Genomic DNA, 55,529 nt, shown 5'->3' with positions numbered 1-55,529 from the left:
CCGCGACGATCGTGAGGACGGTGCGCCCGCGGATCCGCCTGCGCGGCCTGCCAGGTGGCTTCGGGCCGGCGGCGGACGGCTCGGCGTCACGCCGCAGCGGCCTGACCGGGCTGCTGCCCGAGCGCTGCTTGCCGTACACCCGCGAGCTCGCCTTCGGCCTGTCGTCGGCGATCGGGTTGAGCCGGGTCGCCTCGTCGGCCGGCGAACCTCCGGCAACCGGGCGCGCGCCGCCCCCCGGCGGGAACCGGTGCGCCGGGGCCCCCGCGGAGCGCGGCCCGTCGTCGTTCCTGCGAGGCAGCGGTCGGCCGTCGCCTGGCGAGCGCATGGCCCGCGTCCGGTCGTCCTCAGACACTTGGTTTCTACTTCCCTTCGCTTGACATAGACGCTACGTCCAACCCCCTATCAGTGCAGACTCCTCTCCAAGGTTTTCCCACGGAAAAGTACTCAGAACGCGCCGTACGTCACTTCTGGAAACAGAGAAGGCGGCTGCTTCGTTAGGTTTGTGGACGACCTCTATCGAAGGGATGATCGTGTCCGCTCCGGACCCATGGAGTAGTCGCCCGTGCACGAGCACGGGTTCCCCTGAGAGCTCGCTGCGGTGAGCGCCTATTTGGGGCTACTGGCCCTCTTCCTCCTCACCGCCGCGACGGGCTACTTCGTCGCCCAGGAATTCGCCTTCGTCGCCGCCGACCGGGGGGTCCTGCGCGAGCAGGCCGCAGCCGGCGACGCGGCCGCCGAGAAGGCCCTGCGGGTGACCTCTCGTCTCTCGTTCATGCTGTCGGGCGCCCAGCTCGGCATCACGGTCACCGCGCTGCTGGTCGGCTTTCTGGCCGAGCCCGCCATCGCCGTGATCGTGCACCCCTGGCTCGTGGGAGCCGGCCTGTCGGACGCCATGATCGCCGGGCTTTCCGTGGCCATCGGCGTGTTCGTGGCCACCATCGTGCAGATGGTACTCGGCGAGCTGGCGCCCAAGAACCTCGGCATCGCCAGGCCCGAGCCCGTCGCCAAGTTCCTGGCCGGCTCCACGCTGGCCTACCTGGCCGTGGTGGGCCCGGTGATCCGCCTGTTCGACTCGGCGGCCACCGGCCTGCTCAGGAAGCTCGGGATCGAGCCCGTCGAGGAGGTGGAGCACGGCGCCACCCCCGAGGAGCTCTCCCGGATCATCGACGAGTCGACCCGGGCGGGTGAGCTGCCCCCGCGCCTGTCGGAGCTGCTGGAGCGGGCTCTGGAGTTCGGCGACCACACGGCTGAGGAGATCATGGTGCCGCGGCCCCGCGTGGTCGTGCTCCGGGACTCGCAGCCGATCTCCGCGTTCATCGAGGCCATGCGCGAGTGCGGCCACTCCCGTTACCCGGTGCTCGGCGCCGAGGGTGACGTGGTGGGGGTGACCGGCGTGCGCGAGCTGCTCGCCTCCGGCCTGGACGAGGGCCGGGTCGGCGACATCACCCGTCCCCCGCTGCTGGTGCCCGACTCGCTGCCACTGCCGGTCGTGCTCGACAGGATGCGCGTGGCCAAGGATGACATCGCCTGCGTCATCGACGAGTACGGCGGCCTCGCCGGCGTGATCACCGTCGAGGACCTGGCCGAGGAGCTGGTCGGCGAGCTCGTGGACGAGAACGACCCGGACCCGGTCGGCGCCGTGGAGCAGCCGGGCGGCATCTGGGAGGTGCCCGGCCGGCTCCGGCTGGACGAGGTCGAGCGCGCCACCGGCGTATCACTGCCCGAGAGCGACGACTACGACACGCTCGGCGGGCTGATCCTGGCCAAGCTGGGCCGGATGCCGGAGCCGGGTGACACGGTGACGGTCGAGACCATCCCCGAGACCGACCCGTTCGCCGAGGACGACGAGCAGCACCTGGCGGAGCTGACCGTGATGTCGCTCAACCGCCGCGTGCCCGAATGGGTGCGGCTGGCGCCGGCCCAGCATGCGGAGGCCGCCCGATGACGATGATCCTGCTCGGCCTCGCACTGCTGGCCTTGAACGCGCTGTTCGTGGCCGCCGAGTTCGCCTTCGTCTCCTCCCGGCGCCACCGCCTTGAGGAGATGGCGGGCGGCGGCAACCGTCTCGTCAGGATCGCCGCCAGGTCCGCCGTGGGCGGCAGCCGCCAGCTCTCGCTGATGCTCGCGGGGGCCCAGCTCGGCATCACGCTCTGCACGCTCGGTCTCGGGCAGGTCACCGAGCCCGCGATCGAGCACTACCTGGAGCCGGTCTTCGCCGCCATCGGGGTGTCGGAGTCGCTGCGGCTGCCGATCTCGCTGACGATCGCGCTGGCGCTGGTGACGTTCCTGCACATGGTCATCGGCGAGATGGCCCCCAAGTCGTGGGCGCTGACCAATCCCGAGCGGGCGGCACTGGTGCTGACGCTGCCCTTCCGCGGCTTCACCTGGTTGATGCGGCCGCTGCTGTCGTCGCTCAACGGGCTGTCCAACCTGCTGCTGAGCCTGTTCGGCGTGCAGTCGCGCGACGAGCTGGCCACCACCAGGACGCCGCGCCAGCTCGCGATGCTGGTGGGCGAGTCCGGCCGGATGGGGCTGCTCGACCGCGAGGAGCACGACCTGCTGACCAGGGCGCTGCGGTTCGAGGCCGAGGGCATCGAGCGGCTGATGGTCCCGATCAGCCGGGTCGTGACCGTGCCCCCGGCCGCCAGCGCAGCGGAGATCCGGGACCAGGCCGCGAGCAGCGGGCATCTCAGGCTGCTCGTGAGCGCCGCGGGCGAGGTGGAGGGGTTCCTGCACGCCCGTGACGCCCTGCTGGAGCCCGGACGCACCGCCGGCGAGCTGGCCCGGCCGGTGCCGCGGCTGGCCTGCGTCACCCAGGTGCCCGAGGCCGTGGCGGCGCTGCAGGAGGCCCGCTCGCACCTGGCGCTGGTCACCGGGGCGGGCGGCGCGGTCATCGGCATGGTGAGCCTGACGGATCTGCTCGGCCAGTTGCTCGACACTCGCGCGCTGGTCGCCTGATCCACGTTCGCTGTGGGCTAAAACACACGTCCGGCCGGAAAGTGACTCGAAAGGGAGTTGCAACCGGCCGGGCGTACATTTCGCGCCTGGCGGCAAGCCGCTGGAAGAGGTTCGTACAAAAGAACAAGCCCCGGCTCTTGCGAACCGAGGCTGTCTTTCGTCAGTGTAGGTCTGCCGAATTCATCGGTAGATCCGAGGTGGGCGAGGAGGGATTTGAACCCTCACGTCCTTTCGGACACACGGACCTGAACCGTGCGCGTCTGCCGTTCCGCCACCCGCCCTTGTGGGTGCTGAGAAACAGTAGCACGTAACAGCCACTGGTACTGAACCCGGATACGATCGCATAAGACACGGGAGCGGAGGAGCTGGGCGCGAGGGCCGACGAGCGCCAGGACCGCCGCGACGTGGGGACGAGCGGAGACCGGGCGCCACAAGCGTCTGGGGGCCGCGATCATATGCACGGAGGAAGGGAGGTACCCGGTGGGAGTCCTTCAGCGCTTCGAGCGACGGCTCGAAGGCTTGGTTGAGGGGGCCTTTGCGCGGGCGTTCAAATCTGACCTTCAGCCGGTCGAGGTCGCCAGCGCGGTGCAGCGGGAGATGGACGAGCGGGCGGCGATCGTCGCCCAAGGTCGCACTCTCGTGCCCAACGACTTCGTGGTCGAGCTGTCCACGACCGACAGCGAGCGACTTGAGGTCTACGCCGACAGCATCAGCCACGAGCTGGCCAACCTCGCCAGGGAGTACGCCAAAGAGCAGGGCTACTCCTTCGTGGGACCGGTCCGGGTCCGTTTCGAGACCGCCGCCGATCTGGCGGTGGGATTGTTCCGCATCAGGTCAGGCGTCATCCGCGGCGCGACGGTCGAGCAGGACGAGATTCGCCAGCCGGCGAGCGACCTGCCCCCGTCACGGCCGCACGCGTTCGGCGGGCGGCCCAGGCTGCTCGTCTCCACTCAGGACGACCCGCAGGGCGACCGCTCCTACGAGCTCACCACTCCGGTGAGCTTGCTAGGACGCGGCACCGACTGCGATCTTCGTCTCGTCGATCCCGGCGTGTCGCGTCACCACGCGGAGCTGCGCGTCGAGGGTCAACAGGTCGTTCTCGTCGATCTCGGATCGACGAACGGCACCTTCGTCAATGGCCAGCCGGTACGCAGAATCGAGCTCCAGAACGGCACGCGAGTGACCCTGGGACGCACGACTCTGGTGTTCCGGCGCGATTAGGGGTAGACAGACGGTCCATGTCCGAGCTCACGCTGCTGCTGATCCGGCTCGCCTTCCTGGCGGTGCTGTGGTTTTTCGTCATTGCCGCAGTCGGCGTGATCCGGACTGACTTGTTCGGGTCACGTACGGCTCCCGCCGGTCCACGCAAGGCGGTCAAACCTGCCAAGGCGGTGGCAAAGCCCAAAAGCAAGAAGGGCGAGCCACGCCAGCTCGTTGTGACAGGTGGCCCCCTGCAAGGCACCACCATTAACCTCACGGAGACGCCCATCACCATTGGCCGGGCGAACGACGCCACGCTGGTAGTCAGCGACGACTACGCATCCAGCCGGCATGCCCGGCTCTTCCCTCAGGACGGTCAGTGGATCGTGGAAGATCTCGGTTCTACCAACGGCACATATCTCGACCGCTCGAAAGTCACCCGTCCGACCCCGGTGCCGCTCGGTGTTCCGATCCGTGTCGGCAAGACAGTCATTGAATTGCGCAAATGACCATCGCACTCCGCTACGCCGCCCGCTCGGACGTCGGCCTCCTCCGCGAAGGAAACGAGGACTCGGCGTACGCTAGCGGCCGCCTGCTCGCCGTCGCGGACGGTATGGGCGGGCACGCTCACGGCGAGGTGGCGAGTTCCGTCGCCATCGCCGCAATGGCCTCTCTCGAAGAGGCCCAGCAGGGGGGTGACCTGCTCAACGCCATCGAGGCAGCCGTACGCGACGCCAATCGCAAGCTGCACGAGATGGTGGGACGGGATCCCAGCCTCAAGGGCATGGGCACCACACTCACCGCAATGCTCTGGCACGGCACCCAGGTCGCGCTGGTGCACGTCGGCGACTCGCGCGCCTACCTGCTCCGGCGTGGGGAGCTCTATCAGATCACCCACGACCACACGCTGGTGCAGCAGCTCGTCGACGACGGTCGCATCACCCCCGAAGAGGCCGCGACGCATCCGCAGCGCTCCATCCTGCTGCGGGCGCTCGACGGCAGCGGCGAGGTCGATCCCGATCTCACGCTGCGCGAGGCCCAGGTCGGCGACCGCTACCTGCTCTGTTCGGACGGCCTGTCCGGAGTGGTGAGCGCGGAGACGATGCACGCCACCCTCACCAACATCGACGACCCCGAAGAGGTCGTCCGCCAGCTCATCGACCTGGCGAACCGCGGTGGCGGGCCGGACAACATCACCTGCGTGCTCGCCGACGTGCTGGAGATCACAGACGGGCAGCAGGTGCCCGTCGAGGCGGCCGTCGTCGGTGCGGCGGGCATGAACCGCCTGGCGTCGCCGGACCCTCACGACACCTCTCCTGGGCGCGCCTCGGCGACCGCTCCCCAGCCGGTGATCAGCGATGACGACTTCGACGAGCCGGGCGCCAGGGCGTCCCGGCGGCCGGCCAAGCGTCGCCGCGTATGGCCGGTCCTGGCCGCCGTGCTGTCCGTGGCCGTCATCGCCGCGGGCGTCGGCGGCTACTTCGGCTGGAAGTGGACCCAGGACCAGTTCTTCGTCGGCGCGTGGGCCGACGAGGTCGTCGTGTTCCAGGGCATCCAGCAGGAAGTGGGGCCGATCCAGTTCTTCTCGGTCGCGCAGCGCACCGGCAAGTCCCTGTCCAAGCTCTCGCCCCCCGACCAGGCCTTGATCAAGGACGGTATCGAGGTCACCGACGTCGCCGAAGGCATCACGAGGATCAACGGCTTGAATTTCCTGACGGAGCAGAAGGCCTCACCGGCCGCCACCCGGTCACCATCCGCGGCCCCGACGAAAACGAAACCCCAGTAAATGAGCGAAGTGGCCGCAGCCCCCGTGCCCATGCCCGCCAAGCGGCGCGTGGCTCAGCTCGGCATGCTCGCGTTCGCGGTCGTGATCGTCATGGGCGCGTACGCCAACGTGGGGCTGGCGATGAAGGGGACGATCCCCTCGGGCATGCTGACCTACGGCCTGAGCCTGGGCGGCCTGATGCTGGCCGCCTACCTGGTTCTCGCCAAATTCGCGCCGTGGGCCGATCCGCTGATCCTGCCGCTGGTGACGCTCGTCAACGGGCTCGGCCTGGTGATGATCTTCAGGCTCTCGGAGTCCGACTCGACCCTGCCCTCCGCCAAGCTCGCCTCACCCAGTTCCCAGCTGCTGTGGACGTTCATCGGCATCGTGCTGTTCAGCCTCACCCTGATCTTCCTGCGTGATCATCGCGCGCTGCAGCGGCTGACCTACACCGCCGGCGCGGTGGGCCTGTTCCTGCTGGTCTCGCCGTTGATCCCGTTCCTCGGCCAGGAGATCAACGGCGCCCGGATCTGGATCGGCATTCCCGGTCTCGGCCAGTTGCAGCCCGCCGAGTTCGCCAAGCTCGCGCTGGTCATCTTCTTCGCCGGCTACCTGGTGGCCAAGCGGGACGTGCTCGCCCTGGCCGGGCGCCGGCTGCTGTTCATCGACCTGCCACGCGCCCGCGACCTCGGCCCGGTGCTCATCACCTGGGGAGTCAGCCTGGGCGTCCTGGTCATGCAGAAGGACCTGGGCTCCTCGCTGCTGCTGTTCGGCACGTTCGTGGCCATGCTCTACATCGCCACCCAGCGCAGCTCCTGGGTCATCATCGGCATCCTGCTCTTCGCCGGCGGCGCCATCCTGGCCGGCACCGTGTTCGACCACGTCCAGCAGCGCTTCGAGGTCTTCCTCAACCCGGGCGATCCCGTGCTGTTCAAGCAGGTCGGCGGCAGCGAGCAGCTCATGCAGGGCCTGTTCGCCATGGGCTCCGGCGGCATCCTCGGCACCGGGCTCGGCCAGGGGCACCCCGAGATCATCCCGCTGGCCTTCTCCGACTTCATCTTCGCCGCCACGGGCGAGGAGCTGGGCCTGACCGGGCTGATGGCGCTGCTGATGCTCTACGCGCTGCTCGTCGAGCGCGGTCTGCGCACCTCGATCGCGGCTCGCGACCCGTTCTCCAAGCTGCTGGCCGGCGGCCTGTCGTTCCTTCTGGCCTGGCAGGTGTTCATCATCGTCGGCGGCGTGACGAACCTCATCCCCCTGACCGGCCTGGTCACCCCGTTCATGTCCCAGGGCGGCTCGGCACTGCTGTCTAACTGGATCCTTATCGCGCTCCTGGTACGCATGTCTGATGCGGCGCGGCGGCCCCCGCCCCAGGCGATCCAGAACGAAGGAATGACGCAGGTGTTCCAGCGATGAACGGCACTATCAAGCGCGCGGCCGTGGCCTGCCTGGCCATGTTCGCGCTACTGATGATCAACGTCAACGTCCTGCAGGCGGTCCGCGCCGACGGCCTGCGCGAGGACGCGCGCAACACCCGCAACTACTACGAGCGCTACGCGGTGCAGCGCGGCCGCATCACGGCGGGCGGCAAGGTCATCGTGGCCCAGTCGAAGGAGGCCGAGGGCGACTTCAAGTTCCTCAGGCAGTATCCCGAGGGCAGGCTGTACGCGCACATCACCGGCTTCTTCTCGCCCGAGAGCGAGTCCGCCATCGAGCGGTCACAGAACTCCCTGCTCGACGGTTCGAGTGCCGACCTGCTGCTGCAGCGCGGCATCGACCTGTTCACCGGCGAGCCGACCAGGGGCGCCAACGTCGACCTGACGATCAACCCGAAGGCGCAGAAGGCGGCGTACGACGCGCTGCGGCAGAGCGGCAAGCGCGGCGCCGTGGTGGCGCTCAACCCCAAGACCGGCGGCATCCTGGCGATGGTCTCGCTGCCCACCTATGACCCGGCCGAGCTGTCGGGCACGGACAAGGGCAAGGTGTTCGGCCGCTATGACGAGCTGGCCAAGGACAAGACCCAGCCGCTGCTCAACCGCAACCTCGAGCGCACCTACCCGCCGGGGTCGACCTTCAAGGTGGTGACCGCCGCCGCCTACCTGGAGGACGACTCCAGCCGCGGCCCCGACACCACCGTCGACGCCCCGCAGGTGCTGGATCTGCCCAACACCACCGCGGACCTGCCCAACTACGGCGGCGCGGCCTGCGGGTCCGGCCAGGTGACGCTCCGCTTCGCGCTGGAGAGGTCCTGCAACACGCCGTTCGGCAAGATCGGCATCGACCTGGGCTACGAGGCGATGCGCGAGCAACTGGAGAAGTTCGGCGCGGGCCAGCCGCTGGCCGTCCCGATGTCGGTGGCCAAGAGCGACTTCGGGCCGAAGGAGGACGCGGCGGCGGTCGCCCAGGCCTCCATCGGCCAGCGCAGCAACCAGATGACGCCGCTCCAGATGGCCATGATCGCGGCCGGCATCGCCAACAAGGGCACGGTGATGAAGCCGTACCTGGTGAACAAGATCACCGACTCGAAGGGTGACACCCTCGACGAGGCCGAGCCCGAGGAGTTCATCGAGGCGGTCAGCGCCGACACCGCCGGCAAGCTGAGCGACATGATGGTGAGCGTCGTGGCCAACGGCACCGCCAACCGGGCACAGATTTCAGGCGTCCAAGTCGCGGGAAAGACCGGCACGGCCGAGACGGCGGAGGGCCAGCAGCCCCACGCCTGGTTCATCTCGTTCGCTCCGGCCGAGGACCCGCAGATCGCGATGGCGGTGATGGTCGAGTCCGGCGCCGTCCGCGGCGGCGGCGAGGGGACGGGCGGCGGTACGGCGGCCCCGATCGCAAAGGCTGTGATGGAGGCGGTGCTGGACCGGTGATGGACGGTAACGTGCTGGACCATGCGGCTCGGTAACCGCTACCTACTGCTCTCCCGCATCGCCACAGGTGGCATGGGGGAGGTCTGGCGTGCCCGCGACGAGCTGCTCGGCCGCGAGGTGGCGGTCAAGGTGCTGCGCAGCCACATCTACGCCGACCATGCCTTCCGCGAGCGCTTCCGCAACGAGGCGCGGATCACCGCGGGCCTCGCCGACCCGGGCATCGCCCAGATCTTCGACTACGGCGAGCACAGCGACCTGGCCTATCTGGTGATGGAGCTGGTGCACGGCGAGCCGCTGTCGGCCATCCTGACACGTAACGGCCCCCTCGGCCCCGAGGTGGCGCTGGACGTGCTGCACCAGACGGCCAAGGCGCTGCACGTCGCCCACTCCTCGGGGATCATCCATCGCGACATCAAGCCGGGCAACCTGCTCGTGACGCCCGAGGGCGCCATCAAGGTGACCGACTTCGGCATCGCCCGCGCCATGGAGGCCGCGCCCGTCACGCAGACCGGCACGGTGCTCGGCACCGCCCAGTACGTCAGCCCCGAGCAGGCTCAGGGTCTTCCGCTGACTCCGGCGACCGACCTCTACTCTCTGGGCGTCGTGGCCTACGAGTGCCTGGCGGGGCGCACCCCCTTCCACGCCGACAGCGCCGTGGCGATCGCCCTGCGCCACCTGAACGAGGAGCCGCCGCCGCTCGGCGTCGACGTGCCCGCCGCGGTGCGCCAGCTGGTCATGGCCCTGCTGGCCAAGGATCCCGCGCAGCGGCCCGGCTCGGCGCTGGAGCTGGCCGACCGCGCGTACGTGCTGCGCGAGTCGCTGAGCGGAGTCGCGGGGGCGGGCGCCGAGCTGAGCATGCTGACCGACCCGTCGGGCTTCTCGGTGCGGCCGCCGCACCAGGAGGACGAGCAGACCACCGACAGCCTCGGCGACCCGCCGCCGGCCACCGAGCTGCAGCGCTCTCAGCGAGGGCCCGTGCCCGCGCCGCGGCGCCGCCGGACCGGCCGCACGGTGGCGCTGGTCGCCACGGCGGGATGCGCGGCGGCGGTCGGGCTCAGCGCTCTGGCGTTCACCTACACGCAGGAGCCGGCGCCCGCGCCCATCGGCACCGCGGAGCCCGCCTCGCCGACCGGCGAGGTCTCCCCCAAGCAGCGGCCGTCACGGACCAAGACCCAGACCCGTCGCCCTCCGGTTGTTACGGTGAAGTCGACGAGGCCGGTACCCTCACGGTCGGCTACGGTTACCAAGTCGGCAATTCCGACGAGGCGGCCGACGCCGAAACCGACCCCGACCGCCACCCGTACCCCGACCCCCACACCGACCCCAACGCCCACTACGACGCCGACAGCGACATCTTCGGCCTCGCCGGACCCGGGTGAGACAAACCCGTAGAAGGAGAAGACGTGATGCGCCAACGGGTCGATGATGGACACCGGCGGCCGCCCCCCGAGCAGGCCGGCCACAAGATGAACGGTAAGGGACAGTGCAGGAAATGACTCAGCCTCGGCTACTCGGAGGTCGCTACGAGCTCGACGGTGTCGTCGGGCGTGGCGGCATGGCCGAGGTGTATCGCGCCAGAGACATCCGGCTGGACCGAATAGTCGCGATCAAGACGCTCCGGTCGGATCTGGCTCGCGATCACACCTTCCAGGCCCGATTCCGCCGGGAGGCGCAGTCGGCGGCGTCGCTGAACCATCCGGCGGTCGTCGCCGTCTACGACACCGGCGAGGATGTCACCGACGGCACTCCGGTGCCCTACATCGTCATGGAGTACGTCGACGGCCGGACGCTGCGCGATCTGCTGCGCGCGGACCGGCGGCTGCTGCCGGAGCGCGCGGTCGAGCTGGTCGACGGCATCCTGCGAGCGCTCGACTACAGCCACCGCGGCGGCATCGTGCACCGCGACATCAAGCCCGCGAACGTGATGATCACCACCGCCGGCGAGATCAAGGTGATGGACTTCGGCATCGCCCGGGCGATGGCGGACTCGGCCGCGACCATGACGCAGACCGCGCAGGTTATAGGGACCGCCCAATACCTGTCCCCCGAGCAGGCTCGGGGCGAGCGGGTCGACGCGCGCAGCGACATCTACTCCACCGGGTGCGTGCTCTACGAGCTGCTCACCGGCCAGCCGCCGTTCACCGGCGACTCCCCCGTCGCGATCGCCTACCAGCATGTGCGCGAGGACCCGATCCCGCCGTCGCAGATCGACCCGGAGATCCCCGCGTGGGCCGACGCGATCGTGCTGAAGGCCATGGCCAAGGACCCCGCACACCGCTATCAGAGCGCCACCGAGATGCGGGCCGACATCCAGCGGGCCATGACCGGCATGCCGGTCGACGCGCAGACGATGCAGATGACCGGCAACTACGGCCAGGGCACCCGGATGATGACGGCGACGCAGTCCGCCGCGGGCCCGGCGACCCACCGCTCCGGCGCGATCCCGGCCTACGAGTACGGTGACGGCGAGGGCGGCGGCGGCCGTGGCGGGCGACGCCGGGCCAGCGGCGGCGGCAACACGGCGCTCAAGACCGCCGCCTGGATCATCATCCCGCTGCTGATCATCGGTGCGTTCATCACCGTGGGCTACGTGGTCTTCAGCTCCAACAGCAATCCCACCGAGACCGCGGTCAAGATCCCCGACCTGGCGACGCAGCAGCTCGACTACGCCCAGACCGAGCTGCAGAGCCTCGGGCTCAAGGCCGAGGTGATCCAGGAGTTCAGCGAGAACGACAAGGGCACGGTCATCAAGACCGATCCGGCTTCGGGCGTCGAGGTGGACAAGGGCTCCACCGTCAAGGTGTACGTCTCCAAGGGCCAGGAGAAGGTCAAGGTGCCGGACGGCCTGATCGGCCTCACGACCGACGAGGCCAACCAGCTCCTCGCGGACCAGGGCCTGAAGGGCTCGGTCAAGACCAAGGCCTCCAGCAGGGCGCAGGGCAAGGTCTTCCAGACCGACCCGAAGGCCGGTGAGGACATCGAGAAGGGCGGCACCGTCACCCTCTGGGTGCCCAAGCAGCTGGCCGAGGTCCCCAGCGTGCTCAACCTGACCGAGGCGGACGCCAAGCGGGTGCTCGAAGAGGCCGGCTTCAAGGTCAAGGTCGTGCCGCAGCCCAACGACCAGCCCCAGGGCACGGTCGTCCAGCAGAACCCCGGCGAGGGCGCCAAGCTCGCGCCGCGGATGACCGTCACCATCGTGGTCTCCGAGGGGCCCGCGACTCCGACGGAGCAGCCCACGGACGACTTCCCGACCGACGACCAGCCGACGGACACTCCCACGGACGACTTCCCGCCCGAGGAGGATCCGCCCGGCGACGACCCGTTCGACGGTGGTCTCAACGGCTGACGCGTAAAGGGCCGCCATCCCCGCTTGGGGGTGGCGGCCTTCGCGTGTGCTGCCTCGCCGGGAGACCAAACGCGCCCCCGCCGCTCGGGGGCAACGGCGGGGACGCTCGTCTGTGTGTCGTTTCGCGGCGATTGTTCGTTACACGACTTCGTCCAACCAGTTCGCCAGGAGCCGGTGGCCGTGCTCCGACAGGACGGACTCGGGGTGAAACTGGATGCCTTCGATGGGCGCGGTGCGGTGGCGCAGCCCCATGATGACGCCGTCGCCGGTGCGCGCGGTCACGTCCAGCACGTCGGGCACGGTTTCCGGGCGTACGGCCAGCGAGTGGTAGCGGGTCATCAGAATCGGCGAGGGGAGCGTCGCGAACACACCCTTGCCCTCGTGGCTGATGGCGCTGGTCCTGCCGTGCACGAGCTCGGGGGCGCGGGCCACCGTGGCGCCGAAGGCGCAGGCGATGGCCTGATGGCCGAGGCAGACGCCGAGCAGGGGCCGGCCCCGTCGGAGCGCGTGATGGACCAGGGGGATGCTAACGCCAGCAGCCTCGGGCGTGCCGGGGCCGGGGCTGATGAGCACGCCGTCGAAGCCGTCGGCGTCGTCCACGCGGACGTCGTCGCGCGGGCGCACGTCGCACGTGGCGCCCAGCTCCCGGAGATACTGGACGATGGTGTGGACGAAACTGTCGTGGTTGTCCACCACCAGCACACGACTCATCTGCGTACGGTCACCTCGTCGAGCGTCACGAGCGGCTCCAGTAGCGGGAACAGGACATACCACAGTACGGCCACCACGCCGGCGGCCAGCACCCCGGCCCACAGCAGCTTGGTCCCCGTGTCCCCAGGCAGCTTGCGCCACAGCCAGGCGTACATGTCACTCCTTCCTGAGCTCGGTCCGCTTCAGGACGCCGTACACGATGAGGCGCTGAGCGGCCGAGTATTCGGGGTGGCAGGTGGACAGCGTGATGTAGGGGCGGATGGGCCGGATGTCGGGCTTGCCGGGGACCGGTGCGACCACGTCGATCTCGTCCGGCTCCACGATGTCCTGGGAGGTCACGCGGTAGGTGTAGCGGGCCTCGCGGGCCTCGACGACGATCTCGTCGTCGCGCTCCAGCTCGTCCAGGCGGTTGAACGGCGCCGCGTACGTGGTCCGGTGGCCCGAGACCACGAAGTTCCCGACTTCGCCGGGCATGGCGCTGCCCGGGTAGTGCCCTGGCCCTCTCTTGAGGTGCGCGGCCTCAACGCCCTCCACCACGGCGTACTCGTAACCGCGGCCCAGCCTCGGGATGCGCAGCATGGCCACCGCTCCGCCCAGCTCGATCCGCTCGACCCGCCCGGCGTTCGCGGCGGCCCGCCGCTCCGCCAGCTCGCGCTGGAGCAGCAACTGCTGGCCGGCGGTATAGGCGCCGGTGCCCCAGAGCAGATAGGCGCAGAACAGCATCAGGACCAGCCCCGCGGTGACGGTCGTCTCCCCCACGGTCCGCAGCATGACCCGCACCCGCCCAGCGTATGCGTGTGCGATCGTGATGCCCGGGATCGCCATGGTGCGCGCGTGGCGACTATCCTGGGCCACGCTACGACTACCCTTAACGAAGAGCCTGTGGACGATCCGGAAGCCCAGGCCCTCAGCAGGAGTTACCCAGTGCCCAAGTCCAAGGCCCGCAAGAAGGCGGTTTACACCCCGCCGCAGAAGTCCCAGCAGGTAAAGGTCAGCCCTCGCTGGCTCGCGCCGACGATGGTCGCGTCATGGCTCATCGGCATCCTGTGGATCGCCACCTACTACGTGGCGCCCCGCGCACCCTTCATCGGCGATCTGCAGAACTGGAATCTGCTGATCGGGTTTGTTTTCATCATCTTCGGTGTGGTGCTTTCCACCCGCTGGCGTTAGTTCTTTCCACAGTCTTTTCCACACCTGGGGAAGTCAGCCCGCGGCACTGAGGATCGTGGACACTCTGATCAGCACGAGTGCCACGAACACGGCCACCGTCCCCGCGATCGCCAGCACCTGCCACAGGGTCCGGTTGTTCTTGGGGGCGTAGGCCAGCGCGCCCGCGAGCGCGGCCCCGGTGATCAGGCCGCCCACGTGGCCGGTCCAGCTGATGCTGGGCACCAGGAATGTGATGACCAGGTTGATCGCGATGAGCGCGGCGATGCCGCGCACGTCCATGTTCAGCTTGCGGCTGACGACGAACATCGCGCCGAACAGCCCGAAGATGGCTCCGGACGCGCCCACGGTAGCCGTGTTGAGCGCGTCCACCCAGAACACGAGCACCGACCCGCCCAGCGCGCTGACCAGATAGACGGCCAGGAATCGGACATGCCCGAAGGCCCGCTCCAGGTAGGGGCCGATGACGAAGAGCGCCCAGCCGTTGAACAGGATGTGGAAGACTCCGCCGTGCACGAACGCTGAGGAGATCAGCCGGTAGTACTCGCCCAGGACGGCGACCCCGGCCGGCCACATCGCGAACAGTCGCGAGACGTCCAGCCCCGGGAGCTGCTGGGCGGCGAAGACCAGCACGTTGACGGCCAGCACGGCCCAGGTCACGTACGGAACGGCCACCGCGGCGCCGCCGAAGGTGGACCGGGCCTGCCGCAGCCCCTTGTTGCCCTCGGCCACGCACTCGGGACACTGGAACCCCACGGCGGCATCGCGCATGCAGTCGGGGCAGATCGGCCGGTCACATCGCTGGCAGCGAACCCAGGTCTCCCGATCAGGGTGCCGATAGCACGTCGGCGCCGCCTGCTCGGGCTGGTCGGGCTGCGAGGGCGGGATAGGCGGCTGGCTGGTCATGACCGCAGCCTAAGGCCTGCCGGACCGTGCCGCGTGTGGGCGGCGATCTGTCTGCTGGGACGCGATCCGCGCCGGCGGCATCCGACCGTCCTGCCCACGTGGCAGCCGCCGGTTCGCCGCTGCTGTCCGTGCCGGACTTTCCGGCCGCGGTCGGCGGATGCTCCTCTTTTACGGCCCAGCCAGGCCGGACCACCCGCCGACCGTGCCGGGGGCCTCCGGGGGGACGCCCTATGACCCGCACGTGGGCACGGCGGCCGCATCGGCCGCGGATGCCCACGGGGCTTCCCTTCTACCGGAGGCCGCCCTGTCCGGTCGTGTCAGGCCTCGACGCGCTCGATGGTGACCGACTCGAGGACGATGTCCTCCGCCGGGCGGTTGTTCCGGCCGGTGCGGGTCTTGGAGATCGCGTCGACCACGTCCTGGCCCTCGAGCACCTCGCCGAAGATGGTGTGCTTGCCGTTGAGGTGGGGCGTGGGCACGGAGGTGATGAAGAACTGCGAGCCGTTGGTGCCCTTGCCGTACTGGATCCCGGCGTTGGCCATGGCCAGCAGGTAGGGCCGGTCGAAGTAGAGGTCCGGGTAGATCTCGTCGTCGAACTCGTAGCCGGGGCCGCCGATGCCCTGCCCCAGCGGGTCGCCGCCCTGGATCATGAAGTCGGGGATCACCCGGTGGAAGATCGTGCCGTCGTAGTAGCGGCCCGTGCTCTTCTCGCCGGTGCCCGGGTGGGTCCACTCGCGGCCGCCCTCGGCGAGCTCGACGAAGTTTCGCACCGTCTTGGGAGCCTTGTTCGGGAAGAGCTCGACTTTGATATTGCCGCGATTGGTCTGCAGATTTGCGATCAGCTTCTCAGCCACGAGACAGCTGCCTTCCTCTATGCACACGGTTGGTTTGTGGTGTTTTGATGACCATGGTCGTTAGGCCTCTGCAGCCATCCTCCCACGGCTCGTCATGATTGAGCCGCCTTGTACCGGGAAGGTCAGGCGCGGGGCCCCAACGACAGGGGAGGTAGTCGTGTCCCTCACACTGAGAAGACGCCGCGTGGTCATAGAGGTACCCACCACGTGGACGGGCCGTATGAAGGCCCAGGCCGTACGAACCGGCAACCGCATGGCACCGATCGCGGACCAGGCCAAGACGGCTGCGAACCGGCGTGTCGAAGACGCCCGCTACTGGGCAGCACCAAGGCTAGAGAACGCCGCCCATCGGGTCGAGGACCAACTCGCCCCGGCGGTCAGCTCGATGCTGACCACCGCGGCGGACAGGGTCAATCCAGCCCGGACACAGTCCCGGCGCTGGCCGATGTTCGTCCTGATGACCGGTCTTGCTGTGGGTGCGGTGGGCTACATGTTCTACCGCCGCAATGCCCAGCAGTGGACCGAGCACATGAAGGACTCCGCTTCCGACGCCTCGCGTTGGGTCGGCGAGAAGTCCGAAAAGGCAGTGAACACGGCGGACCATGCCGGCACGCAGGTGTCCGACAAGGCGGATGAGGCTTCTAGAAAGATGTCATGATCCGCAGCAGGAACGCGCCCCCGGTGATCCGGGGGCGCGTTCTTGCGCGCGGGGGCCCTGGCACGGTAGGACCTGCGCCGGGTCGGCGATCGAGTGTGATTTGTCACTCCATACGACTTATAAGGTCGAAAACATGCTGTACGGCAGAGCCGCGGAGACTGCCGCGATCGACGACCTGATCCGTGCGGCGACGGCTGGTGAGGGGCGCGCGCTGATGTTGCGCGGCGAGGCGGGCGTCGGCAAGTCGGCCCTGCTCGACCTGGCGGCCTCGCGCGCCCACGATGCCGCCCCGGTGCCCGTGCTGCGGGCTCAGGGAGTCGAGGGCGAGGCCGATCTGGCGTTCGCGGCGCTGCACCAGTTCCTCCAGCCGGTGACCGGGCTGCTCGACGCGCTGCCGGGGCCGCAGCGGGCCGCCGTGGCCGGAGCGCTCGGCCTGGCCGCGCCCAGCGGCGACCGGTTCCTGGTGTCGGCCGGGGTGCTGTCGCTGCTGACCGAGGCGGCGGCCGAGGGCGGGCTGCTCTGTCTCCTGGACGACTTCCAGTGGTTCGATCGGGCGTCGGCCGACGCCCTGCTGTTCGCCGCCAGGAGGCTGCGGACGGAGAAGATCGCGATGCTGCTCGCCGTGCGGGGCGACGGTCACCATCCAGGGGTGCCGGAACTGCGGGTCGGAGGGCTGGACGCCGAGAGCGCCGGGAGCCTGCTGGATTCCAAGGCCAGGATGGCGCCGGGGGTGCGGGCCCGGCTGGTGTCCGCTACCGGCGGCAATCCGCTGGTCCTCGGCCACGCCGTGGCGCTGCTGACGCCCGATCAGCTGTCCGGCCGGGCTCCGCTGCCCGAACCGCTGCCCGGGGGCGACCAGCTCTTCGGAGAAGAGGTGGCACGGCTGTCCCCGGACGCCCGGCTGGTGCTGCTGGTCGCGGCGCTGGAGGCCGAGCTGCCCCTCGTCCTCCATGCCGCTACGCGCCTGACCGAGAGCACGGGGTCCAGGGTGCAGGCCGGGCTGGACGAGGCGGAGAAGGCGGGGCTGGTGATGGTCGCCGGGACGGCGATCAGGTTCCGGCACCCGCTTGTCAGATCGGCTATCCACGCCTCGGCGAGCTCCGTGGAGCTGCGGCGGGCACACGCCGCGCTGGCCGGGCCGGGCGAGCCGTCGGGGTCGATGGACGGCGACAGGCGGGCCTGGCATCTGGCCGCGGCGACCGTGGGCCGGGATGAGGGGGTGGCCGAGGCGCTGGCCGCCGCCGCGGAGCGGGCGCGGGCCAGGGGTGGCTACGGCGACGCGGCCACCGCCCTGGCGCGGGCGGCCGAGCTGACGCCGGAGTCGCTCACCCGTGCCCGCCGGTTGAAGGACGCGGCCACGGTCGCATGGCTGGGCGGCCGCCCCGGCCAGGCGCAGAGCTATCTGGCCGAGGCCCGTGAACTCGCCGAGGCACACGAGCCGGGCGGTGCGGTGCACGAGGTGCTCGGGCAGATCTCCCAGTTGCGGGGGCGGTTCGAGCTCAACTCCGGGGACGCCGCGGAGGCCGTACGGATTCTGACGGCCGGGCAGGCGGCGGTGGAGCGGCACGCCCGCGGGCCCGGTGCGGCGGCGCTGAGCCTCGACATGCTCGCCGACGCCTCCGAGGCCGCGAGCTACGTGGGGGACGTGGCCGCCCTGGTGGAGATCGGGCGGCGGGCCAGGGCGTTCCCGCCGGGGTTCCTGCGGGACGTGGTGGCCGGGATCGGCGCGATGCTGGACGACGGCAGCGGTGGTGAGCTGCTGCGCGGGGCGCTGGAGCGGACCGGAGAGCTGGGCACGGCGGCGGAGTTCCTGTGGGCCTGCGCGGCGGCGAGCTATCTGGGCGCGGTCGACGTCGCCGCCGAGCTGGTAGGGCAGGCCGGGCAGGTGGCCAGGGTGTCGGGGATGGTCGGGCAGCTGCCCGTGGTGCTGGAGTTCGTCTCGACGGCCGAACGGCTCAAGGGCAGGCTCGCCGAGAGCGCGGCCGTCGCCGAGGAGGGGCTGGCGCTGGCCCGGGAGGCGGGTTACCGCAACTCCGAGGCCGCTCACCTGGCCAACCTCGCGGTGGTGGCCGCGTTGCGGGGCGAGGAGGACGCCTGCCAGGAGCACGCGCGGCAGGCGCTGGCCATCGCGGTGCCGCACCGGGTCGGGTTGCGGGCGGGGACGGCCTCGTACGCCCTGGCCATGCTCGATCTGGGGCTGGGGAGGTTCGAGGCGGCGCACGCGCGGTTCGCCTCCCTGGTCGCCGGCGGGCCGGGGGTCGGGCATCCGACCGTGACGCTGCGGTCCACGCCCGATCGGGTGGAGGCCGCCGTGGGGGCCGGCGAGGCCGAAGCCGCACGGAAGGCGCTGGAAGGACTGCGGGCGGCCGGAGGCACGACCGCCGAGGCGCGGGCGCTGCTCCTGCGCTGCGAGGGCCTGCTCGACGGCGACACCGGGGCCTTCGAGGAGGCGCTGCGACTGCACGGGGAGCCGTTGGAGAGAGCCCGGACCGCGTTGCTCTATGGGGAGCGGCTGCGCCGCACGCATCGACCGGGGCAGGCACGCGGACACCTGCGGGCGGCGCTGGAGACGTTCCGGAGGCTGGGTGCGGGGCCGTGGGAGCGGCGCGCGCACGGCGAGCTGCGGGCGGCGGGCGAGACGGCCGAGAGGCCGGCGAACGACGCGGCGGCCCTGCTGACCCCGCAGGAGCTGCGCATCGCGCGGCTGGTGGCGGAGGGCGTGTCGAGCAAGGAGGTGGCGGCCCGGCTCTTCCTCAGCCCGCGCACGGTCGAGTATCACCTGTACAAGGTCTATCCGAAGCTCGGCATCACGACACGTACTGAACTCGCCCGCCTTCTGTAGAGGCCCAGTAGTCCTACGGAAGGCATCGGCGCGGTGGAGCGGCAAGCTGCAGTCATGCAAACGAACCTGATCAACATTGACGGCGTCGAGCTCTGGACCGAGGAGTTCGGCCACCCCTCCCACCCGCCGGTGCTCCTGGTGATGGGCTCGATGTCGCAGGGCATCCTGTGGCCGGACGAGTTCGTCGGGCAGCTGGTCGCCGGCGGACGCCGCGTCATCCGCTACGACCACCGCGACACCGGCAAGTCCGGCACCATCGACTTCGACGCCGATCCCTACACCTGGCACGACATCAAGGACGACGTGCTGCGGGTGATGGACGCCTACGGCCTGGAGAGCGTGCACCTGGTCGGGCACTCGGCGGGCGGGCTGATCAGCCAGCTGATCGCCGTCGAGCGCCCGGAGCGGGTGCGGACGCTGACCGTGATCGGCTCCTCGCCGCTGGGCGGGCACGAGGGTGAGGTGATCATGCGCTCGCTCATGGGCCAACCGCAGCCGGAGGGCAGCCTGCCGCCGCCCCTGCCGGAGTTCGTGGCGTACTTCACGAACGCGATCACCAGTCCGCCGCCCGCCGGCCGCTGCGAGCAGATCGACGAGTTGATCGCCCAGGCGCGGGTGCTGAACGGCACCGCGCTGCCGTTCGACGAGGACGCCGAGCGGCAGCTGGCCGAACGGGTTTACGAACGGGCCCGGGACCTGTCGGCGCTGGTGAACCACCGCCGGGCCGCCGCCGCCGACCCCGGCTTCGAGCCGGAGGGTGTCCTGCACCAGGTGAAGGCGCCGACGCTGGTCGTCGAGGGCACGCACGAGCCGGCCAAGCCGGGCCACAGCGCGATCATCGCCGAGCGTATCCCCGGCGCGGAGCTGCTGATGATCCAGGACATGGGGCACATGATCGCGCCCCAGGTGTGCGAGCCGCTGGCCGCGGCCGTCCTCGCGCACACGGAGATCTAACCGATGATCGCCGACAACCCGGCGAGCGCGTCCACGACCTGGCGGGCGTCAGGCGTGCTCGCCGGGTCGAGCAACCACTGGATCATCAGGCCGTCGGAGATCGCGATCAGCACGGAGACCAGCACCTCGGGCGCGACCGGCAGCTCGGTGCCCAGCTCGGCGCTCGCCCGGCGGAGCATGTCGACGCCCGCCTCCCTGCTCTTGGCGTAGGAGGCGGCCAGCCGCTCGCGCAGGACGCTCTCGCGCAGCGCCGCCGGATAGCCCTCCACGCAGATGACGAGCTGGGGGCGCATCTCCTCGAACACGTCCACCATGGCGCTCAGGGCCCGCTCCAGCAGCTGTCTCGGGCTGTCCAGGCCGGTGTCGAACACGGCCTGCTCGACCCGCTTGGTCCAGGCCTCGAAGCAGCCCGCGATGGCCTCGTTGAGCAGGGCGTCCTTGCCTCCGAAGTGATAGCCGATGGAGGCCAGGTTGGTCCCCGACGCGGCGACCAGGTCGCGGGCCGTGGTGCGGGCGTACCCCTTTTCCTGCAGGCAGCTCACGGCTCCGGCGAGGAGCCTCTCGCGGTATCCGCCGGCCTCTTTTCGTGACACGCGGTCCATGCTACAGATATATACGAACGTATATGACGTACGTATGTATTTGGAGGTGTGTGATGGTCCCTCCCGGACCCCGGATTCCCTCGCTCGCGCAGACGGCGTGGTTCATGAGAGATCCCATGAGCGCGCTGGAGACCTGGCACCGCAGGTACGGCCCGATCTTCACGGTGCGCTTCTTCGGCTTCCCGCCGGAGGTGTACGTCGCGACCGCCGAGCTGGCCGAGCAGGTGTTCCGGACCGACGCGGGCGGCGGGCGGGCCGGCGCGGCCCGGCGTGACTTCCTCGAACCGCTGGTGGGCAGGCACTCGGTGCTGACGCTGGACGGCGACGACTGGGCGGGGCATCGCAAGACGCTGACGCCGCCGCTGCGGGCCAGGCAGGTCGCGGGCTACCACGATGAGATCGCGGCCATCGCCGCCGAGAAGATCGCCGGCTGGCCGCTGGGCGAGCCGTTCACGCTGCGCGACCGCATGCAGGAGATCACGCTGGAGATCATCCTGCGGCTGGTCTTCGGCATCAGGGACGCCGCGCGCCTCGACCGGCTGCGCGCGCTGCTGCCGGAGCTGATCGAGGCCGGCGGGTCGATGACCGTGGCGATGCTGCCGGCCCGGCTGCGCGAGCCCGCGGGGCGGGTGCCGTTCCTGCCGTACGCGCGCTTCCTGCGGCTGCGCGCCACCGTCGACGCGATCCTGTACGACGAGATCGCCCGCCGCCGCCGCGAGCCGGAGGGCACGGACGTGCTGAGCAGGCTGCTGGAGGCCGGGCTCGGCGACGAGGAGGCGCGTGACGAGCTGATCACCCTGCTGATCGCCGGGCACGAGACCACGGCGACCGGCCTGGCCTGGGCCTTCGAGCGGCTCCTGCGCCTGCCTCACATGCTGCGCCGGCTGCCGGACGACGAGGTCTACCTCGACGCGGTGATCAAGGAGGTCCTGCGCGTCCGGCCCGTCGTCTACGAGGCGCCCCGGCTGATCGACGCGCCGCTGCGGCTCGGCGGCTACGAGATCCCCGCCGGATGGTACGCGGGACCGTTCATCCCGCTCGTGCACCACGACGCGGCAGCCTTCCCGTCACCGGAGGAGTTCCGTCCGGAACGCTTCCTCGACGGGCAACAGAGCAGGGCCTGGATGCCGTTCGGCGGCGGCCGGCGCTTCTGCGTCGGCGCCCAGCTGGCCCTGCTGGAGATGCGGGTCATCATCCGGGAGGTGCTGCACCGCCTGGAGCTCGTGGCGCCGGATCCGGTGCCAGAGGCCAGGCGGCTCGCGAACGTCACCCTCGCTCCCGCACGACTCACGCGCGTTATTGCGCGCGCTCACTCTCCTGCTCGGACGCCGTAGCCGGGCGCATGTCGTCCCGATCGTCATCGGCGCCCAGCTCCTTGCGGAGCCGGTCGTAGTCGATGTTGTGGTTGGTGTACTTCAGCTGGCGAGCGACCTTCGTCTGCTTCGCCTTGGCTCTTCCTCGGCCCATGGCTACTCCCTAGTCCCCGCTGTCATGCTATCTAACAACGTTACGACTTGAAGAATTATGCAACTGCGCTGGATTAGTCTGGCACTATGCACGTGGAGGTCAACCAGGCCAAGGCCGACTTCTTCCGAACTCTCGGCCACCCCGCTCGCATCCGAGTGTTGGAGCTACTCCAGGAAGGGCCACTGCCCGTAAGGGATCTCCTGGCCCAGATCGACATCGAGGCTTCGAGCCTCTCCCAGCAGCTCGCGGTCCTGCGCAGAGCAGGCATCGTGACCGCCATCCGCGAAGGCAGCACCGTCGTCTACACGCTGGCCACACCCGAGCTCGCCGACCTGCTGGGCACCGCCCGCCGCATTCTGACCGACATGCTCGCCGATCAGGGCCAGTTGCTGGCCGAGCTCCGGGCGGAGGTCACCTAGCCCGCGCAAAAGGGCCAGAGTCCCGATCCGTTAGGCTCTGGCCCATGGTCTCCGAGCTCTTCGATCCCAAGGCGTGGCAGGCGGTCGACGGTTTCGACTTCGCCGACATCACCTACCACCGGGCGGTCGACCAGGGCACGGTGCGGATCGCCTTCAACCGCCCGGAGGTGCGCAACGCCTTCCGGCCGCAGACCGTCGACGAGCTCTATCGCGCCCTCGACCACGCCCGGCAGACCACGGACGTCGGCTGCGTCCTGCTCACCGGCAACGGCCCCTCGCCCAAGGACGGCGGCTGGGCGTTCTGCTCCGGCGGCGACCAGCGCATCAGGGGCAAGGACGGCTATCAGTACGCCGACGGCTCGCCCTCGACCGGCCGGCTGCACATCCTCGAGGTGCAGCGGCTGATCAGGTTCATGCCCAAGATCGTCATCTGCGTGGTACCCGGCTGGGCCGCGGGCGGCGGGCACAGCCTGCACGTGGTGGCGGACCTCACACTCGCCAGCGCCCAGCACGCGCGCTTCAAGCAGACCGACGCCGACGTGGCCAGCTTCGACGGCGGCTTCGGCTCCGCATACCTCGCCCGCCAGGTCGGGCAGAAGTTCGCGCGCGAGATCTTCTTCCTCGGCGACACCTACACCGCGGCCGACGCGCACCGGATGGGCATGGTCAACGCGGTCGTCGCGCACGAGGGGCTGGAGTCGACGGCCCTGGAGTGGGCCCGCAAGATCAACGGCAAGTCGCCGACGGCCCAGCGGATGCTCAAGTTCGCCTTCAACATGATCGACGACGGGCTGGTCGGGCAGCAGGTGTTCGCGGGCGAGGCGACCCGGCTGGCCTACATGACGGACGAGGCCGCTGAGGGCCGCGACTCTTTCCTGGAGAAGCGCGCTCCCGACTGGTCGCCGTTCCCCTGGCACTTCTAGCCCGAGGCAGACTGGGGCGATGAAGATCGTGGTGCCGCCGGCGCTGGCCGAGAACCATGTGAAGCAGGAAGGCGAGGCGGGGCGCGCGTGGTCCGCCGGCCTGCCCGCGCTCGGCGAGCGTTACCTGAAGGAGTGGGGGCTGCGGCTCGACGGCGAGCCCAGGCACGGGGTGGTCTCCCTCGTGCTGCCCGTCGTCCGCGAGGACGGCACCAGGGCCGCGCTCAAGCTGCAGCCCGTCACCGACGAGAACGCCACCGAGGCCCCCGGGCTGCGCACGTGGGCGGGGGACGCCTCGGTGCTGCTGCTCGAATCCGACCCCGAGACGGGCACCATGCTGCTCGAACGGCTCGAAGCCGACAGGTCGCTGTCCGGCGTGCCGGACGACATGGAGGCGCTCGGCATCCTCACCGAGCTGCTGGCCCGCCTGGTGTCCTACCCGGCCCCCGAGGGGATGCGCCGGTTGGGCGACATCGCCCAGGCCATGCTCGACGACGTGGACACCGCGGTCGCCGCACTGCCCCGGGAACGGGACCGCCATTGGATGCGGCGGTGCGCGGCGGCCGTGGCGGAGCTCGTCTCCGAGCCCGGCGACCGGCTGCTGCACTGGGACCTGCACTACGACAACGTGCTGGCCGCCGAGCGGGAGCCGTGGCTGAGCATCGACCCCAAGCCGCTGGCCGGCGACCCGGGGTTCGATCTGTTGCCGGCCCTGGACAACCGGTGGGACGTCGTGGTGGCGTCCGGCGACGTGACGCGGACGGTGCTGCGCCGCTTCGACCTCATGGTGGACCGCCTCGATCTCGATCCGCGGCGAGCGGCCGGATGGACCCTCGGCAGGGTGCTGCAGAACTCCTTGTGGGACGTCGAGGACGGCCAGCACGAGCTCAACGAGATCCAGCTGGCGATCGCGGAGGCGGTCGACCACCGCCGGTAGGACTCCGGATCAGTCCGACAGGCCACGCAGGAAGCTACGGGCGAGTCCGGCGACCTGGGCGCCGCGGGTCTCAAGGACGAAGTGGCCCGCGTCCAGGAGATGGATGTGCGCCTCCGGCACGTCCTTGGCGAAGGCGAGTGCGCCTTCGGGGGCGAAGATCTCGTCGTTGCGGCCCCAAACGGCCAGGACCGGCGGCCGGTGCCGGCGGAGGTACTCCTGCCACTGCGGGTAGCGGGCCACGTTGGTGCCGTAGTCGGCGAAGATCGCGAGCTGGATCTCCTGGTTGCCCGGCCGGTCGAGCAGCGCCTGGTCGAACAGCTCCTTGTCGGGGTTGACCAGGGAGGGGTCGCTGACCCCGTGCGTGTACTGCCAGTGCGTCGCCTGCCTGGTGTAGTTCTCGCGCAGCGGGGCGAGGTTCTGCTCCGAGGGGTCGGCCCAGACCGCCTTGAGTCCGTCCCAGAACGGCGTCAGGCCCTCTTCGTAGGCGTTGCCGTTCTGCGTGATGATGCCGGTGATCCGCTCGGGGTGGCGCACCGCGAGCCGGAAGCCGACGGGCGCCCCGTAGTCGTGCACGTAGACGGCGTACCGGCGCACCCCGATCGAGTCGAGCAACCGCTCCACCACGTCGGCGAGGTGGTCGAAGGTGTAGTCGAACTCGGCGACGGCCGGGGCCGAGCTGTGCCCGAAGCCCGGGTAGTCCGGCGCGATGAGGTGGAACTCGTCGTCGAGCTCGGCGATCAGCTCCTGGTAGGCGATGGACGAGGTCGGGAAGCCGTGCAGCAGGACCAGCGTGGGCGCTGACGGGTCACCTGCCTCGCGGTAGAAGACGTCGAGCCCGTCGATGCTGGCGGTGCGGTAGCGGATGGTCACAGCAGCCCCTTAACCGGTCAAATCCGTTTTGATGGTTAAGTGATAACATGAGGAGCGATAACCGGTCAAATCGCATTTGGGGGTTAAGGGTGAGAGTCCGGCCTCTCCGAGGCGAGCCCTTGGGGCTGGATCTGGTCGACACGGTGTGGACGGAGCACGGCGAGCCGGTCGACCAGTTCGAGGATCTCGACGGGGTGCGCGCCTGGCTGGCCGATCACGACCTGCCCGGCGCGGAGGAGCCAGAGCGGGCGCGCGACCGGCTGGTGACGGCCCGCGACGCCATGCGCGCCGTCCTCGCCGGGCAGGGAGGCGACCGGCTCAACGCGGTGCTCGACCACGGCAGCCGCAGGCCCCGCCTGCGCGGCGCGGAGCCGTACGAGGTGGTGGTCGTGGACGAGGCGGCCTGGCACGGCGCGTGGGTGGCGGCGGCCGACCTCGTGCGACTGCTGGCCGAGCGGCCCGAGCGGGTGCGCGCATGCGCCGGCCCGCAGTGCGTGCTGTGGTTCCTCGACGTGAGCAGGAACGGCAGCCGCCGCTGGTGCTCGATGGAGGGATGCGGCAACCGGGCGAAGGTGGGCCGGTTCAACCAGCGTCAGCGGACCGGCCCGTAACCCCTCAGCCGGGCAGGATGACGATCTTTCCCCTGCCGTGGCCGGTCTCGATCTCCCGGTGCGCGTCCGCGGCCCGCTCCAGCTCGTACGTCCTGCGTACCGGGAATTTCAGCTCCCCGGCGGCGTACAGGGCGGCGTAGCGGCCGAGGCGCTCGGCGGTGCGGACCCCCTGGGTGGTCCTGATGCCGAGCCCGGCGGCCTTGCCGTGCTCGACCAGCGTGAGGACGCGGTCGCGGTCCTTGACCAGCTCCAGGGAGACCTCCAGCGCGTGACCGCCGGCGCCGTCGAGCGCGGCGTCCACCGGCGCGATGGCGCGCACCCGGTCCGCGAGACCCTCGCCGTAGGTGACGGGGATCGCGCCGAGGTCGCGCAGATAGTCGTGGTTCTCCTCGCGGGCCGTGCCGATCACGGTGGCTCCGCGCATCCTGGCGATCTGCACGGCCGCGGTGCCGACGGCGCCCGCGGCGGCGTGCACGAGCAGCGTGTCGCCCGGCCCCACGGCCAGCCCGTCGATCGCGATCTCGGCCGTCTGCACCCCGGCGGTCAGCCCGCCCGCCACCTCCCACGGCACCGCGGCCGGCTTGGCCGTCACGTCGCCGGCGCCCACCACCACGTACTCGGCATAGCTGTTGAGCAGCGAGAAGCCGAGCACCTCGGCGCCCAGGGCCACGCCGGTCACGTCCTCGCCCACCTGATCCACCACGCCCGCGAACTCGTTGCCGGGGATGCGCGGCAGGTCGCCGGTCACGCCTGGCGGGGTCCATCCCGCGCGGACTGCGGTGTCGAAGGGCTGCACGCCCGCCGCCCTCACCTTCACCCGCACCTGGCCCGGCCCCGCCTGGGGCGCCGGGAGTTCCATCACTCGCAGCACTTCCGGGCCGCCGAAGGCGGCGAACGCCGCGGCCCGCATGATCTCTTCACTCATGCCGCCCAGCCTGTTCCCTCAACCGCGCTTGAGGTCAAGCCGGCTAACCATTCGGGAACTTTTTCTTTTACTCCCTCTTTATCTAGATATAGTCCGACACGGACAGGCACCGGGGGACGGGGCACCAAGCATTGAGCGAGTTCCTGCACGTCGCACTGAGCTTTCCGACGGCCATTTTCAGCTTTCTGCTGATCGTGGTCCTCGGTTATTGGATCGTGGTCATCACCGGGCTGTTCGACCTCGACGGCGGTGACGCGCCCTGGCTCGGATTCGGCGGCGCGCCGGCCGGAGTCACCCTCTCCCTGCTGATCGCGCTGGCCTGGCTGCTGAGTCTGATCGGCAGCCAGTTCGCGGCCGGACCGCTGCTGCTGGCCGTGCCCGCGCTCGCCCTGGCAGGCGCCTGGCTCGGCACCCGGGCGCTGCTCAGCCCGCTGCGGCGGCTGCTCCCGAAGGAGCGCCAGCCCTCGCGCGGGGACTTCGTCGGCCAGATGTGCGTCATCCGCACCGGGCAGGCGACCCACGACTTCGGCCAGGCCGAGGTCAGCGCCGCCGACGGCTCCTCCGCCGTCGTCCAGGTCAGGACGACCGGCGAGGATCGCCTCAGCCGCGGCGACAGCGCACTGATCTTCGAATACGACGCAGACGGCGAGTTCTTCTGGGTCATGCCTTACGAAAGTGAGCACTGATGGATGTCATCTCCACCGGCTTCGGAATCTTCCTCGCAGTTGTCCTCGTCGTCGTCATAGGCCTGCTCATCGTCATCAGCCGCCTGTTCCGCAAGGTCGAACAGGGCAAGGCGCTGATCATTTCAAAGGTCAACAAGGTGGATGTCACATTCACCGGCGCCGTGGTGATGCCCGTCGTGCACCGGGCCGAAATCATGGACATTTCGGTGAAGACCATCGAGATCGAGCGGACCGGCCGTGAGGGTCTGATCTGCCGGGACAACATCAGGGCCGACATCAAGATCACCTTCTTCGTCCGGGTGAACAAGACCGCCGAGGACGTCATCAAGGTCGCCCAGGCCATCGGCACCGTGCGGGCCAGCGACGAGTCGACGCTGCAGGAGCTGTTCAGCGCCAAGTTCTCCGAAGCGCTCAAGACCGCGGGCAAGCAGCTCGACTTCGTCGACCTCTACACCAAGCGTGACGAGTTCCGCGACCAGATCGTCCGGCTCATCGGCACCGACCTCAACGGCTACAGCCTTGAGGACGCGGCCATCGACTACCTGGAGCAGACCTCGCTGCTGTCGCTGGACAAGAGCAACATCCTCGACGCCCAGGGCATCCGCAAGATCACCGAGCTGACGGCGATCGAGCACGTGCGCACCAACGAGTTCCAGCGCACCGAGGAGAAGGAGATCACCCGCCAGAACGTGGACGCCCGCGAGGCCATCCTCGAGCTGGAGCGCCGCCAGGCCGACGCGGAGATCAAGCAGAAGCGCGAGATCGAGACCATGAAGGCCCGCGAGGAGGCGGAGATCGCCCGCGTGCAGGCCGAGGAGCGGCTGCGGGCGACGTCGGCCAACATCAAGACCGACGAGCAGCTCGGCGTGCAGCACGAGAACCGGGCCCGCGAGGTGGCCGTCGCGGAGAAGAACCGCGAGCGGGTGATCGCGATCGAGAGCGAGCGGATCGAGAAGGACCGCCTCCTGGAGGTCATCGCCCGCGAGCGGGAGACCGAGCTGTCGCGCATCGCCAAGGACAAGGAGGTCGAGACCGAGAAGCGGTCGATCGCCGAGGTCGTGCGCGAGCGCATCGCGGTGGACAAGACGGTGGCCGAGCAGGAGGAGGCCATCAAGCGGCTGCGCGTGGTCGAGGAGGCCGAGCGCACCCGCCAGTCGGTGATCATCGCCGCCGAGGCGGAGGCGCAGGAGAACCTGGTCAAGGGCATCAAGGCGGCCGAGGCCGCGGAGGCGGCCTCGAAGTTCAAGGCCCGCGAGGAGCTGGTGCTCGCCGAGGCCAGGCAGCAGGCCGCCGAGCTGGACACCAGGGCCAAGATCCGGCTGGCCGAGGGGATCCAAGCCGAGTCCGCCGCGTCCGGGCTGGCCGAGGTCCAGGTCAGGGAGCGCGACGCGGAGGCGATCGAGAAGGTCGGCCGCGCGGAGGCGATGGTGCTGAGCGAGAAGCTCAGGGCCGAGGCCGACGGCGCCAGGGCGATGGCCGTGGTCGAGGGCGACCGGCTCAAGGCACAGGCGGAGGGAGAGCAGGCGATGGCCCTGGCCAACGCCGCCGCGGTGGGCGAGAAGCTGAAGGCCGAGGCCGAGGGTCTGACGGAGAAGGCCGCCGCGCTGGCGGCACTGGACGAGGCCAGCCGCGCGCACGAGGAGTACCGCCTGCGGCTGGAGGCCGACAAGGAAGTGCGGCTCAAGCAGATCGACGTGTCCCGGCAGGTGGCGGAGTCGCAGGCGAGCGTGCTGGCCGCCGGCCTGGCCAAGGCGAACATCGACATCGTCGGCGGCGACACGATGTTCTTCGACCGGGTGGTGGGCTCGATCACCGCGGGCAAGGTGGTCGACGGGTTCGTCGAGCACTCCGACGTCGCCCGATCGCTGACCACGCCCTACCTGAACGGCTCCGCCAGCCTGATGGAGGATCTGGCCGGCGTGATCGGCGGGGTCAGCAGCGAGGACCTGAAGAACCTGACCGTGTCGGCGCTGCTCATACGGCTCATCCAGCGTGGCGGACCGGACTCCGGAGCGCTGGGCGAGCTGCTGGAGACCGCCCGCCGGCTCGGCGTGGCCGACTCCTCGGTGACGGCGCTGGTCCCCGCGAAGGCCTGACAGCGTGATCGAGAACGCCCAGCAGCCCGGCCTCACGAGCACCGCGGTCCTTGAGGCCGGCACCTACGAGGTGCTCAGCAACCGGCTCGGCGCCCAGGCCAAGGCGCTGTCGAAGGCGGCGGAGGCCGTCAACACGGAGCGCCTGAAAGTGTTCGGCGGGGCCGAGCTGCGCCTGCTGGGCACCGAGCGGATCCGCACGGAGAACAACTGCGTCCCCAGGGACATCGTCTCCGTGGGTGACGTCATGCTGTTCGGCTACAACGTCTTCATCGGGCTCAAGCCGGAGACCGCGGTGGCCGACGTCTTCTCGGTGCACCGGTTCACCCGGGACGGCGACGCCTTCAGGTTCGACCCGGAGAAGCTGGCGGCCCTGGACGACCCGGCCTTCGGGAAGGACTTCGCCGAGCTCTACCGCTACTACAAGGAGACCACGCTCGCGCAGCTCAGGCGGGTGGAGGGCAAGCTGCTGGCCGTCTTCCGGACGGGCCCGGCCGACATCCGCGTCCTCCGCTGGACGGTCTCGCCCACCGGGGTCACGAAATATCAGGACAATCGCGGGGAGCGGGACCATGTCTTCCCGGCCTCCCACGACTTCGAGTGGACCGCCACCACCCGCGACGACCACGTGCTCGGCCGCCACCCGCACATCTCCATCGAGGACGAGGTGTTCGTCGAGACCGTCGGCGGCGACCTCACCATCAAGATCGAGAACAACACCGAGTCCGGCGAGGGCATCTACGCCGAGCCCGTCGCCGAGCCCCTGCAGAGCCTGGCCGACGCCGACGTCGAGCACGCCCGCGTCGGGCCGCTCATCCTGATGCGGATCAGGCCGTACAAGGAGACCGAGTGGCGTCACCTGGTCTTCAACACCCGCACCAAGGCCGTGGACAGGCTGGACGGGATCGGCCAGGCGTGCCGGCGGCTGCCGGAGGACCAGGGGCTGATCTTCCCCGGGGGCTACTACCTCGCCACGGGGGTCAGCAAGACGTTCGACACCGACGTCAGCGACCTGGAGTTCGAGCGGGTCGTCCGCTCCCCCAACGGCGAGGACGTGCTGTACGTCTTCCACGCCAGAGGTGACGGACGCTCGCTGCTGCTGCCGTACAACGTGATCAGGAAGGAGGTGGCGAACCCCATCGTCTGCCACGGCTACTCGGTGTTCGACGACGGCACCATGGTGGTCTTCCGCGCCACCTCCGAGGAGCCGACGCGGGTGCACCCCATGCAGGTGTGGCAGACGCCGTACGTCTCCGACACCTACGCCGCCGCCCAGCCCTCCGGCACCGGGCCGCTGGAGCGCATCGGCAACGCCGAGCTGGTGCGCGGGATCTCCGACTGCCTGTCGGTGTCCCGCATGGTCGAGGAGATGGCGCCGTCGGCCGCCACCTTCGAGGCGCTGATCGCCGCCTGCACGCGCGCCTTCGACAGCTATCACTGGCTCGGCGAGCACGGCCTGCGCGGCCCGCTCGCCGACGTGCGCGCCACCGCCGAGCAGGTCCTCGACGAGTACGAGAGCGTCGAGCAGCTCACCCGCCAGGCGGCCGGCACGCTCGCCGAGGCCGCCGAGGAGGTCACCCACCTGCTGCGCCGCTCCGCGGGCGACTCCCCCACGACGGCCGACGCCTGGGTCACCCTGCTGGCCACCCTGCGCAGGGCCCAGGGGCACCTGGTGACGCTGCGCGAGGTCCGCTACCTCGACCTGGCCAGGCTGGACGAGCTCGCCGACGCGCTGACCGGTGAGCTCACCTCGGCGGGCGGCCGGGCCATCGCGTTCCTGGAGCAGCCCGAGGCGTTCACCGCCTACCACGCGGCCGTGGAGGGGCTCGCCGCGGAGGCGTCCGCGATCAGCACCGTGGCGGAGGCAGCGCCGGTCGCCGAGCGGCTGGCCACGCAGACGGAGGGACTCGACGTCGTCACCGAGGTGGTCGGCTCGCTCGACATCGCCGACGCCACCGTCCGCACCTCCATCCTGAGCCGGATCGCCGAGGTGCTCGGCGGCGTCAACCGGGCTCGGGCCCTGCTGGACGGGCGCCGGCGCGAGCTGCTCGGCGCCGAGGGCAGGGCGGCGTTCGCGGCCGAGTTCGCGCTGCTCGGCCAGGCCATCACCGGCGCGCTCGCCGTCGCAGACACCCCGGCCAAGTGCGACGAGCAGCTCGGCAGGCTGATGCTCCAGGTGGAGAACCTGGAGTCGCGCTTCGGCGAGTTCGACGACTTCGCCGAGCAGCTCAACGCCAAGCGCGAGGACGTCTACGAGGCCTTCTCGGCCCGCAAGCAGACGCAGCTGGACGCGCTCGCCCGCCGCGCCGACCGGCTGTTCGCCTCGGCGGAACGCACGCTCGGCAGCATCACCAGAAGGCTTTCCACGCTCGGCTCGCTCGACGAGGTCAACACCTACTTCGCCACCGACCCCATGGTGGCCAAGCTCCGATCCGTCTCCGCCGAGCTGCGCGACCTCGGCGACCCCGTACGGGCCGAGGAGCTGGAAGGCCGGGTCAAGGCGGCGCAGCAGGAGGCCGGGCGTGCCCTGCGCGACCGGCTCGACCTGTTCAGCGACGGCGGCGAGACCATCCGCCTCGGCCGCCACCGCTTCGCCGTCAACACCCAGCCGATCGACCTCACGCTGGTGCCACACGTGGAGCGAAGCGGCCGCGACCACGAGCACGTCGAGATGCACTTCGCCATCACCGGCACTGATTACCGCTCTCCGGCCCCTGCCTCCTTCGCCGACACCCGCCCCTTCTGGGACCAGCTGCTCGTCTCGGAGACCGCCGAGGTCTACCGCGCCGAGCACCTGGCCGCGTCCCTCATGGAGACCGCGGCCCTCGGCCCCGACCTGCCCGAGCTCGTCCGGCGGGCCGCCCAGGAGCGCTACGACGAGGGCTACGAGCAGGGCGTCCACGACCACGACGCCACCGCCATCCTCGACACCCTCCTCCGGCTGCGCGAAGGCGCGGGCCTGCTGCGCTACCCGCCGAAGGCGAGGGCGGCGGCCCAGCTCTTCTGGGCGTACGGGGTCCAGGAGGTTTCACGTAAAACATTCGCCACCCGGGCCGTGTCGCTCGGCCGGGCCAGAGCGGTCTTCGGGACCACGCCCGCGCTCGCGTCGCTGGCAGCGGAGCTGGGCGGGCTGATCGGCGCGTTCCTGGCGACCGTCGGCGCGCCGGGCGGCGACGCGGCCGGCGGTGCGGCCGGCGGTGCGGCCGGGGATGTGGCCGGGGATGTCGCCGGCATCGCCGGGGAGTATCTCGTCGAGGAGCTCGCCGGCAAGCCCGACGGGTTCGTGACCAGCAAGGCCGCGCGGGATCTGGTCGAGGGATTCCACCAGGCTCTGGGACCGGCCAAGGTGCGCGAGTTCGAGGAGGACCTCAAGGCCGTCGCCCTGCCTGAGCGGGTGCAGCTCGCCCAGGCCTGGCTCGGGGCGTTCAGCCAGGGGCCGGAGTTGCCCGAGGCCATCGCGGTGCAGCTCTGCGACCTGGAGCGGCACGACTCCAGCGCGGCGGTCGCCGCGACCGTGGACGGGCTGCTGGGGGCGCACCCGCGGATCGTGGACAGGAAACTGGAGATCCGGCTGGACGAGATCCTGGACCGGACGCGGCGGTTCGCGGCGGAGCGGGTGCCGGCCTACCGGGCCTTCCAGCGGCGCCGCACCGAGCTGGTCGAGGCCGAGCGGGCCAGGCTGCGGCTGGAGGAGTATCGCCCCAAGGTCATGAGCGCCTTCGTGCGCAACAGGCTGCTGGACGAGGTCTACCTGCCGCTGATCGGCGACAACCTGGCCAAGCAGCTCGGGGCCTCCGGCGAGGGGAAGCGGACGGACCAGATGGGCCTGCTGCTGCTCATCTCGCCGCCCGGCTACGGCAAGACGACGCTGATGGAGTACGTCGCCAGCCGCCTGGGACTGATGTTCGTGAAGGTGAACGGGCCGGCGCTGGGGCACGCGGTGACGTCGCTCGACCCGGCGGAGGCGCCGAACGCCACCGCCAGGCAGGAGGTCGAAAAGATCTCCTTCGCGCTGGAGAGCGGCGGCAACACGCTGCTGTACCTGGACGACATCCAGCACACCTCGCCCGAGCTGCTGCAGAAGTTCATCTCGCTGTGCGACGCCCAGCGCCGCATCGAGGGTGTCTGGAACGGCCGCACCCGCACCTACGACCTGCGCGGCAAGAGGTTCGCGGTGTGCATGGCGGGCAACCCGTACACCGAGTCCGGCCAGCGGTTCCGCATCCCCGACATGCTCGCCAACCGCGCTGACGTGTGGAACCTGGGCGACGTCCTGTCGGGCAGGGACGAGCTGTTCGCGCTGAGCTACATCGACAACGCCCTCACTTCCAACCCGGTGCTCGCGCCGCTGTCGGCCCGAGACCGGTCGGATGTCGAGCTCCTGGTCCGGCTGGCGAAGGGCGACCAGGCCGTCAGGCCCGACCAGCTCAGCCATCCCTACTCGGGGCCCGAGCTGGACCAGATCCTGAGCGTGCTGCGCAAGCTGGTGCGGGCGCAGGAGGTGGTCCTGGCCAACAACCGGGCCTACATCGCCTCGGCGGCCCAGTCCGACGCCGCCCGTACCGAGCCGCCGTACCGGCTGCAGGGCTCCTACCGCAACATGAACAAGCTGGCCGAGCGCATCGTCCCGGCGATGAACGAGGCCGAGCTCGAAGCGGTGATCGACGACCACTACCTGGGCGAGGCGCAGACCCTCACCACCGACGCCGAGGCGAACCTGCTCAAGCTCGCCGAGCTGCGCGGCCGCATGACCGCTGAGCAGCAGGCCCGCTGGACCGAGATCAAGGCGGCCTACCTGCGGGCCAAGGCGCTGGGCGGCAGCGGCGACGATCCGATGACCAGGGCGGTCGGCGCCCTCGGGCTGCTGGCGGACCGGGTCCGGGAGGTCGGCTCGGCCATCAGGGAGTCATGAGCTCCGCTCGGTGAGCTTCGCGGTGGCCGCTCGCTGGACGGCGGTGGCCCGCTGGAGGAAGTCGAGGATCACTTCCAGCTCCTGGTCGGAGTAGCCGGCGTAGAGCTCGGTGAGCCCGGTCACCAGCGGCTCGAAGAGCTCACCGAAGCCGGCGATCCGCTCGTGGTTGATCTCCACGATGACCCGCCGGCGATCCTTCTCGTGCCGGACGCGCCGTACCAGCCACTTGGCCTCCAGCCGGTCGATCAGCCCGCTGATCGAGGCCGGCGCCAGCCCGGTGTGCTGGGAGATCTCGCCCGCGGTCAGCGGTCCGAGGCGTTGCAGCAGGTCGAGGGTCTTCTCCTCGCTCGCCCCGAGGCCCATCCGCTCGCCCATGGCGGTGTGGTACATCACCGCGGCGTTGCTGTTGTCGCGCCCGGCCATGCTCAGCGCCTCCAGCAAATTCTTTCGGTGCTCCGAAATATCTCTGGACACGAGCACCTCCTCGACATATATTTCGTTCGACCGAACGAAAGGTTATCATGATGAAGGCTCTGGTCATAGGTTGCGGAATCGGCGGGCCCGCCATCGCCATGGCGCTGCGCGAGGTGGGCGTCGACGCCGAGATCTTCGAGGCTCGCAGCGAGACGGCCGAGGGCGTGGGCGCGTTCCTCAACATCGCCTCCAACGGCCTGGACGCGCTGCGGACGCTGGACGCGCACCGCGAGGTGATGCTCGCGGGCATCCCCACCCCGCACATGGTCATGTGGAGCGGCACCGGCAAGCGCCTGGGCGAGGTGGCCAACGGGATGGCGCTCGACGACGGCACGGTGAGCCACACCATCCTGCGCTCGGACCTCTACCGGATCGTGCGCGACGAGACCGTGCGGCGCGGGATCCCGATCTCGTACGGCAAGCGCCTGGTCTCCTTCGAGGACACCGGCGGCCAGGTGACGGCCCGCTTCGAGGACGGCACCGAGGCCACCGGCGACCTGCTCATCGCCGCCGACGGCGTGCGGTCGCGCACCCGCCGCCTGCTCGACCCGGACGCGCCCGCGCCCCGCTACGCGGGTCTCTACAGCGGCGGCGGGATCGTGCGCGACGGGGACTTCACCGGCGAGCCCGGCGTCTACCACATGGTCTTCGGCAAGCGGGCGTTCTTCGGCTACACGGTGGCCGAGTCCGGCGAGACCTGGTGGTTCGCCAACCTGCCGCGCGAGCTCGGTGACGTGCCCGGCGACTGGAAGCCCATCCTGGTCGAGGCGTTCGAGGACGACGCGAACTTCTCCGCCGAACTGATCCGCCGCGCCGAGGTCGGGCCGATGCTGCCGATCCACGACCTGCCGGCGTTGCCGACCTGGCACCGCGGCCGGGTCCTGCTGACCGGCGACGCCGCGCACGCCACCTCGCCCAGCTCCGGCCAGGGCGCCTCGCTGGCCATCGAGGACGCCGTGGTGCTGGCCAGGTGCCTTCGGGACACCGCCGGCCACGGTGAGGCGTTCCGGCTGTTCGAGAGCGAGCGGCGCGGCAGGGTCGAGCGGGTGGTGGCCTACGCCAGGACGATCAGCAACAGCAAGGCGGCGGGCCCGGTGGCCCGGGTCTTCCGCGACGCGCTGATGCCGTACTTCCTGAAGAGGACCGCCGGTCAGACGTCACTGGCCTGGATGTACCAGCACCATGTCAGCCTGTGAGACGGCCCGCTCGCTCGCGGGCAGCAGCGGCAGCCGCACGTCCGGGGTCGGGATCAGGCCCCGGGCGTGCAACACGCCCTTGATGACTGTCGGGTTCGGCTCGGCGAAGAGCGCGGCGGACAGCCGTGCCAGCCGGTGCCCCAGCGTCCTGGCCCTCACCACGTCGCCGGCGTGCCAGGCGTCCACGAGCTCGGCGAAGCGGTCCGTGGCCAGGTGCGCGGAGGCCAGGATGCCGCCGGAGGCGCCCAGCGCCAGCAGCGGCGAGACGAACGCGTCGTCCCCGCCGAGCACCTGGAAGCCGTCGGGCAGGTCGCCGAGCAGGTCCACGGCGTCCTGGTCGATCCCCCCGGCGGCGTACTTCACGCCCGCGACCATGGGGTGCGCGCCCACGTGGCGCAGGGTGGCGGCGCTCACCGCCTGCCCGGTCCTGTAGGGGATGTGATAGATCACCAGCGGCACCGGCGTCTCCTCCGCCAGCGCCTCGAAGTGCGCGACGACCCCGCGCTCACCCGGCCGCAGGAAGTACGGCACCGTCACCAGCGCGGCCGCGACCCCCTCGGGCAGCTCCTTCAGCGCCTCGGCGGCGCCCCTCGTGTCGTTCCCGGTGACGCCGACGGTCAGCGGCACGCCGCGCTCCCCGCAGACCCGCGCGCACACCTCGATCACCTGGCCGCGCTCGGCGGGGCTCAGCGCCGCGACCTCGGCGGTCGTGCCCAGCGCCACCAGCCCGGACGCGCCCTGGTCGAGCACGTGGCCGGCGAGCTTCTCGACCGCGTCCACGGCCACCTCGCCGGTCGAGGTGAACGGGGTGATCAGAGGTACATGGATTCCACTCAGCATGCTTCGAGCGTGCCGCCTGCGAACCCGTTAGGTCCAGCGACGATTTCTGCGGTCCAGCGTAAGCTTGTCTGATGCTGGACCCTCGAAAGCTCCACCTTCTCCGCGAACTGTCCCGGCGCGGCACCATCGCCGCCGTCGCCGAAGCCGTCACGTTCACCCCGTCGGCGGTCTCCCAGCAGCTCAGCGCCCTGGAGAAGGAGGCCGGCGTGCCGCTGCTCGAACGCACCGGCCGCACCGTCACGCTCACCCCGGCGGGATATCTGCTGGTCGAGCACGCGCAGGCGGTGCTGGAGGAGCTCGAACGCGCCGCCGCCGCGCTCGCCGCCGTCCGCGGCGGCCCCGCGGGCCCGCTGCGCATCGGCGCGTTCCCGACGGCGACGCGGGTGCTGCTCCCTCCCGCGCTCGCCGGCCTGACCGGCGCGCACCCCGGCCTGGTGCCGATGGTCTCCGAGATCGACCCCGCCGACGTCTCGGCCGCCCTGCGCGCGGGCGAGTTGGACGTCGCGCTGGTGCACGAGTACGACTTCGTGCCGCCGGTCACCGACCCGTCGCTGGAGACGGAGGCCCTCTTCAGCGAGCCGATGTACCTGACGAACCGGCCGGCCATCGCCGAGGCCGCCGGCGACCCGTGGATCGCCGGCAAGCCCGGCACCCTCTGCCACACCATGACGATCAGGGCATGTCAGGCAGCAGGCTTCGAACCGCTCGTCCGCCACCACGTCGACGACTTCGACACCGTGCTCGCCTTCGCCGCCGCCGGCCACGGGGTGGCACTCGTGCCGCAACTCGCCGCACTCGCGCCCCCACCCGGCGTCGGACTGACCCCGCTCCCGCTGAGCCGCCGCACGCTGGCGGCCTTCAGGCGAGGGTACGGAGACCATCCGGCGATCCGAGCGGCCGTGGCCGCCTTCCGGACGGCGATCGACCGTCTCCCTCTGTAGACCGGAAGGGCCGCGATCATCACGCTCTTCAGCGGGACAGCCCCAGCTCGCTCGCGCGCAGCCCGGCCTGGAAGCGGGAGTCGGCCTCCAGCGTGGCCATCAGCTCGGCCACGCGCCGCCGGTAGGTGCGCAGCGAGACGCCGAGCCGTCTGGCCGCGGATTCGTCGGTAAGTCCCGAACCCAGGGCTTCGAGGATCACGCGCCCTTCGGCATCGAGATGCGGGACGTCGCCGCGCAGGTAGGTGTCGAGATCGACGGCGCCGTCCCAGATCGCACAGAACAGCGAGTGGACGCCGTCGACCAGCGTCTGCGACGTCGTCACGGTGTAGTCGCGGCCGGCAGGGGTCTCTCGGCCGGCGAGAATCATCACCCGCCGGTCGATGACGATGGTCTCGTTGGGCAGCAGCGAGCCGCTGATCCGCACGAGAGCGCCCTTGCTCTGCAGCAGCCGCAGGTGCGCGCGGGCCTCCTCGTCGACCAGCGCGACCGGGCTGAGCAGCTTGCGAGCGGTGAAGTCCGGGGAATCGGCGGCGCGCATCCGGTTGCGGATCGCGGCCCTGGCCTCCGGCTGCGACCAGGTCCTGAGGTCCCGGGCGGCGCACAGGAACTCGGTCTGCACGGACTCGAAGAGATGACCGGCACGCGCGACCAACTCTGCGTCCCCTTGGACTGAAAAGACTTGTTCGCTCCGCATACCTCCAGTCTGGCAGCAAGCTGCCACGAGCTCGCGGGCCGTCGTGGCGGCGGACACCATGAGCCGCATGACGACCCCTACCTTCTCCCTCGGCGGAGACCTGACCATCAACCGGCTCGGCTTCGGCGCGATGCGCCTGGCGATGGGCACCTTCGACGGCCCGGCGCGAGCCCCCGAGAACGGCATCGCGGTGCTCCGGCGCGCCGTGGAACTGGGCGTGAACCACATCGACACGGCCGGCTTCTACGGCAGGGGAACGGTGCTGGCCAACGAGCTGATCCGCACGGCGTTGACCCCCTACAGCGCCGACCTGGTGATCGCGACGAAGGTCGGGCCCCTGCGCGGACCGAACGGCATGCCGAGCGAGCAGGCGACGCCTGATCAGCTGCGCGGCCTGGTCGAGGCGGATCTGCGCTCCCTCGGGCTGGACCGGCTCGACCTGGTCTATCTGCGGGTCGGCGGGATGACCGGGCCGGGCGGCGAGTCGATCGCCGAACGGTTCGCGGTGCTGGCCGAACTCCGCGCGGAGGGGCTGATCAGGCACCTGGGCGTCAGTAACGTGGACAACGCCCAGCTCGCCGAGGCCCGGGCGATCGCGCCCGTCGCGGCGGTGCAGAACCAGCACAGCGAGGACATGGGGCTGCTGGCGGAGTGCGAGGAAGCGGGCATCGCGTACGTGCCCTACTTCCCGCTCGGCGGTGGCCGCAGCCCGCTCGACACCGAACGGCTCGGCACGGTCGCAGCACGCCTGGGCGCGACCACGGCGCAGGTCAGGATCGCCTCGCTGCTGGCGACCTCGTCGTCGGTGCTCGCGATTCCGGGCACCGGCTCGCTCGATCACCTGGAGGAGAACCTCGGGGCGAAGGACCTCGGTCTCAGCGACGAGGACCTGTCTGACCTGCGGGGCTGAGTGGTCTGGAGGCGCTGGTCCGTGACGGCGGTGTCGTCGGCCGTCAGCCGAGCAGCGCCTTGAACACGGCCGTGGTGCTGGGCTGGGTGGAGTCGTTGTAGTCGCCCGCCGTCAACGCCACCACCAGTTCCCGCGAGGGGACGAGGTAGAGCCGCTGCCCGCCGTTGCCGTGCGCGCCCACCTTGCGGACCTCGCCGGTGTCGACGTACCACTGATAGCCGTACGCGAAGTCGTCGCCGATCGGGACGCGCGGGCGCAGCACCTCGTCGAGCCAGTCCCCCGGCACGATCCCCCCGCCGCCGTCGAGCACCATCGTCCCGATCGTCGCCAGGTCGCGCGGCTTGAGCCGCAACCCCGCGGCCGCCAGGGCCATCCCGTCTCTCCCCGTCGTCCACTCGAACTCGCCGATCCCGAGCGGCTCGAACAGGGCGGCCCGCGCGTACTCAGCCAGCGGCCTCCCGGTGCCCTTGGCGATGATCCCGCCGATCAGCGCCGAGGCTCCGCCGCAGTAGGACCACCGCCTGCCCGCCTCCTCGACGATGGGCCGTTCGAGGACGTAGCGGTGCCGGTCCGGGGCCTCCTCCATGGCGATCTCGCTGTTGGCCGCGCTCGTGTAGGGCGCGCTCTCGTCCCATTCGAGGCCGAGGGTCATGGTCAGCGCGTGCTCGATGGTGAGGTGGGCGCGAGCCGGATCGGCGACCAGGTCCAGATATTCCGGGAACTGGCGGACCAGCCCCTCCCCCGGCTCCGGCACCAGCCCGTCCTTCAGCGCGATGCCGTACAGCAGCGCGACGACGCTCTTGCTGATGGACCGCACGTCGTGCAGCGTGCCGGCGTCGAACGTGACGTGCCCCAGCGAGTCCCCGAGCTTGTGGTCCTCGCCCGCGCCGTACCGCTCCAGCACCACCCGCCCGTGCTGGAGCACCACGAGCCCGTGCAGATTCGGCGCCTCTCCGGCGCGCAGGACGGCTTCGACGCGATCCGCCATTGTCATGATGACCTCCACCAGTCGGCACATGCAGGCATAAAGCCTCACACACAGCCCGGGTCAAGCCCATCCGTCGTAAGTTCCGCTCCTTTGGGTAGGTCGCTCTGAACGTGACCCGCTCCCCCCGGCGGCGAAACCTGAAGGTGTGTGACATGCACAAGCGCGATCCCATCCCCTTCGAGCTGTCCGTGACGGTGAGCGAGCCAACGCCCGGCGGCATCGAAGCCGCCGCCTACCCCGTGGCCGAACGCTTCTTCGGCGAAGGGGCGGAGCTGCACATCATCAGCGCCAAGGTGGAACCGGACCCCGAAGCGCCGGGCAGCTTCCGCGCCACCATCCTCTTCCGCCAGGTGACGACCTAGGCGTAGACCCGTGCCCCCATGATCTCGGCGCCCACGACGGCACCCGAGGCCTGAGAGGCGCCTCAGGATCTCTCAGCAACCGCACAGCCCTCATGACACAGGCTTGATCGTATGGACGAACTCCTGAGATCCCCCGCCATCGCCCAGGGCCTACGCAAGGTCGAGGCCAGGATTCACCGGCTGAGCGGTTCCTCCGTGCTCCCCGGCATCAACGCGGGGATCGGGCGGATCGTCGGCGCCGGCGGGAAGCGCCTGCGTCCGGCGTTGACCCTGGCCACCTCCCTGGCCCTGGGCAAGCAGCCGGACCGCCGCGTGATCACGGCGGCGGCGTGCGTGGAGCTCATCCACACCGGCTCCCTGGTGCATGACGATCTCATGGACAGGGCCGTGGAACGGCGCGGCACCCGTACGCTCAACGCCGATCTCGGTGACGGCAAGGCGCTGGTCATCGGGGACTTCATGCTGGCCAAGGCCGGGCTGGCCGCGATCACGTCGGTGTCCAAGCCGGTGGCCGAGGTGCTTGCCGCGGTGGTGGTGGAGCTGGCCGAGGGCCAGTATCTGGAGACCACCGACCTGTTCGACGAGAGGCGGACGGTGGACAGCGCGATCAGGTCGATCACCGGCAAGACCGCCGCCCTGTTCCGCGCGAGCTGCCTGGTGGGCGCCGTGTGCGCGTACGCCTCGCCGGAGGAGCGGGCCCGGATGGCGGCGTACGGGGAGAAGTTCGGCCTGATCTTCCAGGTCCTCGACGACCTGCTCGATCTGACCGCGTCCGCCGAGCAGCTCGGCAAGCCCGCGGGCAACGACCTGCGCCAGGGCGTCTACAGCCTGCCGTTGCTCCTGGCCGGCGCCGAGGTGACCCACCTGCTGGGCAGGGACATGACCGATGCCGCGGTGGAGGAGGTCCTGCGCAGGTTGCGGGCGAGCGACATGGTGGACGCCACGATCGACCACTGCACGGGGCTGGCCGCCGACGCGCTGGCCGCGCTGCCGGTGATCCACGACGGTGAGCTCGCCGGCCTGCTGTACGGCCTGCCGAGCGCGTACATCGAGCAGGTGGCGGGGCTGGCCAGGTTGACGGCGGCGGGCTGACCCGGCGAACGGGTCACGGGGTCTTGCCCGGCGTGACCGCCGAGAGGGGCGCGGCGATGTCCTCCAGCCCCCTCCGCTCGGCCTTGACGCCGAAGACCAACTCCACGATGCCGGCGATGATCATCAGTATGGCGCCGATCACGAAGGCGAGGGCCGTGTCCCTGGGCACCCCGGTGGAGACCAGCTCGGCGAAGATCAGCGGACCGGCGATGCCGCCGGCGGCGGTGCCGATCGCGAAGAAGAACGCGATGGCCATCGCCCTGGTCTCCATGGGGAAGATCTCGCTCACCGTCAGGTAGGCCGAGCTGGCCCCCGCCGAGGCCACGAAGAGCACCACGGACCAGCAGGCCGTCAGCGTGACCGCGGTGAGCACGCCCTGGTTGAACAGCCAGGCCGTGCCGAGAAGCAGCAGCCCGGAGCCGACATAGGTGGCCGAGATCATCGGGATCCGGCCCACGGTGTCGAAGAGCCTGCCGAGCAGCAGCGGGCCGAGGAAGTTGCCGACCGCGATGACGGCGAAGTAGTAACCGGTGTAGGTGTCGATGCCGTAGAACGTCGACAGGATCTGCGCGTACCCGAACGTGATCGCGTTGTACAGGAACGCCTGGCCGATGAAGAGCGACAGGCCGAGCACGGTCCGCTTGGGATAGAGCGCCACCATGGTGTGCGCGATCCGGATGAACCCGATCGACTTGCGCTGGTGGATGGTCATGGACTGCTCGGGCTCCGGCAGGTCGCCGCCCACCTCGCGCTCGACGTCCTCGACGATCTTCTCCGCCTCGCGATCCCGTCCGTGGATGAACAGCCATCGCGGGCTCTCCGGCACATGCCTGCGCACCAGGAGGATCGCCAGGCCGAGCACCACGCCAAGGCCGAACGCCACGCGCCAGCCGATGTTGACGGGCAGGTTGTTCAGCAGCGGGACGGTCAGCAGTGCGCCGCCCGCCGCGCCGAGCCAGTAGCTGCCGTTGATGAGGATGTCGATCCTGCCGCGGTGCCTGCTGGGGATGAGCTCGTCGATGGCGGAGTTGATGGCCGCGTACTCCCCGCCGATGCCGAACCCGGTGAGGAACCTGAAGAGGAAGAACCACCACGCGCTGAAGGAGAACGCGGTCGCCAGCGTGGCCGCGAGATACACCAGCAACGTGATGATGAACAGCTTCTTCCTGCCGAACCTGTCGGTCAGCCAGCCGAAGAACAGCGCCCCCGAGCAGGCGCCGGCCACGTAGAGGGCCGCGGCGAGACCCGCCACCTGCGCCTGGGTGATCTCCAGGCCGCTGCCCGGCTTGGCGAGCTGGGCGGACAGGTTGCCCACGATGGTGACTTCGAGCCCGTCGAGAATCCAGACGGTGCCCAGCCCGATGACGATCATCCAGTGCCAGCGTGACCATGGCAACCGGTCAAGCCGGGCAGGCACCTTAGTGGTGACGGTGCCGGTCTCCACCTCGCTCATAAGGTCAACTCGATACCCCCTGGGCGAATGGCAAACCTGAAGAAAACAGGGTTATGGCTTGCGTGCTCGGAGCATCCAGGTCCTGAACCAGGGCCCGCCGTACCAGTAGCGCCACCCCAGGTCGCGCCTGTGGACGTCGACCACTCCGAGCGCGCGCAGCGTGTCCTCGTACGCGGGGATGTGGTGGAAGTCCGCGATCAGCAGCAGCCCGCCGGGGCGCAGCACCCGGTGGGCTTCGCGGATCGCGCGCTCGCGCCCCTCGGGGTCGGCGATGTCGTGCACGGCCAGGGCGGAGACCACCACGTCGTAGGACGCGTCGTCGAACGGCAGCTCCCGCATGTCCCCCGTGACCAGCTCGACGCGTTCGGAGACGCCTTCGGCCTCGGCGTTGGCGCGGGTGGCCGCCTGGCCGTTGCCGGATCGGCCCTTCGACCGCCACAGGTCGACGCCCGTGGCGCTGCCCCGGTCGAGCCGCCTGGCCGCGAGCAGCAGTACCGCGCCCCGGCCGCAGCCGAGGTCGAGGAGCTTCTCCTCGCCCGTCAACTCGGGCAGTTCCTCTGCCCAGACCGCGAACTTGCCCCGGCGCGTGGTGTAGAGATAGCTCGACGCGCTGGCGAGGGTGTAGAGGCCGCCGACGAGGAAGGCGATGGCAGCCGCCAGGATGTCGTTGGCGAGCGAGGCCGCCGTCAGCGCGAACAGCAGGACCGCGCCCAGCACAAGGCCGCCAAAGGCCCAAGGCGCATCTAACCCATACCTACCGCGTCGATTCAGCACATTCACGTTATAACTCAAGAATCTCTTGACCCGTTGTTGACCCGACACTTCCCTTGGGACGTGTCAATCATCCGCAACCTATGACTAACGTTGCAGAGAATGGCGGGCGATGGGGGTTTGACCAGGCATGACAGGAAAGGACCGCGACTTCGGGCTCGGGACGAGTCTCGCGCTCACGGCCGGATCGGCCTTGCTCTGGGGGGTCGCCCACCTGGCGGCACACCGCCACAGGACCGGCCTGCTGCTCATGTCGGCCCACGTGCTGCTGCTCGCCTTCATCCTCACGATGCTGACCGCGTTCAGCACCCGGTTGCTGTCGCTGGCCGTCCAGCCGCGCTGGATCACCGTGCTCGCCCTCGCGCTGGCCGCCCTGGCGGTCGCCTGGACCGCAGTGATCATCTGGTCCTACGTGCTGGTGCGGCCCACCGCCGCCGGCGCCCTCGGCCGGGCGCTCACCACCGGCCTGACCATCGCCCTGTGCGCGCTCATCCTGGCCCCGACCGCCTACGCCGCCAGGCTCGCCTACCTGTCGCGTGACATGGTGCACCACCTGTTCGCCGCCAACACCGGCCCGGTCATGTCCGAGGATCCGTGGAACGGCGCCCAGCGCGTCAACTTCCTGCTCGTCGGCGCGGACTCCGCCCCGAACCGGCCCGGGGTGCGCACCGACAGCATGACCGTGGCCAGCGTGGACACAGCGACCGGCGCGACCACCCTGTTCGGCCTGCCGCGCAACCTCGAAGACGTGCCAATGCCCAACGGCCCCGCCCGGTCCCGTTTCCCCAGCGGTTTCACCGGAGACGGCCCCACCACGCCCGGCCTGCTCAACGAGGTCTTCCAGTACGCCGAGGACCACCCGGAGACGGTCCCCGGCGTCGCCAGGGGCAAGCGCGGCCCGGCCCTGCTCAAGGAGACGGTCGGCGGCATCCTCGGCATCCCGGTGTCCTACTACGCCATGATCGACATGAAGGGCTTCGCCGAGATCATCGACGCCATGGGCGGGGTCCGGGTCACCGTCGACGAACCCATCGTGTACGGCAAGTACCGCGAAGGCCTGCTGCCCGCCGGCACGCGCAAGCTCAACGGCGAGGAAGCCCTCTGGTATGGCCGCTCCCGCACCGACAGCGACGACTACGTGCGCATGGGCCGCCAGAAGTGCCTGCTCAACGCCGTCGCCAAGCAGGCCGACCCGGTGACCGTGATCAACAGCTTCGAAGGCCTGGCCACGGCCACCAAGCGGGCCATCGCCACCGACGTCCCGCAGGACCTCCTGCCCGCCCTGGTCGAGCTGTCGCAGAAGGTCAAGGACACCCGCATCCGGAGCCTGAGCTTCGTCCCGCCGCTGATCAACACCGCCGCCCCGGACTGGCGTCTGATCCGGCAGAAGGTCTCGCAGGTCCTCTCGGAGCGCCCGACCCTCACGTCGCCGTCCACTCCGCAGGCCGCCCGCTCGACGACCAGCCCGGCGCAGAGCCCCGAGAAGCCGATCGCCCTCGACGCCGCCTGCCGCTAGCTCCTGAGACCTAGTAGTGCCTTTTCAGGTGGTCAGGGCGGTTGTTTGCAGCCGAGCGAAGCCCGCGCCCGGCCTTGGCCCGCTGCTCGGTGTGCGCCGGCGAGGTCGGTCCTGAAAGGGTGAATCCTTTCGCGGTGTGGGGGCCTCTTATGAGTAGACGGTTATGCCGGGGAGGAGATGCGGATGAGTGACGCCATGATGCCGACGGTGCGGCAGGCACTCTTCAGGACTTCGCGACGGCAAGGGCACGGACGTGGCTGACCCCGGCTGGGCGAGCACGCGGCTCATCGAGGCCGCACAGGCCGGCGATCGCGAGTCGATCACGGCGGTGGTCCACGGTGCCCATTCTCACGTGCGACGCTTCGCGGAGCATCTTTGCGCGTCCCCACAGGATGCCGAGGACGCCGCGCAGGAAGCGCTGATCATCCTCTATCGGAAGATCGGCTCACTGCGCGCCACCGGGGCGCTGGCATCGTGGATGTTCCGAATCGTCCGGAACGAATGCCTGCGCCGTGCCCGGCTTCTTGTCGACCGCTATGACGAGGTCGGTACCGGCCTGGCGACGTCGGCCGAGGACGAGGTCATCCGGCGTCTGGAAGCCGCGCTCGTCGCACAAGCGATCAGGGAACTGCCGGACGTTCAGCGCAGAGTACTGATCATGCGGGATGTATTGGGCTATCCGGGGCGGAGGGTCGCAGAGACGCTCGGCCTGAGCAACGCCGCGATGAAGTCCCAGCTGCACCGGGCCCGTAGCAGGGTCCGGCTCAGCCTGGACGGCAAGACCGACGCCCCTGGTGGCCCGCCCGACCGCGGAGCCGCCAGCGCCTGACCTGAGCAGACCGTATTCCCACAGCCCGAGTTCGAAGGAGAGTTCCGCCATGCTCGAAACCGGATCGCCCGCGCCCGACGTAGTGCTGGAAGACACCGACGGCAAGACCGTCCGCCTGTCCGACTACCAAGGCCACCATGCCGTGCTGATCTATTTCATGCGGGCGACGTCATGCCCGGTATGCAACAGGCACGTCCAGGACCTGGTCCGGCGCCGCGACGAGTTCGCGGCCGGCAACGTCCAGGTGCTCGTCGCGGTTCCCGAGGACCGCCAAGCAGCGGCCGCGTGGAAGGCCAAGCGCCAGATCCCGTTCCCCGTCCTCATCGGTCGCCACGCCACCCCGCACGAAGTGATCGGCCTGAGCAGAAAGGTCTTCGGCTCGCTGCAGCAGTCGGGCAGCATCCTGATTGACTCCCAGGGCATCGTCCGCCACGCTCACGGCGCCACGCTGCCCACCAGCAGCTACCACAGGAAGGAGATCACCGCCGCCGTCCAGGCCCTCGCACCTGTGGGTGATCCACTTTAGGGCGATCTTTCGAGGAACGGAGTTGCTCAGGCGGTGGGGTCGAAAAGCGTGGTGAGCGCGACGGCCTGGAGGCGTGCAGGTTGACGACGGCCTGGTCGGTACGCCCGGCCGGCAAACGGGCCCTAGACCCTCCGCAGCAGCAACGTCACGAAGCCCAGCCGGTCACGGTAGCCGTCGAGCCACATCTCACGGTGCGCGAGGGCCGCCGCCCTCGCGGCCTCACCGTCCTCGCCGGGGTTGCGCAGCGCCCAGTCGATGAGCGACCCGGTCCACGACCACTCGTAGTCGTCCCACTCGCCGAGCTCGCTGGTGTGGGCGTACACCGTGTGGAAGCCACTCGCCTCGGCCTCCGCCACGGTCCCTGACAGGTCTCGATAGGTCCCGATCTGATCTTCCAGCTCCGCGCCCGGCGGCCGCTCCCAGAACCCCTCACCCACCAGCGCCAGCCCACCCGGCACGACGAGATCCCCGATCGACTTCATCGTGGCGGCCAGCCCGCCGAAGGCGTGCGTCGCCCCCACGCAGAGCACGAGATCGTACGGTCCCGCCTGGTCGAACCCGCTCGCGGAGCCATGGTGCAACGTCAGCCTGTCGCCCACGCCCCGCAGAGCCGCTTCCTGGCGGGCGAAGGCGAAGCCCTGGTCGGAGATGTCCACCCCGACAGCCGTGGCGTCGCCGTACAGCTCCAGGAGCCGCAGGCTCCAGAACGCCGACCCGCACCCCAGGTCGAGCGCCCTTGCGCCGGCGGGGAGCCGGGCCCTGCGCAGCAGCCGGGAAAGGTTCTCCTCGCTGATCGGAGAGGCGATGGGATGATCGGCATGCGCGAGATTGCTCAAGATGTCCCTGTCCATATCCGGCACAGGCTACTGACGGCCGTCCCTGTCGTGTCCACTCGATTTCGCGCGTGCGGGATGCCATCACCGGTCTCATCAGTGGTAGTCGAGCGCCACGCGCGCCGCCCCACAGGGCGGTGAGCGTCCGCACGCCCTTCCGGAAGTGCCGATCGCGAACCAGTCGAGCCCGTCGATCCGCCCGCCGCTGACCACCTTGTGCACCAGGACGGCCATCGGCACGGCGCCTCCGGCCAGGAGCGCGACCCACTGGCCGGCACCGGCGGCGAGCAGCCCGTAGAACACCCCGACCGGCACGATCAGGAAGACCTCGACCATGATCGCCAGGAGGACCTGCCAGGACACCGTGCGTCGCGCTGACCGGGTCATGACGGCCATCGCTCTCACCCCCCCGCTCGTGCGGACCCTGTCGATCCGTCATCTGAACGCTACGGCGAGACCACGTACGGTCACATCCGCCCAGGGACCGAACCAGCGGCTACACCCTTGGGTTGACGCGCCCCCTACGAAGGACGCTCCGCCCTACGAGACCGTCTCGTCCAGATTGTCCGCGTAGTACTCGACGGCCCGCCGGTAACCTCCGACGTCGCCCGACTCGGCCAGCAGCTTGAGCAGCCCGGAGACCGCCTCGCGAGGCCGCCCCTGGTTGTAGAGCGCCATGGCCTGAAACGTCCGCAGTCCCGGATCGCCGGGAAACTCCTTGAGCGCCCGCTCGAACAGCTCCAGCGCCTCGACGAACCGTCCGAGCACCCGCAGCGTGCTGCCCAGCTTGGTGTAGGCGCCCAGCCGGTCCTCGGCACTCAGCCCGTCGCCGGCCAGCGCCCGCTCGTAGTGGGGAGCCGCCTCGGCTTCGAGACCGAGGGCGTCGTGCACCCACGCCGTCTGATAGGCGATCTCGGCGTCGCCGGGATGCCGCGCCGCCAGCTCCACCAGCAGCTCGCGAGCCTCCTCGCGCCTGCCTTCCTCACGCAGCAGGACGCCGCGCGCCAGCAACTCGTCCCTGGACCGGTCGCCAGGCCGCGCCACGTGGGCCGAATCCTCATCTCGCACGCGGCCAGTGTGGCATGATGGGCACCCGTGCAAGTGGAAACGGTTTTCATAATCAGCCCCAGGAGGATCACGTGAGGGTGGCGTTCGTCGGCAAGGGCGGCAGCGGCAAGACGACGATGTCGGCGCTGTTCGCGAGATATGTGGCGAGCCAGGGCGCGCCGGTGGTCGCCATCGACGCCGACATCAACCAGCACCTGGCCCTCGTCTTCGGTCTCGAGGACCCGCCCGAGCCGCTCGGCTCGCATCTCACCGAGATCAAGGACCACCTGCGCGGCGACAACCCGCGCATCCCCTCGGCCGACGCCATGGTCAAGACGACCCCGCCCGGCCGCGGCTCGCGACTGCTGTCCTTCGCGGACCTCGCCTCCTACGAGCACGCCGTCACCACCCCCGAGGGCATCAGGCTGATGGCCACCGGGCCCTTCAGCGACGACGACCTCGGCGTCGCCTGCTACCACTCCAAGGTCGGCGCGGTCGAGCTGCTGCTCAACCACCTGGTCGACGGCCAGGGCGAGTATGTGGTGGTCGACATGACGGCAGGCTCGGACTCCTTCGCCTCCGGCCTGTTCACCCGCTTCGACCTGACCTTCCTCGTCGCCGAGCCGACCAGGCAGGGCGTGGGCGTCTACCGGCAATACCGCGACTACGCCGCCGACTTCCAGGTGCCGCTCGCGGTCGTCGGCAACAAGGTGCACGGCCCTTCGGACGTGGACTTCCTGCGCGGCCACGTGGGCCGCGACCTGCTCACCTGGATGGAGCACTCCACCGCGGTCCGGGCCATGGAGCAGGGCCGCCCTCTCACCCTCGACGACCTGGAGCCCGGCAACTCCGACGCGCTGGCCGTGCTGCTCAAGCACGTCGACGAGCAGGTGAAGGACTGGGAGCGGTTCGGCCGCCAGACGGCGGAGTTCCACCTGCGCAACGCACACGCCTGGGCCAACTCCAAGACCGGCGTGGACCTCACCGCGCAGGTCGACCCGGAGTTCGTCTACGGCCCCTGACCACACGACTGTCTCCCTCCAGCCATCTGGAGGGTTCCGCGAAGCGCACCTAGCGTCGAGATCGATGTCTTTCGAAAGGAGACAGCATGTCGCTGACCGTTCCGAACGATCTGCTCGATCAGGCCCGAGCCGGGGAGGTGGACGACGCGGCGTTCGTCGCCTGCGTCCGAGACTCCCTGCCCTACGCCTGGTCGGTGATCAGCGAGCTGGTCGAGCAGCGTGACAAGACCGGAGCCGACTTCGCCGACAACCACGTGCCGCCGCCGGACGAGGAGGCCCGCGGGCAGCTCCTGCGCTGCCTGGCGAGCGACGCGATGCGCGGGTCCCTGGAGCGCCACTTCGGCGTCAAACTGGCCTTCCAGAACTGCCATCGGGTGGCGGTGTTCGATCCGGCGGCCGGCGAGTCCCTGCGCGAGTTCGTCACACCCCGCGCGCAGATTCTCAACCAGAAGCCCGAGCTGGTGGACTGCTGAGTCCACCGGCGAGGCCACCCGCCTCGATGGGCGGGTGGCCTCCAGGGGACGGCCGCGCTCACGGCGCGTTCCGGGTGTGAAGCAGTGGCAGCACCTCGGCGCCCAGCCGGCGAATGTTCTCCAGAGTGCGCTTGTGATCTCCGATGCCCTCCACCATGAGGATGAAATGGCGGATTCCCGTCGCCCGCGATGTCCGTACAAGAGTCCGGACGCAGTGTCCCGGTGAGCCGACCGGATGGATCCGGGTGAGGAAGTCCACGTAGGCGTGGATGTCCTTGGGAGCGCGCGGACGGTCGTCCACCGGGACGTAGCCGGCCAGGCCGGGCTCCAGCCAAGCGGGCATCGCCTGCTTGAGCTCCCGGACCGCCTGCGCGGTCGTGTCCGCCACATGCGCGATCGCCGCCGCGACGTGGCCGGGACCGGCCGCCCGGCGGCGGGAGGCGTAGGCCCCGACGGCGGCCGCCTTCTCCGCGTCGCCTATGTGCATGCCCAGCAGCATCGGCAGGCCGCGATCCGCCGCGAGCGCCGCAGTGGAGTCGGAGGTGCAGGCCACCACCGGGCGCATCCGGGCGGCGGGCACCAGGGCGGTCTCCCGGAACGTGAAGAAGTCGCCGCCGGCCGAGAACGGCTCCCCCGACAGCGCGGCGAGGAGCAGGTCGAGCGACTCGGGGAACCCCCGTTCGAATCGGGCCAGGCCGGTGCCGAAGACCTCCAGGTCCACCCATGGGCCGCCCCGGCCCACGCCCAGCGTGAAGCGCCCGCCGGACAGGTGGTGCAGCATGGCGGCCTGCTCGGCGAGCGCTACCGGGTGCTGCGTGGACAGCACGCTCACCGCCGTGCCCAGGTTGATGCGGGTGGTGCGGCCGATCGCCACCGCCGCCAGGGTCGTGGGTGAGGGGCAGACGCCGTAGGACATGAAGTGGTGCTCCGCTATCCAGGCGTCGTCGAATCCGGCCTGTTCGGCGGCCACGACCAGCTCGACCGCGTCCGCCAGGACCCGTCCGGGCTCCTGGCCGGGAAACCGGGCCGCGATCAGGAAGATGCCGATCCGCATCCCACCGATGATGGCCGAACGGCTCACGGGGTGTCAGCCGAAGAGGCTGACCTGCCCCTCGCCCGCCGCCGGGTCCCGGTGGTGCTTGAGGTGGCGCCAGCGCGGCAGGTCGTCGAGGTAGGACCAGGACAGGCGGTGGTGTGGTGTCGGGCCGAGTCGGGCCAGCGCCTCCTGGTGCTGTGGCGACGGGTAGCCGGCGTTCTCGGCGAAGCCGTAGTCGTCGAAGCCGATGGTGGCCATGTACGCGTCGCGCCGCTCCTTGGCGATCACCGAGGCGGCGGCGACCGAGATGCTGGCCGCGTCGCCCTTGACCTCCAGGCGCACGGGCCATGGCGGGCCGATGTAGTCGTGCTTGCCGTCGAGGATCAGCGCGTCCGGCCGGACCGGGAGCGCCTCCAGGGCCCGCCGGGCGGCCCTGCGCAGGGCCTGGGTCATGCCGAGCTCGTCGATCTCGGCATGACTGGCCTCGCCGAAGCCGATGCCCGCCGCCCAGGGCTCCAGCTCCACGGCCACCTTCGCCCGCTTGGCGGCGGACAGCTGCTTGGAGTCGGTGAGGCCGGCCGGAGGGTGCGACAGGTCGGTGACCACGGCGCACACGGTGACCGGCCCCGCCCACGCTCCCCGGCCCACCTCGTCGACGCCCGCGACCGTACGGACGCTGGGCTGGGCGAGCAGAAGGTGCTCGATGTCGTAGGTCGGCGCCATGAGAGCAGACGCTACTGCCTCAGCGCTCGGCCGGCCGTACCGGATCGAGATCCGCGGCGATGTAGCGGGCGGCCACGTGGATGGCCCGCAGCGTCACCGACACCGACGGGCGGTTGACGCTGGAGGCGCGGGCGACCGCGTGCACGTCGCGGCCCACCGGGTTGCCGGGGAACTGGCGCACCGACAGCCCGCGCACCCCTGCCGCCAGCGCCAGGGCGGGGACGGCGGCGATGCCGATGCCCTTGGCCACGAGCGAAAGGATCGTTCCAAGCCCTTCGAACTCCCACGGCACCGGCCTGGTGCCGCCCACGTCGACGAAGAGCCGGTCGACCGCCAGCCGCGACGGCTCGCCGTCCGGGGTGGCCATCCACGGCTCGTCGCGCAGCTCGCGCAGGTCCAGCGGCACCGCCGGGTCGGCCAGCCGGTGCTTGCGCGGCACCACGAGCACCAGCGGGTCGATCAGCAGCGGGAAGACCCGCAGATTCTCGCTGTCGCGGGCCTGGCCGTACCAGTCGTCGACGAGCGCGATGTCTACTTCGCCCGACTGCACCTCCCGCATCCCCCGCCCTGACCTGCTCTGACGCAGCCTGAGCGTGAGTTCGGTGTGACGGCGGAGCGAACGGGCGAGAGCAGGAGCGAATGCGACGGCCGCTGTGGGGAAGGCGGTTACCACGACACGTCCGGCGGGGCTGCCCGCGTGGGCCGACAGGTCCGACTCCGCCTCTTCCACCATCGAAAGGATGCGTTCCGCGTGTGCCACCAGCCTCCGGCCGGCGTCGGTCAGTTCGGCGCTGCGCGCGGTCCTGTCGATGAGGGCGGTGCCGGTCTCGCGCTCCAGCGCGGCGAGCTGCTGGGAGACCGCCGACGGGCTGTAGCCCATGGATTCGGCGGTCCCGGCGATGCTGCCCCGGCGGGCGAATTCGCAGATCAACGTCAAACGGCGCAAATCGAGCATCGGACTTCCTTATGCCTACCCACAAAAAGCCTCGCTTGTGCTGATGCCTTCATCCAACCACCCTGGGAACGTGACAAACATGACCGTGACCCTGTCCGCCACCCTGGCGGCCAACGAGGACATCGAGCGAAGACGGCGCGCTGGGGAACGCGTGCTGCACCTGGCCTTCGGTGAGGCAGGGCTGCCCGTCCACCCGGCGCTGCGCGACAAGCTGGTCGCCGCATCCGATCGCAACGGCTACGGGCCGGTCGCGGGGGTGGCCGAGCTCCGGAGCGCGGCGGCGGGCTACTGGACCCGACGAGGGCTCACCACCGACCCCGAACTGGTCGTCTGCGGGCCCGGCAGCAAGTCGCTGCTGTACGGCCTGCTGCTGGCGATCGGCGGCGACATCGTGCTGCCCATGCCCAGCTGGGTCAGCTACGCCGCGCAGGCCGACCTGGTCGGTTCACGCCCCATCCTGGTCCCCGCGCCGCTCGGGGAGGGCGGCGTGCCGGATCCGGATCTGGTGACCGCTGCCGTGCTGCGGGCGCGGGCCGAGGGCCGGACCGTCCGCTCGCTGCTTGTCACACTGCCGGACAACCCCACGGGACGGCTCGCGACGCCGCCGACCATCCGCCGCCTGGTGGAGGTCGCCCGCGAGCTCGACCTGTTCATCATCTCCGACGAGATCTACCGCGACCTGCTGCACGACCCCGCCCTGCCGTACACCTCCCCGGCCGACCTGGCTCCGGAGCGCACGGTCATCACCACCGGCCTGAGCAAGAGCCTGGCCCTGGGCGGCTGGCGGATCGGCGTGGCGCGGCTGCCCGAGGGCGTGCACGACCTGCGCAAGAGCCTGCTCGCGGTGGCCAGCGAGATCTGGTCGGCTCCGGTCGCCCCGGTGCAGCAGGCGGCGACGTACGCCTTCACGGATCCGCCTGAGCTGACCGAGCGGATCGCGCTGAGCAGGAGGCTGCACGGCACGCTCGCGCGCGCGGTCCGCGACAGGTTCGTCGCGATCGGCGCGGACGTCCCCGCTCCCCAGGGCGGCTTCTACCTCTACCCGGACCTGAGCCATCTGCGGCTCGGCGGCTCGGCCGACATCACCAGGATCCTGCTCGACGAGCACGGCATCGGGGTGCTGCCCGGCCACGCGTTCGGCGACGACCCCGCCGCCGCGCGCGTGCGGGTGGCGGTCAGCCTCCTGTACGGGGAGACGACCGACGAGCGGCTGGCCGCGTTGGACAGCCCGGATCCGCTCCAGCTCCCCTGGATCTCGGCCGCTCTCGACCACCTGACGATGGGGCTGAAGGAGCTGTCGCTGGTACGGCGCGGTCCGGTGCGTGAACGGCGTCCGGCGCTCGTGCCGACCCCATGTCACGGTTAGGCGAATCTTTGCCGGAGATCGTCCAGAATCACCCCTCTGACCTGCGAAGACACCGGGTTTGCCGGGGGTCGGCTGGGATGGCCGGAGCGCCGTGGTTCCGTGCGCTCCGGGCACCCTCCATCATGTGCACATGCCCGCTCTTGTCACCCTGTCCGGGCGCCTCGTGCGCCTGGAACCTCTCAGCCTCGCGGCGGTCGATGACCTGGTCGCCGCGGCGAGTGAAGACCGCTCCACCTATGGCTTCACTCGCGTCCCGCACAGCCGGGACGACATGGCCTCCTACGTGGAGGCCGCGCTGGCTGAGCAGGCGGAGGGCCGCACGATGCCCTTCGCCATCCGGTGGCTGCACACCGACCGCGTGGTCGGTGCCACCCGTTTCATGCACCTGGAGTACTGGCAGGGCCCCATGCCCTGGCCACCGGGCGCGCGTGGTGCGGTGGGCGAGGTCCCGTCCGTGGCCGACATCGGTTACACCTGGCTGGGCGCTTCCGCCCAGGGCACGGGTGCCAACCGGGAGAGCAAGTTCCTCCTGCTCTCGCACGCCTTCGAGACCTGGCAACTCCACCGCGTCACCCTCAAGGCCGACGTAAGGAATGTCCGATCCCGGGCCGCCATCGAGGCCCTCGGCGCACACTTCGACGGGGTGCGGCGAGCGGAAAGTCGGGGCGCCGACGATACGGTCCGAGATACGGCCTTCTACTCGATCCTGATCTCCGAATGGCCCGCCGTACGAGAACGGCTGCTCCATAGGCTCGGTCTGGTCGAGGCAGCGTAGAAACCATCCGCCGAAGGCCCCGCCCATTCCA

55 protein-coding genes and 1 tRNA gene (1 of these 56 running past the window's edge) are annotated in these 55,529 nt (G+C 70.2%); 33 read left to right on the top strand and 23 right to left on the bottom strand.

Translation table 11 applies throughout. The annotated features are described in order from the left end of the window. On the bottom strand, nt 1-352 hold the 5' portion of the coding sequence (locus tag V5E28_RS32040) for an LCP family protein (RefSeq protein ID WP_336212491.1). It extends 920 nt beyond the left edge of the window; 352 of the gene's 1,272 nt are visible here — the first part of the coding sequence; it begins with the start codon at nt 350-352; its stop codon lies off the left edge, out of view. 246 nt (nt 353-598) lie between these two features. Here V5E28_RS32040 and V5E28_RS32035 point away from each other — a divergent pair, with 246 nt between their 5' ends. Both V5E28_RS32035 and V5E28_RS32030 read left to right on the top strand, forming a co-directional pair. Then, on the top strand, nt 599-1,945 hold the full coding sequence (locus tag V5E28_RS32035; RefSeq protein WP_336212489.1) for a hemolysin family protein: 1,347 nt from the start codon (nt 599-601) through the stop codon (nt 1,943-1,945). After that, a complete protein-coding gene (locus V5E28_RS32030; RefSeq protein WP_336212487.1) occupies nt 1,942-2,958 on the top strand; it encodes a hemolysin family protein in 1,017 nt (338 codons plus the stop codon). Before V5E28_RS32035 ends, V5E28_RS32030 begins: the two co-directional genes overlap by 4 nt. Nucleotides 2,959-3,156: 198 nt before the next feature. On the opposite strand, the gene V5E28_RS32025 is transcribed toward V5E28_RS32030, so the two are convergent. After that, a tRNA-Leu gene (locus V5E28_RS32025) sits at nt 3,157-3,239 on the bottom strand. A 199-nt stretch (nt 3,240-3,438) separates the two neighbouring features. On the opposite strand from V5E28_RS32025, the gene V5E28_RS32020 reads away from it, so the two are divergent. From V5E28_RS32020 to pknB, 7 genes are all read left to right on the top strand, one after another. Then, complete coding sequence (locus V5E28_RS32020; protein ID WP_336212485.1) at nt 3,439-4,179, top strand: DUF3662 and FHA domain-containing protein; 741 nt, start codon at nt 3,439-3,441, stop codon at nt 4,177-4,179. 17 nt (nt 4,180-4,196) lie between these two features. After that, a complete protein-coding gene (locus V5E28_RS32015) occupies nt 4,197-4,667 on the top strand; it encodes an FHA domain-containing protein FhaB/FipA (protein WP_336212484.1) in 471 nt (156 codons plus the stop codon). Continuing rightward, on the top strand, nt 4,664-5,944 hold the full coding sequence (locus V5E28_RS32010; protein ID WP_336212483.1) for a Stp1/IreP family PP2C-type Ser/Thr phosphatase: 1,281 nt from the start codon (nt 4,664-4,666) through the stop codon (nt 5,942-5,944). The genes V5E28_RS32015 and V5E28_RS32010 overlap by 4 nt, the downstream gene beginning before the upstream one ends. After that, nucleotides 5,945-7,339, top strand: coding sequence for an FtsW/RodA/SpoVE family cell cycle protein (locus V5E28_RS32005; RefSeq protein WP_336212481.1), 1,395 nt, complete (start codon nt 5,945-5,947; stop codon nt 7,337-7,339). Next, on the top strand, nt 7,336-8,796 hold the full coding sequence (locus V5E28_RS32000; RefSeq protein WP_336212480.1) for a peptidoglycan D,D-transpeptidase FtsI family protein: 1,461 nt from the start codon (nt 7,336-7,338) through the stop codon (nt 8,794-8,796). Before V5E28_RS32005 ends, V5E28_RS32000 begins: the two co-directional genes overlap by 4 nt. Nucleotides 8,797-8,817: 21 nt before the next feature. Then, nucleotides 8,818-10,188 (top strand): protein kinase domain-containing protein, encoded by a 1,371-nt coding sequence (locus V5E28_RS31995; RefSeq protein WP_336212478.1) that lies wholly within the window; start codon nt 8,818-8,820, stop codon nt 10,186-10,188. Nucleotides 10,189-10,288: 100 nt separating this feature from the next. Further along, nucleotides 10,289-12,142, top strand: coding sequence for a Stk1 family PASTA domain-containing Ser/Thr kinase (gene pknB, locus V5E28_RS31990; protein WP_336212477.1), 1,854 nt, complete (start codon nt 10,289-10,291; stop codon nt 12,140-12,142). A 138-nt stretch (nt 12,143-12,280) separates the two neighbouring features. On the opposite strand, the gene V5E28_RS31985 is transcribed toward pknB, so the two are convergent. From V5E28_RS31985 to V5E28_RS31975, 3 genes are read right to left on the bottom strand one after another with little or no spacing between them, the layout of a single operon-like run. Continuing rightward, nucleotides 12,281-12,853: an anthranilate synthase component II gene (locus tag V5E28_RS31985; RefSeq protein ID WP_336212474.1), complete on the bottom strand. Its 573-nt coding sequence runs from the start codon at nt 12,851-12,853 to the stop codon at nt 12,281-12,283. Further along, nucleotides 12,850-13,008 carry a hypothetical protein gene (locus V5E28_RS31980; RefSeq protein WP_336212472.1) on the bottom strand — a complete coding sequence of 53 codons (159 nt, stop codon included), beginning with the start codon at nt 13,006-13,008 and terminating at the stop codon, nt 12,850-12,852. Before V5E28_RS31980 ends, V5E28_RS31985 begins: the two co-directional genes overlap by 4 nt. A gap of 1 nt (nt 13,009) precedes the next feature. Then, complete coding sequence (locus tag V5E28_RS31975) at nt 13,010-13,624, bottom strand: class E sortase (protein ID WP_336212633.1); 615 nt, start codon at nt 13,622-13,624, stop codon at nt 13,010-13,012. A gap of 153 nt (nt 13,625-13,777) precedes the next feature. Between V5E28_RS31975 and V5E28_RS31970 the strand changes: the two genes are divergently transcribed. Beyond that, nucleotides 13,778-14,023 (top strand): cell division protein CrgA, encoded by a 246-nt coding sequence (locus tag V5E28_RS31970; protein WP_336212470.1) that lies wholly within the window; start codon nt 13,778-13,780, stop codon nt 14,021-14,023. Nucleotides 14,024-14,056: 33 nt separating this feature from the next. Here the strand turns inward: V5E28_RS31970 and V5E28_RS31965 are convergent, their stop codons facing one another. Next, nucleotides 14,057-14,926: a rhomboid family intramembrane serine protease gene (locus V5E28_RS31965; RefSeq protein ID WP_336212468.1), complete on the bottom strand. Its 870-nt coding sequence runs from the start codon at nt 14,924-14,926 to the stop codon at nt 14,057-14,059. A gap of 317 nt (nt 14,927-15,243) precedes the next feature. Beyond that, complete coding sequence (locus V5E28_RS31960; RefSeq protein WP_336212467.1) at nt 15,244-15,780, bottom strand: peptidylprolyl isomerase; 537 nt, start codon at nt 15,778-15,780, stop codon at nt 15,244-15,246. 220 nt (nt 15,781-16,000) lie between these two features. Here V5E28_RS31960 and V5E28_RS31955 point away from each other — a divergent pair, with 220 nt between their 5' ends. The 3 genes from V5E28_RS31955 (at nt 16,001) to V5E28_RS31945 (ending at nt 20,234) form a co-directional block, all read left to right on the top strand. Beyond that, complete coding sequence (locus tag V5E28_RS31955) at nt 16,001-16,438, top strand: hypothetical protein (RefSeq protein WP_336212465.1); 438 nt, start codon at nt 16,001-16,003, stop codon at nt 16,436-16,438. A gap of 133 nt (nt 16,439-16,571) precedes the next feature. After that, nucleotides 16,572-19,280 (top strand): helix-turn-helix transcriptional regulator, encoded by a 2,709-nt coding sequence (locus V5E28_RS31950; protein WP_336212464.1) that lies wholly within the window; start codon nt 16,572-16,574, stop codon nt 19,278-19,280. Nucleotides 19,281-19,334: 54 nt separating this feature from the next. Then, nucleotides 19,335-20,234 carry an alpha/beta fold hydrolase gene (locus V5E28_RS31945; protein ID WP_336212463.1) on the top strand — a complete coding sequence of 300 codons (900 nt, stop codon included), beginning with the start codon at nt 19,335-19,337 and terminating at the stop codon, nt 20,232-20,234. On the opposite strand, the gene V5E28_RS31940 is transcribed toward V5E28_RS31945, so the two are convergent. Then, nucleotides 20,231-20,827 carry a TetR/AcrR family transcriptional regulator gene (locus tag V5E28_RS31940; RefSeq protein WP_336212461.1) on the bottom strand — a complete coding sequence of 199 codons (597 nt, stop codon included), beginning with the start codon at nt 20,825-20,827 and terminating at the stop codon, nt 20,231-20,233. The genes V5E28_RS31945 and V5E28_RS31940 overlap by 4 nt on opposite strands. 32 nt (nt 20,828-20,859) lie before the next feature. On the opposite strand from V5E28_RS31940, the gene V5E28_RS31935 reads away from it, so the two are divergent. Further along, nucleotides 20,860-22,170 carry a cytochrome P450 gene (locus V5E28_RS31935; protein WP_336212460.1) on the top strand — a complete coding sequence of 437 codons (1,311 nt, stop codon included), beginning with the start codon at nt 20,860-20,862 and terminating at the stop codon, nt 22,168-22,170. Here V5E28_RS31935 and V5E28_RS31930 read toward each other — a convergent pair. Then, nucleotides 22,133-22,303: a DUF3073 family protein gene (locus tag V5E28_RS31930; protein ID WP_336212459.1), complete on the bottom strand. Its 171-nt coding sequence runs from the start codon at nt 22,301-22,303 to the stop codon at nt 22,133-22,135. The genes V5E28_RS31935 and V5E28_RS31930 overlap by 38 nt on opposite strands. Nucleotides 22,304-22,389: 86 nt before the next feature. Here V5E28_RS31930 and V5E28_RS31925 point away from each other — a divergent pair, with 86 nt between their 5' ends. From V5E28_RS31925 to V5E28_RS31915, 3 genes are read left to right on the top strand one after another with little or no spacing between them, the layout of a single operon-like run. After that, nucleotides 22,390-22,722: an ArsR/SmtB family transcription factor gene (locus tag V5E28_RS31925; protein WP_336212458.1), complete on the top strand. Its 333-nt coding sequence runs from the start codon at nt 22,390-22,392 to the stop codon at nt 22,720-22,722. Between the two features lie 44 nt (nt 22,723-22,766). Beyond that, entirely contained in the window at nt 22,767-23,645 is an 879-nt protein-coding gene (locus V5E28_RS31920; protein WP_336212457.1) for a 1,4-dihydroxy-2-naphthoyl-CoA synthase, read from the top strand. Between the two features lie 19 nt (nt 23,646-23,664). After that, the gene (locus V5E28_RS31915) at nt 23,665-24,579 is read left to right on the top strand and encodes an aminoglycoside phosphotransferase family protein (RefSeq protein ID WP_336212456.1); all 915 of its coding nucleotides are present in this window, start codon (nt 23,665-23,667) and stop codon (nt 24,577-24,579) included. A 9-nt stretch (nt 24,580-24,588) separates the two neighbouring features. Here V5E28_RS31915 and V5E28_RS31910 read toward each other — a convergent pair whose 3' ends face one another. Continuing rightward, entirely contained in the window at nt 24,589-25,449 is an 861-nt protein-coding gene (locus V5E28_RS31910) for an alpha/beta fold hydrolase (RefSeq protein WP_336212455.1), read from the bottom strand. 119 nt (nt 25,450-25,568) lie between these two features. Between V5E28_RS31910 and V5E28_RS31905 the strand changes: the two genes are divergently transcribed. Then, nucleotides 25,569-26,060: a CGNR zinc finger domain-containing protein gene (locus V5E28_RS31905; RefSeq protein ID WP_336212453.1), complete on the top strand. Its 492-nt coding sequence runs from the start codon at nt 25,569-25,571 to the stop codon at nt 26,058-26,060. Between the two features lie 4 nt (nt 26,061-26,064). On the opposite strand, the gene V5E28_RS31900 is transcribed toward V5E28_RS31905, so the two are convergent. Beyond that, nucleotides 26,065-26,985 carry an NADP-dependent oxidoreductase gene (locus V5E28_RS31900; RefSeq protein ID WP_442945897.1) on the bottom strand — a complete coding sequence of 307 codons (921 nt, stop codon included), beginning with the start codon at nt 26,983-26,985 and terminating at the stop codon, nt 26,065-26,067. A 131-nt stretch (nt 26,986-27,116) separates the two neighbouring features. Here V5E28_RS31900 and V5E28_RS31895 point away from each other — a divergent pair, with 131 nt between their 5' ends. From V5E28_RS31895 to V5E28_RS31885, 3 genes are read left to right on the top strand one after another with little or no spacing between them, the layout of a single operon-like run. Next, a complete protein-coding gene (locus tag V5E28_RS31895; RefSeq protein ID WP_336212452.1) occupies nt 27,117-27,671 on the top strand; it encodes a hypothetical protein in 555 nt (184 codons plus the stop codon). Next, nucleotides 27,671-29,767 (top strand): flotillin family protein, encoded by a 2,097-nt coding sequence (locus V5E28_RS31890; RefSeq protein WP_336212450.1) that lies wholly within the window; start codon nt 27,671-27,673, stop codon nt 29,765-29,767. Before V5E28_RS31895 ends, V5E28_RS31890 begins: the two co-directional genes overlap by 1 nt. Before the next feature lie 4 nt (nt 29,768-29,771). After that, nucleotides 29,772-34,676, top strand: coding sequence for a DNA repair ATPase (locus V5E28_RS31885; protein WP_336212449.1), 4,905 nt, complete (start codon nt 29,772-29,774; stop codon nt 34,674-34,676). Here V5E28_RS31885 and V5E28_RS31880 read toward each other — a convergent pair. Further along, complete coding sequence (locus tag V5E28_RS31880) at nt 34,671-35,150, bottom strand: MarR family winged helix-turn-helix transcriptional regulator (RefSeq protein WP_336212447.1); 480 nt, start codon at nt 35,148-35,150, stop codon at nt 34,671-34,673. The two genes, V5E28_RS31885 and V5E28_RS31880, sit on opposite strands and share 6 nt — an antisense overlap. A 50-nt stretch (nt 35,151-35,200) precedes the next feature. On the opposite strand from V5E28_RS31880, the gene V5E28_RS31875 reads away from it, so the two are divergent. Continuing rightward, a complete protein-coding gene (locus tag V5E28_RS31875; protein ID WP_336212446.1) occupies nt 35,201-36,346 on the top strand; it encodes an FAD-dependent oxidoreductase in 1,146 nt (381 codons plus the stop codon). Here V5E28_RS31875 and dapA read toward each other — a convergent pair. Beyond that, nucleotides 36,308-37,186 (bottom strand): 4-hydroxy-tetrahydrodipicolinate synthase, encoded by an 879-nt coding sequence (gene dapA, locus V5E28_RS31870; RefSeq protein WP_336212445.1) that lies wholly within the window; start codon nt 37,184-37,186, stop codon nt 36,308-36,310. The genes V5E28_RS31875 and dapA overlap by 39 nt on opposite strands. A 71-nt stretch (nt 37,187-37,257) precedes the next feature. Between dapA and V5E28_RS31865 the strand changes: the two genes are divergently transcribed. Then, on the top strand, nt 37,258-38,127 hold the full coding sequence (locus tag V5E28_RS31865; protein ID WP_336212443.1) for a LysR family transcriptional regulator: 870 nt from the start codon (nt 37,258-37,260) through the stop codon (nt 38,125-38,127). 28 nt (nt 38,128-38,155) lie between these two features. Here V5E28_RS31865 and V5E28_RS31860 read toward each other — a convergent pair whose 3' ends face one another. After that, nucleotides 38,156-38,746, bottom strand: a complete 591-nt coding sequence (locus V5E28_RS31860) for a helix-turn-helix transcriptional regulator (RefSeq protein ID WP_336212441.1) — start codon at nt 38,744-38,746, stop codon at nt 38,156-38,158. Nucleotides 38,747-38,888: 142 nt separating this feature from the next. Between V5E28_RS31860 and V5E28_RS31855 the strand changes: the two genes are divergently transcribed. Next, on the top strand, nt 38,889-39,731 hold the full coding sequence (locus V5E28_RS31855) for an oxidoreductase (protein ID WP_336212440.1): 843 nt from the start codon (nt 38,889-38,891) through the stop codon (nt 39,729-39,731). A 43-nt stretch (nt 39,732-39,774) separates the two neighbouring features. Here the strand turns inward: V5E28_RS31855 and V5E28_RS31850 are convergent, their stop codons facing one another. After that, on the bottom strand, nt 39,775-40,725 hold the full coding sequence (locus tag V5E28_RS31850; protein WP_336212438.1) for a serine hydrolase domain-containing protein: 951 nt from the start codon (nt 40,723-40,725) through the stop codon (nt 39,775-39,777). 146 nt (nt 40,726-40,871) lie between these two features. Between V5E28_RS31850 and V5E28_RS31845 the strand changes: the two genes are divergently transcribed. Beyond that, on the top strand, nt 40,872-41,081 hold the full coding sequence (locus tag V5E28_RS31845) for a hypothetical protein (protein WP_336212436.1): 210 nt from the start codon (nt 40,872-40,874) through the stop codon (nt 41,079-41,081). 111 nt (nt 41,082-41,192) lie between these two features. After that, on the top strand, nt 41,193-42,173 hold the full coding sequence (locus V5E28_RS31840) for a polyprenyl synthetase family protein (RefSeq protein ID WP_336212435.1): 981 nt from the start codon (nt 41,193-41,195) through the stop codon (nt 42,171-42,173). A gap of 13 nt (nt 42,174-42,186) precedes the next feature. Here the strand turns inward: V5E28_RS31840 and V5E28_RS31835 are convergent, their stop codons facing one another. Continuing rightward, a complete protein-coding gene (locus V5E28_RS31835; protein WP_336212433.1) occupies nt 42,187-43,626 on the bottom strand; it encodes an MFS transporter in 1,440 nt (479 codons plus the stop codon). Nucleotides 43,627-43,677: 51 nt separating this feature from the next. Then, complete coding sequence (locus V5E28_RS31830) at nt 43,678-44,343, bottom strand: class I SAM-dependent methyltransferase (protein ID WP_336212431.1); 666 nt, start codon at nt 44,341-44,343, stop codon at nt 43,678-43,680. 184 nt (nt 44,344-44,527) lie between these two features. On the opposite strand from V5E28_RS31830, the gene V5E28_RS31825 reads away from it, so the two are divergent. From V5E28_RS31825 to V5E28_RS31815, 3 genes are all read left to right on the top strand, one after another. Beyond that, the gene (locus V5E28_RS31825; protein WP_336212429.1) at nt 44,528-45,913 is read left to right on the top strand and encodes an LCP family protein; all 1,386 of its coding nucleotides are present in this window, start codon (nt 44,528-44,530) and stop codon (nt 45,911-45,913) included. A 253-nt stretch (nt 45,914-46,166) separates the two neighbouring features. Further along, nucleotides 46,167-46,742: an RNA polymerase sigma factor gene (locus tag V5E28_RS31820; protein ID WP_336212428.1), complete on the top strand. Its 576-nt coding sequence runs from the start codon at nt 46,167-46,169 to the stop codon at nt 46,740-46,742. A gap of 49 nt (nt 46,743-46,791) precedes the next feature. Further along, complete coding sequence (locus tag V5E28_RS31815) at nt 46,792-47,268, top strand: peroxiredoxin family protein (RefSeq protein ID WP_336212427.1); 477 nt, start codon at nt 46,792-46,794, stop codon at nt 47,266-47,268. A 122-nt stretch (nt 47,269-47,390) separates the two neighbouring features. On the opposite strand, the gene V5E28_RS31810 is transcribed toward V5E28_RS31815, so the two are convergent. From V5E28_RS31810 to V5E28_RS31800, 3 genes are all read right to left on the bottom strand, one after another. Beyond that, nucleotides 47,391-48,119, bottom strand: coding sequence for an SAM-dependent methyltransferase (locus V5E28_RS31810; protein WP_336212425.1), 729 nt, complete (start codon nt 48,117-48,119; stop codon nt 47,391-47,393). Between the two features lie 78 nt (nt 48,120-48,197). After that, complete coding sequence (locus V5E28_RS31805) at nt 48,198-48,497, bottom strand: hypothetical protein (RefSeq protein WP_336212423.1); 300 nt, start codon at nt 48,495-48,497, stop codon at nt 48,198-48,200. 144 nt (nt 48,498-48,641) lie between these two features. Then, a complete protein-coding gene (locus tag V5E28_RS31800) occupies nt 48,642-49,169 on the bottom strand; it encodes a tetratricopeptide repeat protein (RefSeq protein WP_336212422.1) in 528 nt (175 codons plus the stop codon). A gap of 71 nt (nt 49,170-49,240) precedes the next feature. Here V5E28_RS31800 and V5E28_RS31795 point away from each other — a divergent pair, with 71 nt between their 5' ends. Both V5E28_RS31795 and V5E28_RS31790 read left to right on the top strand, forming a co-directional pair. Continuing rightward, nucleotides 49,241-50,170 (top strand): ATP-binding protein, encoded by a 930-nt coding sequence (locus tag V5E28_RS31795; RefSeq protein WP_336212421.1) that lies wholly within the window; start codon nt 49,241-49,243, stop codon nt 50,168-50,170. An 86-nt stretch (nt 50,171-50,256) separates the two neighbouring features. Further along, nucleotides 50,257-50,643: an SCO5389 family protein gene (locus tag V5E28_RS31790; RefSeq protein ID WP_336212420.1), complete on the top strand. Its 387-nt coding sequence runs from the start codon at nt 50,257-50,259 to the stop codon at nt 50,641-50,643. 58 nt (nt 50,644-50,701) lie between these two features. Here V5E28_RS31790 and V5E28_RS31785 read toward each other — a convergent pair whose 3' ends face one another. Genes V5E28_RS31785 through V5E28_RS31775 form a run of 3 tightly spaced genes read right to left on the bottom strand, consistent with a single transcriptional unit; the run spans nt 50,702 to nt 53,357 of the window. Then, on the bottom strand, nt 50,702-51,697 hold the full coding sequence (locus tag V5E28_RS31785) for an LLM class flavin-dependent oxidoreductase (protein WP_336212418.1): 996 nt from the start codon (nt 51,695-51,697) through the stop codon (nt 50,702-50,704). A 33-nt stretch (nt 51,698-51,730) separates the two neighbouring features. Continuing rightward, on the bottom strand, nt 51,731-52,402 hold the full coding sequence (locus V5E28_RS31780; RefSeq protein WP_336212416.1) for a ribonuclease HII: 672 nt from the start codon (nt 52,400-52,402) through the stop codon (nt 51,731-51,733). Nucleotides 52,403-52,421: 19 nt separating this feature from the next. After that, nucleotides 52,422-53,357: a LysR family transcriptional regulator gene (locus tag V5E28_RS31775; RefSeq protein ID WP_336212414.1), complete on the bottom strand. Its 936-nt coding sequence runs from the start codon at nt 53,355-53,357 to the stop codon at nt 52,422-52,424. Between the two features lie 79 nt (nt 53,358-53,436). Here V5E28_RS31775 and V5E28_RS31770 point away from each other — a divergent pair, with 79 nt between their 5' ends. Together V5E28_RS31770 and V5E28_RS31765 are read left to right on the top strand one after the other, a co-directional pair. Further along, nucleotides 53,437-54,723, top strand: a complete 1,287-nt coding sequence (locus tag V5E28_RS31770) for a pyridoxal phosphate-dependent aminotransferase (protein ID WP_336212630.1) — start codon at nt 53,437-53,439, stop codon at nt 54,721-54,723. Nucleotides 54,724-54,853: 130 nt separating this feature from the next. Beyond that, the gene (locus V5E28_RS31765; RefSeq protein ID WP_336212412.1) at nt 54,854-55,498 is read left to right on the top strand and encodes a GNAT family N-acetyltransferase; all 645 of its coding nucleotides are present in this window, start codon (nt 54,854-54,856) and stop codon (nt 55,496-55,498) included. Nucleotides 55,499-55,529 lie beyond the last annotated feature (31 nt).

Source organism: Nonomuraea sp. LPB2021202275-12-8, from assembly GCF_037044575.1.
In the GTDB taxonomy this organism is placed as follows: Bacteria; Actinomycetota; Actinomycetes; order Streptosporangiales; family Streptosporangiaceae; genus Nonomuraea.
This window is presented reverse-complemented; position numbering and strand designations above follow the sequence as displayed.

Excerpts from the sequence above, each read along its gene's own strand:
- V5E28_RS32030 (WP_336212487.1), top strand. The coding sequence starts at position 1,942 with ATGACGATGATCCTGCTCGGCCTCGCACTGCTGGCCTTGAACGCGCTG.
- V5E28_RS32015 (WP_336212484.1), top strand. The coding sequence starts at position 4,197 with ATGTCCGAGCTCACGCTGCTGCTGATCCGGCTCGCCTTCCTGGCGGTG.
- V5E28_RS32010 (WP_336212483.1), top strand. The coding sequence starts at position 4,664 with ATGACCATCGCACTCCGCTACGCCGCCCGCTCGGACGTCGGCCTCCTC.
- V5E28_RS32005 (WP_336212481.1), top strand. The coding sequence starts at position 5,945 with ATGAGCGAAGTGGCCGCAGCCCCCGTGCCCATGCCCGCCAAGCGGCGC.
- V5E28_RS32000 (WP_336212480.1), top strand. The coding sequence starts at position 7,336 with ATGAACGGCACTATCAAGCGCGCGGCCGTGGCCTGCCTGGCCATGTTC.
- V5E28_RS31995 (WP_336212478.1), top strand. The coding sequence starts at position 8,818 with ATGCGGCTCGGTAACCGCTACCTACTGCTCTCCCGCATCGCCACAGGT.
- pknB (WP_336212477.1), top strand. The coding sequence starts at position 10,289 with ATGACTCAGCCTCGGCTACTCGGAGGTCGCTACGAGCTCGACGGTGTC.
- V5E28_RS31985 (WP_336212474.1), bottom strand. The coding sequence starts at position 12,853 with ATGAGTCGTGTGCTGGTGGTGGACAACCACGACAGTTTCGTCCACACC.
- V5E28_RS31980 (WP_336212472.1), bottom strand. The coding sequence starts at position 13,008 with ATGTACGCCTGGCTGTGGCGCAAGCTGCCTGGGGACACGGGGACCAAG.
- V5E28_RS31975 (WP_336212633.1), bottom strand. The coding sequence starts at position 13,624 with ATGCTGCGGACCGTGGGGGAGACGACCGTCACCGCGGGGCTGGTCCTG.
- V5E28_RS31965 (WP_336212468.1), bottom strand. The coding sequence starts at position 14,926 with ATGACCAGCCAGCCGCCTATCCCGCCCTCGCAGCCCGACCAGCCCGAG.
- V5E28_RS31955 (WP_336212465.1), top strand. The coding sequence starts at position 16,001 with ATGAAGGCCCAGGCCGTACGAACCGGCAACCGCATGGCACCGATCGCG.
- V5E28_RS31950 (WP_336212464.1), top strand. The coding sequence starts at position 16,572 with ATGCTGTACGGCAGAGCCGCGGAGACTGCCGCGATCGACGACCTGATC.
- V5E28_RS31945 (WP_336212463.1), top strand. The coding sequence starts at position 19,335 with ATGCAAACGAACCTGATCAACATTGACGGCGTCGAGCTCTGGACCGAG.
- V5E28_RS31935 (WP_336212460.1), top strand. The coding sequence starts at position 20,860 with ATGACGTACGTATGTATTTGGAGGTGTGTGATGGTCCCTCCCGGACCC.
- V5E28_RS31930 (WP_336212459.1), bottom strand. The coding sequence starts at position 22,303 with ATGGGCCGAGGAAGAGCCAAGGCGAAGCAGACGAAGGTCGCTCGCCAG.
- V5E28_RS31925 (WP_336212458.1), top strand. The coding sequence starts at position 22,390 with ATGCACGTGGAGGTCAACCAGGCCAAGGCCGACTTCTTCCGAACTCTC.
- V5E28_RS31920 (WP_336212457.1), top strand. The coding sequence starts at position 22,767 with ATGGTCTCCGAGCTCTTCGATCCCAAGGCGTGGCAGGCGGTCGACGGT.
- V5E28_RS31915 (WP_336212456.1), top strand. The coding sequence starts at position 23,665 with ATGAAGATCGTGGTGCCGCCGGCGCTGGCCGAGAACCATGTGAAGCAG.
- V5E28_RS31900 (WP_442945897.1), bottom strand. The coding sequence starts at position 26,985 with ATGAGTGAAGAGATCATGCGGGCCGCGGCGTTCGCCGCCTTCGGCGGC.
- V5E28_RS31890 (WP_336212450.1), top strand. The coding sequence starts at position 27,671 with ATGGATGTCATCTCCACCGGCTTCGGAATCTTCCTCGCAGTTGTCCTC.
- V5E28_RS31875 (WP_336212446.1), top strand. The coding sequence starts at position 35,201 with ATGAAGGCTCTGGTCATAGGTTGCGGAATCGGCGGGCCCGCCATCGCC.
- dapA (WP_336212445.1), bottom strand. The coding sequence starts at position 37,186 with ATGCTGAGTGGAATCCATGTACCTCTGATCACCCCGTTCACCTCGACC.
- V5E28_RS31865 (WP_336212443.1), top strand. The coding sequence starts at position 37,258 with ATGCTGGACCCTCGAAAGCTCCACCTTCTCCGCGAACTGTCCCGGCGC.
- V5E28_RS31855 (WP_336212440.1), top strand. The coding sequence starts at position 38,889 with ATGACGACCCCTACCTTCTCCCTCGGCGGAGACCTGACCATCAACCGG.
- V5E28_RS31850 (WP_336212438.1), bottom strand. The coding sequence starts at position 40,725 with ATGACAATGGCGGATCGCGTCGAAGCCGTCCTGCGCGCCGGAGAGGCG.
- V5E28_RS31845 (WP_336212436.1), top strand. The coding sequence starts at position 40,872 with ATGCACAAGCGCGATCCCATCCCCTTCGAGCTGTCCGTGACGGTGAGC.
- V5E28_RS31840 (WP_336212435.1), top strand. The coding sequence starts at position 41,193 with ATGGACGAACTCCTGAGATCCCCCGCCATCGCCCAGGGCCTACGCAAG.
- V5E28_RS31835 (WP_336212433.1), bottom strand. The coding sequence starts at position 43,626 with ATGAGCGAGGTGGAGACCGGCACCGTCACCACTAAGGTGCCTGCCCGG.
- V5E28_RS31825 (WP_336212429.1), top strand. The coding sequence starts at position 44,528 with ATGACAGGAAAGGACCGCGACTTCGGGCTCGGGACGAGTCTCGCGCTC.
- V5E28_RS31815 (WP_336212427.1), top strand. The coding sequence starts at position 46,792 with ATGCTCGAAACCGGATCGCCCGCGCCCGACGTAGTGCTGGAAGACACC.
- V5E28_RS31810 (WP_336212425.1), bottom strand. The coding sequence starts at position 48,119 with ATGGACAGGGACATCTTGAGCAATCTCGCGCATGCCGATCATCCCATC.
- V5E28_RS31805 (WP_336212423.1), bottom strand. The coding sequence starts at position 48,497 with ATGGCCGTCATGACCCGGTCAGCGCGACGCACGGTGTCCTGGCAGGTC.
- V5E28_RS31790 (WP_336212420.1), top strand. The coding sequence starts at position 50,257 with ATGTCGCTGACCGTTCCGAACGATCTGCTCGATCAGGCCCGAGCCGGG.
- V5E28_RS31785 (WP_336212418.1), bottom strand. The coding sequence starts at position 51,697 with ATGCGGATCGGCATCTTCCTGATCGCGGCCCGGTTTCCCGGCCAGGAG.
- V5E28_RS31780 (WP_336212416.1), bottom strand. The coding sequence starts at position 52,402 with ATGGCGCCGACCTACGACATCGAGCACCTTCTGCTCGCCCAGCCCAGC.
- V5E28_RS31775 (WP_336212414.1), bottom strand. The coding sequence starts at position 53,357 with ATGCTCGATTTGCGCCGTTTGACGTTGATCTGCGAATTCGCCCGCCGG.
- V5E28_RS31770 (WP_336212630.1), top strand. The coding sequence starts at position 53,437 with ATGACCGTGACCCTGTCCGCCACCCTGGCGGCCAACGAGGACATCGAG.
- V5E28_RS31765 (WP_336212412.1), top strand. The coding sequence starts at position 54,854 with ATGCCCGCTCTTGTCACCCTGTCCGGGCGCCTCGTGCGCCTGGAACCT.